Here is a 57671-nt window from a genome sequence, read left to right on the forward strand (position 1 = left end):
ATAAAAAGAATAGAGGCTGTCTCCAGCCTGATAAGAGTATAACTAAAAAGTTTAATATTTCATTCAAAATAAACATCAAAAAACTACTTCAAAACATATATTATTGCAAAAAAGCATCGCAATAAAAACAAAAGAGGCAGTAGATTTATCTCCACTGCCTCTTTATAAGGACTCATTTTAGCTCTCTGTCTTAAAAAAAACATTATTGCATCTGAGCAATACCCTGCTTGATTTGCTTTACCATAGCCTCTGCTGCCTGCTTTGGTGTTGCCTTGCCTGTTGTTACAAGTGAAAGTGTATTCCCTGCAGGTCCCCACACAGCTTGCATCTCTGGAATATTTGGCATTGGAATACCTACCTTTGCCTGCTCTGCGAATGCACTCATAATCTTATCTGCCTTAACTTCTGGATTGCTGAGCGCACCTGTTGTAACAGGAATTCTGCTTCCAACCTTGAACAATACCTTAACCTGTGACTCTTCAACAAGATATTTCAACAGTTTGAAAGCTGCATCTTTATTCTTGGACTTTGCTGATACAAATGCTGACTGAACACCAACAAATGAAGGTGTTGGCTTACCATCGTCTGTCTTTGGTAGTGGAGCAACTGCAAATGGAACTTTTGCCTTCACAAAATCACCAACATCCCATGGACCACTGATATAAAATGCAATCTTGCCATTCTGGAAGTTACCTTTTGCAATATCGCCTCTGATATCCTTTGGCATGAACTTGTAGGTCAAAACAAAGTCTCTAATCAAAGACAAACCTTTTATAGCACCATTATTTGCAAGACCAATGTCATTTGGATCAAGTGCGCCACCTTTGTTCTTGAAAACATAACCACCATTTTGAGCTATGAATGCAAAGCTGAAGTAGAAGTTGTTCACATCATACATAAATCCATACTTCTTAGCCAGAGTAATTAGCTGGCTCATTGTCTTTGGAGCTTCTTTTACTTTTGATGTGTTATAAAAGAGTGCATATGTCTCCATTGCAATTGGAAGAGCATAGAGCTTTCCATCAAATGAGCAAGCGTCCAAAGACATCGCAACAAAGTTTTTCCTGTCAATAAGATTTGCTGGAACAGGTTCAAGCAACTTTGCTTTCCAGAATGTACCCAGATTGTCATGTGGAATACCAAACATTATATCAGGTCCTTTACCGCTCATCGCAGCTGTCTGGAAGCTCTGGAATGAACCCTGATCTGAAATCACCTTAACAGTATAGCCATTCTTCTTTCCCCATTCATCAGCAAGTGGCTGAAGAGCTTTTACTTCATTCTGTGTAAGGTGTGACCATACAACAAGTTGCTTTTTGGATGTTGCAAACCCGCTGCCAAATGGAAGCAAAACCACCAGCGAAAATACCAATACAAGCCCAATTACCATAAACTTTTTGAAAGATTTCATAACTAAAACAACCTCCTTCTGGAATTTGATATTTTATGTGCAAACGTTTGACGATAATATTATACAATTTACTCTAAAAAAAGTCAATATCAATTTAAATTTTTGTCAGGCTGCTAATATTTTTCTTTTTATCAATGCAAACAATATAAAGATTAGGTGCTTGCACAGGACTGTCTCTCAACAATTTTATGAGGCACAATCAGTCTTTTGTATGTCTTCTTTGGTTCAGTCAAATCCATCATTAAAAGCTCAGCTGCCGAGTGACCTATGTTAGATATGTCTATGTCAACTGTGGTAAGCGGCGGGCTTAGAATCTCTGTTATTGCAGAGTTGTTAAATGAAATTATTGAAACCTCTTTTGCTATCTCAACGCCCAGCTTTCTTGCTGCCTTTACAACCTCAATTGCTATTAAATCGTCCATGCAAACAATTGCTGTAGGTCTGTTTTCAAAAGTAAGAAGCTCTATTGCAGCTTCATATGCACTTTTTTGGCTTGTAAATCGAACATAGGAGTTTCTAAACTGAATAGAATGTTCTTCCAGTGCTTTTTTATAGCCTGTTAGTCTATCCTGCGTGACAATCAAATTGCTGGGCCCGCAAATGAAAGCAATGTCCCTGTGCCCGAGTCCTATTAAATACTCTGTTGCGTCAAAACCTGCTTTTACATTGTCATTGTCAACCCAGTTAACCGAGTTCTCATACCCGCGTGGTCTTCCAACAACCACAAAAGGAAAGTCTATCTTCTTTAAATACTCAATTGCAAAGTCATCTTCGCGCGATGAAAGAAGTATAAAACCATCAACCTTTTTACTCTCCACAAGCCTCTTTAAAAGGTCTTCTTCCCTTTCTTCCTGGGTGTATGCAAATAGAATGTCGTACTCAAACCTGTATACCACAGAACAAATACTTGTCAATATCTGATCAAAAAAGAAATTTAAAAAGGGAGAGTCGGGACTTGCTGGCACAAAGATCCCGACTGTAAATGACTTCTTTTTTACAAGCCCCTTGGCATTTGCGTTTGGAACATACCCGAGCTTTTTTATAGCCTCTAAAACCCTCTTTGTTGTTTCAGGACTGATTTTTTTACTGCCAGAGAGAACTCTTGAAACAGTTGAAGGTGAGACATTTGCCTCCTTTGCTATCTCCTTTATTGTAGCCATAACCTATCAGCCCTTGAGGTGTTTTGGAATATACATTTTCTCATAGTACTCCTTTACCATTCTTTCAGCCGAAAACTTTTCAATTGTGGAGTTGATACTATTTTGCATCATCTCAATCCACTTATCTCTGTTTTTATAGTATGTTGGAATAACCTCTGTTTGCATAACATTTACAAGGCTTTTAAGGTCATTTTCATCCTGCAACTTCTCATCCTTTGACTCAAACCCATCTCCTATCTGCCACCCATTGATTCCGTGCTGACAAGCCTCGGGCCACCATCCATCTAAAGTTGAGACATTCAAAACACCATTCATTGCAGCTTTCATACCGGATGTGCCACAGGCCTCAAGCGGTCTTCTCGGATTGTTGAGCCATATATCACAACCGCGGGTAAGCATTGCGCCTATTTCCATGTCATAGTCTTCAAGGAAGACAACCTTGCCCGGGTACTTCTTTGTCATTGCAATGATGTTGTTGACAATCTCCTTGCCTGTGTCATCAAGAGGATGGCTCTTGCCGGCAAAGATTATCTGAATATCATTTTCAAACATTTTATCTGCTGCTTCTTTGTCTCTGAAAATAAGGTCGCTTCGCTTATATGGTGCTGCTCTTCTTGCAAAACCTATTGTCAGAACATCTTCTTTTAGTCTTATACCAGTCCTTCTTTCAACAAAGTCTAAAAGTTCTTTTTTGAGATTGCAGTGTGTCTCCCAGAGCTTTTGAGGATTATTCCGTGCAGAAAGTATTCTTTGGTCTGCCCATGTTCCAACATGAACACCGTTTGTGATCCCTATAATCTCACTTCTTCTGTCAACGCCTGCCCACATAGCGTTTGCAGTAACCCTGTGAAGGTCAGATACAGCATTTGAAATTCTTGCAAGCCTCAAAGCAGCAACGGTCATGTTAAATGGACTTCCACCAATGTAAACAAGCTGCTCTTCTGTCAAATTCAAGTTTGCACCCATGTACATAAGAAGTCTCAAAGGATGTGTCTCATTGCCCGCTTCAACAGGTGTATGTGTTGTAAATACAATTTTCTTTCTTGCCTCTTTCAGAGCATCTTCAAACGTAAGACCTTTTTCTTCCATATACTCCCTTACAAGTTCAAGTCCTGCAAATACAGCATGTCCCTCATTGAAATGATAAACATCAACTTTGATGCCAAGCTTTTTTAATGCCCTAACACCGCCAATACCCAGAACCATCTCCTGTGCTACTCTTTCTTCTCCAAACCAGCCATAAAGCTGACCTGTTATCCACCTGTCACCATTTTCAGGAAGGTCTGTGTCAAGAAGATAAAGAACTGCATTGTTGAAGCTGTCAACCTTCCAAACCTTGCAGTACACATCTCTGTTTCTGATCCTAACCTTCACCTTAACACCTGTGTCTTTCAAAAAGTCATATCTGTATATAGGAAACGCATCAATAACCCCGTACTCCTGTGTGACAATCTGCTTATTATATCCCTGCTTCCACAAAATACCTACACCAACAACAGGATATCCAAGATCCTTTGCAGCTTTCAAATAGTCACCTGCCAGAATGCCAAGACCACCCGCATAGATTTTGAAGTTTGAGTCAAGCCCGAATTCCATACTAAAATACGCAACCGTTGGTAATTTTTTCATTGTCATACCTCCTGTAAACTGGATTTTTTTGCAGTATATTGAAAATACAAATATCTATCTTTAACCCTTTACAGCGCCGGCTGCAAGTCCGCTTTGAATCTGTTTTTGCAAAGCCATGTAGATAATTACTATTGGCAGTGATGCTAAGATTGATGCAGCCGAGAACATCGGCCAGTTAGCTGAAAACTGGTTGTTTATAAAATTTCTCAAACCTATTGGCACAGTTGCATTTTCAGGCGATTGCAAAATAAGGCTTGATAGCAAAAACTCATTGAACACTCCATTAAAGCTCCATATGAACATAACAGCAAGCATAGGTGCTGTGAGAGGTAGAATTATCTTTCTGAATATAAGAAAATGGTTTGCACCGTCAATTATTGCTGCCTCGTCAATCTCATACGGAATCTGGTCCATATTGCCTTTCAAAAGCCAGATGTTAAACGCAGAGCCACCTGCTAAAACCAGAATCAGCGCAAACAGGTTATCAAGAAGATTGAATTTCACTAAAAGTCCATAGATTGCCGGCATTGCCATAAATGTCGGGAACATCTGGAGTATCAGAAGCACTTTCAAACCATTTTTCCTGCCAACAAAGTTAATTCTTGAAAATGCATATGCAGCCGGGGCAGTCATGAAAATTTGCAAAAATGCAACACCAAAGCAAACTATCAAGCTGTTTTTCACCCACAATACAAAGTCAGGAAGTGTTTGAGAGGGGCTGCTCTTTCTTCTAAACAGCTCAATGTAATTTTCAAATGTAACCTCTCTCGGGAAAAACGATGACTGAAAGAACGCCCCACCTTTTGACAGCGATGCAACAATAATAAACCACGTCGGCAAGAGAGAAAGCAGTACAGCAACCCAGATTATAACCCTTGATACCCATAATACAACCACATCACGGGTTGTCATATATTCTCTGCCCACCATTACTTAACACCACCTTCAAACGCACGTGTAAGTTTCATATTTATAAGTGAAATTGTCCCAACAATGAAGAAGATTATTATGGACATGGCAGATGCTAAGTCATATCTGTAAAACTGCATGGTAAGTTTATAGGTTACCGAAACCAAAAGGTCTGTATGCCCGGCAAATTGAGTGTCAAGCCGTGCAGGTCCACCACCTGTTACAAGGTAGACCACGTTGAAGTTGTTAAACGAATATGCAAACGATGATATTACAATGGGCAGCGCAGCAGGAACAATCATTGGTATTGTTATTTTGAATAGCTTCGTAAACCAGCCTGCACCATCAATTTCCGCAACCTCATAAAGTTCTGTGGGAATTGATTGAAGCGCACCCAGGCAAGCGTTCATCATAAAAGGATAGCTAAGCCAGAGATTCACAATAAATATTCCTATTTTTGCCCAGAAAGGGTCAGTTGACCATGGCACAGGGCTCAAATGCAATGTTCTCAGCACCATATTAATTGCACCGTATTCCTCGTTCAAAAGTCCCTGCCATGCAAGAGCTGCAATTGTCCCCGGGATTGCCCACGGGATGATAAGTATTGCTCTGTAGATATTTGTCTCTTTCATAAACTTGTTGTTAAGAAGGACGGCGAGCAAAAGTCCTGCCGAGAAGTTAATCAAAACGGTTATTAATGCAAAAGAAAATGTCCATGCAAATGTTGGACCAAAAACCTCTTTAAACGGTCCTGTTAAAATATCCACAAAGTTCTTGAAGCCCACAAACCTGTAATCTTCTAAGTGGTTCAGGTTAAAATTTGTGAAGGCATAATACACAGTCATTGCAATAGGAAAGAACGAAAGCACAGCCATAGAAATTAGAGCCGGTGCAAGATACGCATAACCTATGGGCTCCTTTTTTTTCATCTTTTAAATATCCCCCTTTGAATTAATTGTGCAATCGTTTGCCTTTTGAAGATATTATACAACACTTTTTCTGCACTGTCAACTACCTTTTGTCAATCCTGTCTACCCTTTATCTAACAATCAAAATCTCAAAATCCTCGGGTAAAATATCAAATTCACATTTTACAGAAAAACATTTTATCCTTTTTTCTGACCTGAAAAATGTGAGATCTTTACCCACAAATCCCGGGTCAAAAAGTTTTACCTTTTGTGAACTTCTGAATGGATTGAAAAAAACATAGATTATCTCATCATCCATCCTTTTTTCAAAGTACATAATATCTCCCAAAAAGCCTTCTTTAACATGGTCCGCATTCAATGCTTTTGATGTACGTTTAAGGTTTATCAGTTTCCTGTAAAGTTCAAAAACTTCCCTGTCCCACCTTTCTTCCTCCCATACCATCCCCCTTCTGCAGTCAGGGTCATGCTCTCCTTCCATGCCAACTTCATCTCCATAGTAAATCATTGGCACGCCCTGATATGTAAGATTATACACGCAGGCAAGCATTGCTAATTTCTTATTCTTCAAAACAGCGTTTAAAACTCTTTTAGTATCGTGACTCCCAATAAGATTCAGCTGGCATGAAAAAAGTCTTGGATTGAACTTTAGCCTGTACTCTGCCAGAATCTTTGCAGCATCTTCTGCTTTATATTTACCCAGTAAAAATCTCAAAAAAACCTCCCATGAAAAATAATTCATAACTCCATCAAACATATCGCCCAGAAGAAAACTTTCACTTCTGTGCATAACCTCACCAATAAGCCAGATATCTTTTTTTATGCTCTTCAGCTCAAATCTTATCCTTCTCAAAAAATTTTTATCAAGCTCGTTTGCAACATCAAACCTGAAACCATCAACGTCAAACTCCAAAAGCCAGTATTTCAGCACACCTAAGAAAAAATCCTGAACTTCTTTTTTTGAAGTGTCAATCCTTGGCATACTGTTAACACCGGTTGCAAACGTCTCGTAATTTCCTTTCTGGATATCCACCGGCAGGTCTTTTATATTGTACCAGTCAAAATACTTTGAATCCCTTCCATGTTTTATCACATCCTGAAATGCAAAAAAGCCTGTCCCTGTGTGGTTAAACACCATATCCAGGATAACCCTTATTCCATTTTTGTGCAAAGTCTCAACCAGCTCTTTGAACTCCTCTTTTGTTCCCAAAAGAGGGTCAACATCAAAGTAATCATCAACATTGTATCTGTGACTCGAGCTTGATTTAAAAATAGGTGTAAAGTAGATGGCATTTACGCCAAGTTCTTTAAAATAGTCAATCTTACCTTTAATCCCCGCAAAATTTCCACCAAGAAACACCTCGCTTCCCGGTCTTTCCCATTTGCAATAGTCCCAGGGAAAAAGCTCTTTTGCACTCTTTTTCGTTATATCCCTTGCAAACCTGTCAGGAAAGATTTCATACACAACCGTTTTTTCCAACCACTGTGGCTTTTCAAATATATCCGATGGATTTGCATAGGGAAAATGAAAATACCCGAAATAGTCCTCTTCATCATCCTGAAGACCGAACTGGTTGTAAATTTTAAATCCCCCGTCAAAAAGCTTTATCAGAAATTCATATCCAAGCCGCGGTGTTGCTGCAAAAAACTCAGCCTGATATACCTCGTACTCTCCAACTTCCATATAAAAGTCCATCTTCAGCTTTTGAATCTTTTCTCTCTCATATCTGTCCGAAAATATGAGATATATCTCTTTTGCAAACCCTCTTTTTACCCACAGCCGAATTAAAAATCTTTCTTTTTCCAGTGCAAATATATCATGCAATTGATTGTGAATGACTTCCAAAGCTTTCGCACACTCCTTTATAAAATTTTTTTAATAATAACATTGAATTTTATTCTATCATTTTTCAATTGATAATGCAAATGTTTGCACAAGAATTTTGAAAGTAGAGCTTTTAGGGAATTAATATGTCAAATCCGGGTATTTTCAAACCAAATAAAAAATTATAAAATAAAATGGTACAAAAAATCAAAATAAAACAATCATCAATAAATTTGCCGGGGAAGGTGATTGAATCAATGAAAAATCTTGAGCTTATCAAATCTCAAATCTGCAGGATTGGAAGGATTATGTACAAGAGAGGTTATATAAGCGGACCTGATGGAAATATCTCGGTAAGAGTTGATGAAAATACAATAATTACAACTCCATCAGGAGTCTCCAAAGGATTTTTGAAAGAAGATATGCTTGTTGTAATTGATATTGACGGGAATGTCATTGAGAAAACTGAGTTTAAACCATCATCCGAGATAAAGATGCATCTTAAAGTCTATCGTGAAAGAGAAGATGTAAATGCATGCGTGCATGCACACTCGCCTTTTGCAACAACATTTGCAGTGCTGAGAAAACCCCTCGACAAGCCAATTTTAGCAGAATCTGTTTTTATATTTGGCGGATATATCCCTGTTGCGCCATTTGCAACTCCATCAACAGTTGAGGTTCCGGAGTCAATCTCACCTTTTGTAAAGGACTATGATGCAATACTTCTTTCAAACCATGGGGTTTTGACATATGACAGGGATCTGGAGATGGCTTTTTACAAGCTTGAAATTGTTGAGTTCTGGGCAAAGATTTTATTCCTGTCAAGCCAGATTGGTCAGCCGCAAATTTTGAGTCCTGATGAGGTCCAAAAGGTGTTAAGTCTTAAAAAATAAAAAGGCTGAAATGATATGGTTAACGATTGAAATTTGCTATCTTGCCATTTGGACTTGCAAGTTATAGTATATTAACATCTGATTTTTGAAGGAGGCGATTTTAAATGGAAATATTAAATGAAATCTCCCAGCTTATACAGAAGGGAAATGCAAAACTGGCACCGGAAAAAGTAAAAGAAGCACTTTCAATGGGGCTTTCTGCCGAGGAAATTCTAAACGGTGCTTTGATTTCTGCAATGGCAGTTGTTGGTGAAAAGTTCAAAAACAATGAGATATACGTGCCGGAAGTCCTGATTGCAGCTCGCGCAATGAAAGCAGCACTGGAAGTCTTAAAGCCAATCCTGACAGAAACAGGCGTAAAGCCAATTGGCAGGGTTGTAATCGGCACTGTAAAAGGCGATTTGCATGACATTGGCAAGAACCTGGTTGCAATGATGATGACAGGAGCGGGACTTGAGGTAATAGACCTTGGTGTGGATGTTTCGCCCGAGAAGTTCTGCGAGGCGGTGAAAGTCTACCTGCCACAGGTTGTCGCAATGTCAGCACTTTTGACAACCACCATGCCCAATATGAAGGTGACTATTGAGAAGCTAACTCAAGAGGGATTGAGGGACAAGGTAAAGGTGATTGTTGGTGGTGCGCCTGTGACAGATAGCTTTGCCAAGAGTATTGGAGCTGACGGGTACGCACCTGATGCAGCATCTGCCGCTGAGCTTGCTAAAAAGCTTGTTCAGGGTGCTGCATAAAAAACGGGTAAAACCTATGAGTGCTTTTGGCTGCTGTGAATTTGCTTTTTTGGGGCAAAAAAGCAGCAGCCTTATTTTTTTAGCTAAAGCTACTCTTTACCAAAAATGCTGCTACAAGCAGCACAACCACATCTACCAGAACCGCCACAGAGATCAAATATCCAGTCTTCTTCACTTTTGTCTGGGCAAGGTATGTTGTTATAACATAAAAAAGGGTTTCTGTTGATGCACAGATAATGGAAGAGTATATTCCTATCTTTGAATCTGGACCATATTTAGAGAAAATATCTTTTAATACCGCGTAAGAATCACTTGATGAAAATGGTTTTATTATTAAAAGCCCGGTTGCCTCCTTGAATATTCCCGCCTAACTTAAAACAGGTCCAATTAGCCCAATAAGGATGTTCAGTGCCTCTGTTTTTGTAAACATCTCAACAGCTAAAATCAGCGCAAATACACTGGGAAATATCCTTATTGAAACCCTGATACCATCTTTTACACCCTCAACAAAACTTTTGAAACTGTCATTTGAGTGAAATATCGAAAATACAAGGACAGAGACAATAAAAGCTACTATTATCAAATCAGAAAATGTTTCCATCATCTTATCACCTTTGACAGGATTTTACATGCTATTGTTCCAAAAAAAGCCCGATAAGGGACACAAAAAGCACTGGAAAAACAACAGCGGCAGGGTCTTTTGAGCCATATTCCTGTCTTAGCAGAATCATTGTTGTTGGAATAAGCTGAATCGAGCACGTATTTAATATCACAAACAGAATCATATCATCGGTGGCAAAGTCTTTATAAGCTTCTCTTGAAAGCTCCTGCATCGCTTTGATCCCTGCCGGTGTTGCAGCATTCCCAAGCCCCAGAAGATTGGCAATAATATTTGCTGACATCCACTTGAATGCTTCTTCATTTTTTGTTTTAAAAAGGAGTTTTAAAACAGGTTTCAAAAGCCTTTCCAGCATTTCAATCAAGCCCGAGTCCTGAGCAACCCTCAAAAAGCCCGACCAGAGGATTATGGAACATGCTATTGTTATAAATATCTGCAAAGCGTTTTTTGGTGCAGAAAACAATACAGTTGAGATCTTATTAATATCACCACCAATTGCCTGAGTCAGGATTGAAAACAATATTAGAAAAAGCCTCATTATAAAAAATATTTATTGGGTTTTGTATGAATTTATTAAAATAAAAGTAGAATTTGTCTATATACATAAAACTTCTCTCAAAAGCTTCATATCCAAAAGAGGAACATCGGGCGCTTTGCTCTGGACATCCACAAATCTTTCCTCCTGCAGAGAAGTATATATTGCAAAAAGTGTTTCCAAAACATGAAAGGCTAAGCTTCCGGATGCTCTGAGTGGAGTTTTGAGCCTTATCGCAAGCGCCATGTCAAGTATCCCAAGCCCCCTTAAATTGTCGTAATTGAACGGGTTTATTACAGGCACTTCTTTAAACTCCTGATCATCATGTCTTTTCAAAAGCACTCTGCCATAGTCAAAGAAGTTGGGGTCAGGAACAATCAATGTACCTTCTTCTCCATATATTTCTATTCCACGAAGATTTGTTGCCGGCACATCATACGACACAGTTACATTTCCAATTATGTCATCTTCAAACAAGATTTTTGCCGTCACATACGTTGGCATTTCAACCACAATTTTTTCGCCCCTGTGAGGCTCAGATGTAACAAGTCTTTCATTGAAAGTAATCTTGCCCATTGCAGATACCTTTTTCACAGAGCCCAGCAAGAACACAAGTGCAGTCAGGCAATATGGACCTATGTCAAACAGAGGTCCCATAAACTTTTTGAAAATAAAGTGAGGATTTGGATGCCACTTTTCCGGTCCGCCATACATTACAAAACAGTTGGCTGCAAACGGCTTCCCTATCCAGCCATCCTGGATAAGCTTTTTAGCCGTCTGGATATTTGCACCAAGAAAGGTATCTGGAGCACATCCAATTATCAACCCTTTATTTTGGGCAAACTCCAGAATTTCTTTTGCTTCATACACCGTAGAGCAAAGAGGTTTTTCGCTGTAAAGGTGTTTACCGCTTTCAAGTACCTTTTTGTTGATGTTGTAATGATGCTGGGGTGGTGTCAGGTTGACAACTATATCTACATCCAAATCATACACCCTGTCTGGCTCAACAGCTTCTTTTATTGAAAATTCCGATGATAGCCCTTTTGCTCTCTGTAAATCTACATCCGCACATGCCACAATCTCAAATATTCCAAACCTTTTTAAATTTTTAACATACACAGGCGCTATGTTGCCACAGCCCATTATCGCTACTCTGGTTTTTGTCATTATTTTTATCTCTCCTTTCTGTTAAAAACTTACCTTTGTAAACAATTACCCTAAAATTTTTGCTAAATGCCCAAATTAGATTATATCACAATCATAATCCTTTGGTGTTATACAACTCAATCAAACCTTTACCTTAAGTATATCTACTTTGTCAGTAAAACTTCAATTTCTTCAATAAGTTATTAAATAAGCTATTGACAAATTTAATTTGGTTGTATAATATTTCGTATATAAAATATTTGTGTTTTAAAATTTTTGGGGGCTAATTAAGTGGAAAATAAATGTGAAGAAAAAGCTATCTACGAAATGCTCAGAGCAATAAGAAGAAAACTTAACAGCAGGCTCAAGATAGAAGAGTTTTTTGACTGCGAGGATGTTTTAACGTTTGGTGAGCAGCAGGTGATAATGGTTTTAAGCGAAAACTCACAGCCTATGACCATGAAAGACATTGCAAAGGAGCTTGGCATATCCCCTTCTACTCTGACAGGAATTGTAGACAGGCTTGTTGAAAAAGGAATTGTAAATAGAGAGCCGGATAACCAGGATAGAAGGAAGCTTCAAGTTTTTCTTACAGAAAAGGGTAAAAATATGGTTAAAAAGGTGACAGACTTTAGAACAAGGGTTTTAGAACCTGTGCTGAAAAACCTATCTCACGAGGAAATAAGCTTGCTTATAAAGATTATTCAAAAAATCAATGAGGCACTCTGAAAATATTCAAAAAAGGACGGTGAGTCTTCGATGAAAAGGTCTTTAAAAGGAATAATTGTATCAGTTTTCATCCTGGCTATCCTGGTGTCAGCTGTGTATGCAATTTCTGTTCGAAACAAACAGGCTCTGTCTACAATTGAAGTCAAAACTGCAAAGGTAGAAAAAGGTGATATTGTATCACTTTTCTCAACCAACGGTGATGCTGAGTCAAAGTCAAAACAGGATTACTACATCATCTCACCCACAAAGGTTTTAAAGGTGTATGTTGAAATTGGCAAAAGAGTAAGAAAAGGAGACAAACTTCTGGAACTTGAGACTCAGGATTTGACCTATCAGTACCAGATTGCCCAGAAACAGCTTGAGATGGCAAAGCTACAACTTGAGTCATTAAAGAAATTAAAAGAAAACTCTTCAGCAGCCAATAATCAGCCTTTGCAGCAGTCAAAATCCAGTGCTGCAAATATGCCTGCATCTTCCAATGCCCAGCAGTTTCCCCTGCAGTCAAACATGATTTTTTCTTTACAGAGTCAACTTCAGTCTTCTTCAAGCCTCAGCAACATCGACGACCAGATAAAGCTTCAGCAAAAGCAGGTTGAGATTGCAGAGCTCAATCTTAAAAGTATAAAGCAGTCAATGGACAAGCAGCAAAGGTATGTGAAAGCAGAAATTGATGGAATTGTGACGGCGATAAATGCAAAAGAGGGGAATTATTTTGCCTCTGCACAGCTTCCTGCTGTGACGGTTGAAGACCCTGATAATCTTCAGATTGTTCTCAATGTCAATCAGTATGATGCCATAAACATAAAGGAAGGGCAAAAAGCATATATAAGGTTTGGCAACAGGACATTTGACGGGGTTGTGAAACAGGTTGCGCCTGCTGCAACAAAGCTATTAACACAAACAGGTTCTGAAAATGTTGTAAAAGTGTATGTTGACATACTGAATAACGATGGGACAATCAAACCCGGGTTTAATGTGGATGTGGATATAAAAACGGGTGAGAAAAAGGATGTAGTAAAAGTTCCATCAGAGGCAATTGTCACAGACAAAAGCGGCAAAAGCTATGTTTATGTGGTTGAAAATAATGTTGCAAAGCAAAGAGAGGTAAAATTGGGGCTTTCTTCTGATCTGGAAACCGAGATTTTAGATGGTGTAAATGTCGGGGAAGAAGTAATCTTAAATCCAAACAGTTCAATCCAGGATGGCACAAAAGTCAGGGTAAAAGGGAGCGAATAATAAGATGATTGAACTAAAAGACATCAGAAAGGTGTATAACTTAGGGAAGATTGAGCTTGAAGTGTTAAAGGGGATAACACTCACAGTTGAAAAAGGCGAATATGTTGCAATAATCGGTCCATCAGGTTCAGGCAAATCAACACTGATGAATATAATTGGACTGTTAGACAGACCCACATCCGGTGTATATAAGCTTAACAATGTAGAGGTTTCAAACCTGTCAGATGTAGAGCTTGCAAGAATTAGAAACAGCCAGATAGGTTTTGTATTTCAGTCGTTTAACCTTCTGAGCAAGCTGAATGCACTTGAGAATGTAGAGCTTCCCATGCTGTATGCCAGAATACCACCAAAAGAAAGACGTCAAAGAGCACTCAGTGCACTGGAAAAAGTAGGATTGAGTGATAGACTGTATCACAGACCAAATGAGCTTTCAGGTGGACAGCAGCAAAGAGTTGCAATTGCACGTGCAATTGTGATGAACCCTTCTTTTTTGCTTGCAGACGAGCCAACAGGAAACCTTGACACAAATTCAAGCATTGAAATCATGAAGATATTCTATGAGCTAAACAAAACCGGCACAACAATTATTATGGTGACACACGAACAGGATATTGCAAAGCACGCAAAGAGAATTATCAGAATCAGAGACGGCATGATTATCGAGGATAGTCCTGTTGCAGAAAGAATAACATATTAAAAAACCATTTGAAAAGGTGTGAACAAAGGATGTACATTTCAGAGCTTGTCAAAGTTGCTGTAAAAAGTATATTTTCAAACAAACTCAGAACCTTTTTAACAATGCTTGGAATAATAATTGGTATTGCCTCTGTTATAACAATCATGTCTCTTGGCGAAGGCGGTCAAAAAGCAATCCTGGGCGAGTTTGAGAAGATTGGTGTGAATATCTTCTCAATCAGAACAAGGTCAGATGTAGCCATTACAGAAAGTGATAGATTTACCATCAAGGATGTTGAAATGATAAGAAAAAGAATCCCTGCTGTCAAATACGCTGCACCGGTTGCACAGAAGTTTGGACTTGTCAGAACTGAAAATAAGACAAAAAGATCCATTTTCATTGCAACCGATTTTGACTATGGAAATGTGTCAAATTTGAAGGTTGTATATGGAAGGTTTTTCAATGAAAAGGACATATTGCAGGGCAGAAATGTTGTTTTAATTGACAGAGACTCGGCAAAAGAGCTTTTTGGCTATGAAGACTGTGTTGGAAAGACCATAAAGGTTGGCAGTTTTTCTTCTTTTGACACAGCAAAGATAATAGGTGTGATTGACAGTGGTAATTTTAAGATTCTGGGCGGCTCTGCTTCTGACCAGTTCCCTGTAATTGCTGCACTGCCAATAACCTATGCCCAGAAGATTTTTGAAGATGTTAATATTTCCAATATATATGTCATGACTTACGACTCAAGCCAGCTTGATGAGGCATCAAGCCAAGCTGTGAGAATTTTAGAGGCAAGGCATCATAACAAAGACAAGTATAAAACAGAAAACTTTGTGGCTTTTATGGAGCAGTTTAATCGAATCCTGGGAATATTTACAACAATCATGAGCGCAATTGCTGCAATATCGCTTCTTGTGGGTGGCATTGGTGTGATGAACATTATGCTTGTGTCTGTTACAGAAAGGACACGCGAGATTGGCATAAGAAAGGCAATCGGCGCAACACAGAGAGATATCCTGATTCAGTTTTTAATAGAGGCTCTTTTAATCTCTCTGATTGGCGGTGCTATCGGAACATTTTTGGGATATCTTCTGGCAAACATAGCCGGACCGTTTATACAAATAACACCGGTTGTGTCACTCAAGACCATACTGATTGCGTTTATATTCTCCTCAGCAGTTGGAATCTTCTTTGGAATCTATCCTGCAAAAAGGGCTGCAAAGCTTGACCCAATTGTCGCGCTGAGATACGAGTAAGCATGTATCAAAAAGCGGGACTATCCAGCCAGAATTATGGATAGTTCCGCTTCTTTTATTGTTTGAAAAGGCACATCTGTTTATTTACACTCTTTTATAGTAGTATTTTTTAATTGTCATTTAAACGCCAAAAACAATTTTTTTGAAAGAAATATTAGCAAAAAGTTAACATCTTGTATTATAATAGATGGTATAAAGAAGAAATTTGTGCTATAAAGGAGTGAAGTGAATGTCACCAAGAGGAAATGAAAATGGAACTGTAAAAAAAGGAGTTATAAGCCTTACATACGTGGCTCTTGCGTTTATAATTATCCTTGACATTCTGCTTGCAATCTTGCTGCCATCAAAGTTAAAATTCACGGGCGTTGCTGTTGCCACAATCACTTTCATTCTTACTCTTGCTATAACCGCCTTTATGATTCGCTATGAGATGAACAAAATGATTGCAAAGCTTGAAAAGGTCTTAGAAGAGATTAAAAATGGCGACTATAGCAAGCTCATAGCTTCCAAAGAATTTGGAAACATTCAGAGAGTTGCATCAAGCGTAAATATAGTTCTATCTGACATAAAACTTTTGATTGAAGACTTTTTCAATCTGTCAAATGCTATAGTTGGAGCATCCAAAAAAGTCACAAAGACCTCCGAAGAAGCTGCTGCGGCAATCGAAGAGATTTCAAAGACGGTTGAAGAGATCGCAAAAGGTGCATCCCAGCAGGCAGAAGAAGCTCAGCATGGAGTTTTGCTTGTAAACAACCTATCTGACCAGATAAATGCTGTGTCAGACAGCTACAATGCGGTTGTAGAGGAGACAAATAAGATTGACCTTCTTAACAGAGAAGGAATTGAAAAGATGAGTGCTTTGAGAGAGAAAAGCGAACTTGCTGTTGAGACAGCTGAAAAGGTAATTGGGACCATACTCTCATTTATTGACAGAATTAAAACAATATCCAACTTTGTTGAGGTAATAAATACAATCGCCGAGCAGACAAACCTTCTGGCTTTGAACGCTGCAATTGAGGCGGCAAGAGCGGGCGAGGCGGGCAAAGGTTTTGCTGTTGTTGCTGATGAGGTGCGAAAGCTTGCTGACCAGAGCAAAAAAGCTGCGGATGAGATAAATTCTATAGTGGATGTCATCCTGGGTGAGACAGAAAATACAATCAGGATTATTGACGAGATCAAGGCAGCAGCACTCGGTCAGAAAGATGCTGTGATTGATTCCCAGCAGTCTTTTGCAAAAATCTCGGATGAAATCAATGAGATTGTTCAAAAGACCCAGATAGTAAAAGATGCTTTGAGTAGAATGGAAGAGGCAAGAAATGCGGTCATTCGTGCAATTGAAAGCATATCTTCAGTCTCACAGGAGACAGCCGCTGCATCCCAGGAAGTTGCTGCTACTGTTGAAAATCAGCTCAATTCTATAAATGAAATGAAATACTCAGCTCAGTCATTGCAAAAGCTTGTTGATGAGCTTGAAAAGAAGCTGAAGAAGTACAAAATAAGATAAAAAGGGGCTGATTTTAAAAATCAGCCCCTTTTTTTTGCTTTCTGTTTAACCTGCCAGCTCTTCTTTTTCAAACTGGCTGTAGTAAAGCTTTGCGTAAAATCCGCCTTTTTTGAGAAGTTCTTTGTGTGTGCCCATCTCCACAATATCGCCATGGTCCATGACAAGTATCAAATCAGCATCTCTTATTGTAGAAATTCTGTGGGCAATTACAAAAGAGGTCCTGCCCTTCATCAGATTGTCCATTGCTTTCTGGATTTGCAGCTCTGTCAGTGTATCAACAGAGCTTGTGGCCTCATCAAGAATCAAAATCCTGGGATTTTTAAGGATAGCCCTTGCAATTGTCAGAAGCTGCTTCTGTCCCTGGGAAATGTTTGTGGTCTCTTCATTCAAAACTGTGTCATATCCATCCGGCAATGTTCTTATATAATGGTCTATGTGCGCAAGCTTTGCTGCTCTTATTACCTCATCATCTGTTGCATCTGGCTTTCCGTATTTTATATTCTCTTTAATGGTTCCATTGTAAAGCCATGTGTCCTGCAAAACCATGCCAAATAAGGACCTGAGGTCTTTGCGTGAAAATTCTCTTATATCATGCCCATCAATCAGAATAGCACCGTCATTCACATCGTAAAACCTCATAAGAAGCTTTACAATGGTAGTCTTACCGGCACCGGTCGGTCCAACAATAGCAACCTTCTGACCTGCTTTTATCTTCGCAGAGAAATTGTTTATGACAGTCTTATCCGGTCTGTAACCAAACCTGACATTCCTGAATTCAACATCACCTTTTATACTCTCAAGGTCTATTTGCTTGGGATTATCAGGTGTCTCTTCCTCTTCTTCCAGAAATTCGAATACCCTTTCGGCACATGCAGCAGTCTGCTGCAGGATATTTGAGATATTTGCAATCTGGGCAATTGGCTGGGTAAATAACCTTATATACTGGATAAATGCCTGAATGTCACCAACTTCAATCCTGTTTTTTACAACAAGCCAGCTACCAAGCACAGTCACTGCCACATAGCCAAGATTCCCTATAACGTTCATAAGCGGCATCATAACACCGGTTAAAAACTGCGACTTCCATGCAGCGCTGTAGAGTGTGCTATTTAGCTTTTCAAACTTCTCTATACTTTTTTGCTCTCTATTAAAGGCTTTGACTATATGATGCCCGCCATACATCTCTTCTATATGACCGTTTAGATGCCCGAGATAGTCCTGCTGCTGTTTGAAGTATTTTTGAGATTTCTTTATTATAAACATAATAACCATTGAAGATACCGGTATAATCAAAAGTGCAACCAGTGTCATCAGCCAGTTTATGCTGAGCATCATTATAAATACACCAATTACCATTGTGACAGAGGTAATTATCTGTGTCATGCTCTGGTTGAGAGTCTGTGTGATTGTATCAACATCGTTTGTAATCCTTGACAGGATTTCGCCCTGGTTAGTGCTTTCAAAATACTTAAGCGGAAGTCTGTTTATCTTTTCTGAAATCTCTTTCCTGAATCTGTAGGTAACCTTCATGGTAATACCAGACATAATCCAGCCCTGAAGGTATCCAAAGAGGCTGCTTATAACATACAGAGCAAGCAGGATGATCAAAATCCTGCCCACATATTCAAAATCTATGCCATTGCCCTGCCCTGTTATCCTGCTCATAACGCCTTCAAAAATCTTTGTAATCGCCTTTGAAAGTATCTTTGGTCCTGCAATTGAAAATGCAGTGCTTGAAATTGCCAGAATCAATACAAAAATCAAAGAAAGTTTATAATCAGAAAGATATCCAATGAGCTTTTTCATTGTCCCCTTAAAATCCTTGGCTTTCTCACCCGGGACAAAACCACGCGGTCCAGGTCCATAACCAAAACCTCTTCGGGGTCCTGTATGCAAAGGTCTTTGACTGATGTTTTGCTCCCTACTCATGAACAATTTCCTCCTCCGGTAGCTGTGATAGAGCTATTTCTCTGTAGGTAGGACATGTTTTCATAAGCTCTTCATGTGTGCCTATTCCAACAAGTTCCCCATCATCCAGCACTATAATCCTGTCGGCATGCATCATAGTGGCAACCCTTTGCGAAACCATAATGACAGTTGCATCTTTCAGCCTTTCTCTGAGTTTCCTTCTCAGGGCAAGCTCCGTTCTAAAGTCAAGAGCCGAAAAGCTTTCATCAAAGATGTAAATCTCGGGCTTTTTAACAAGAGCCCTTGCAATAGAAAGTCTTTGCTTTTGCCCGCCTGACACATTTGTGCCGCCCTGGGCAATCTCTGTGTCAAACCTGTCTGGCTTTTCCTCTATAAACTCAAGCGCCTGGGCAATCTCTGCTGCCTCTACAATCTCTTCATCTGTTGCATCATCCCTGCCATATTTCAGATTCGACTTTATAGTGCCGCTGAAAAGCCAGCTTTTTTGTGGAACATAGCCTATTTTCTTTCTCAAATTTGCCTGTCTTACTTCTCTGACATCCACACCGTCAACCAGAACCTGACCTTCTGTTGCATCGTAAAATCTCATAATCAGGTTCACAAGCGTGCTCTTCCCTGAGCCTGTGCAGCCGATTATTCCAACCTGTTGCCCGGGTAAAATTGTAAAGCTTATGTTTTTGAGCACATACTCCTCTGCACCCGGGTATTTAAACGAGACATTCCTGAACTCAACCATGCCTTTTTTGCTCTCATCAAAGCTCTTTGGATTCTGTGGATCTTTTATGGAAGGTTCTGTTGACAGCACCTCAGCAATACGCTCTGCAGAAACAGAAGCCCTTGGTATCATGATAAATAGCGCGGACATCATCAAAAATGCGAATATAATCTGGATTGAGTACTGCATGAAAGCCAGCATATCGCCAACCTGCATGCTTGAATTTTGAATCTGGTGAGCCCCAACCCATACTATCAAAAGGGTTACCGAGTTCATTATAAACATCATTGTAGGAAACAGAACTGCCATTGTCCTGTTTACAAAAAGCCCTACTTTTGTCAAATCTCTGTTGGCATCGTCAAATCGCTTCTCTTCAAACTCCTCACTGTTGAATGCTCTGACAACCATAATACCTGAGAGGTTTTCCCTTGCAACAAGGTTCAGCCTGTCGATCAGCTTTTGCATAAGTTTAAACTTTGGCATTGCCACCCTGTAAAGAACAGCAATCAGGCAAATCAAAATACCAACCGCCAGAGCTATAATCCACGACATAGAATGGCTCTTTGCAAGTGCCTTGAATATACCACCAACGCCCATCACAGGGGCATAGAACACCATTCTTATCATTATCAAAAATAGCATCTGTATCTGCATAACGTCGTTTGTTGTCCTTGTTATCAAAGAAGCTGTTGAAAACTTTTCAAACTCAGCTATTGAGAAACTCTCCACTCTTGTGAAAAGGTCCTTTCTCAGATCTCTTGCAACACCCGCTGCCACTTTTGAACCAAAAAATGCTACCATCACAGTTGAAAATGCACTCAAAATTGTTATCAAAAACATCAAAAGCCCCATATGAAGAATATACCTCGTTTGCAAAGCTGCTGTGTCAACCCCGACCTCTTTGTACTCATCTTTCACAACTGCAGCTGCCGCCTGCACAATCATGCTATCGCCCAGTGCCGAGAACTTTTTGTTTATCTCATCTTCAATTCTGGATCTCTGCTCTTCTGGCAGCTTTGAAAGAATCATAAAAAGGTCTACATTTGCCGGTATCTGCCTTCCGTTAAATTCAATCACACCATTTTTGGCGTTTTTCTTTGCCTTTTCAATCCCCGCAACTGTCAGAAGGGCTTTTGCCATTGGTATATTCATCTTATCTATCCTTTGCTTATCAACATTTTTCAGTACATACACAGCTTCTTTTTTCAGCACCGGATACTTTTTTAAATACTTCTGGTAGTCTTTGCTTGAGCTATCAATGAGTCTGTAGCTGTCCAAAATCATTTCCTTTTCACTGTCCGATACAAATATCAAAAGCTTATCCATCCTGTCCTTTCGTATCACTTCAGGCACTGCATTGACAATCCCGCCCTGCTGGATACCTTTGTTAACAATAATTGACATATAATCCGGAAGTGCCAGATCGCTCATAGCCTGAACAACTACAAAGAATATAGCCATGAACAAAAGTGCAATATATGGTTTGATATATCCAATAATTTTTGCCAAGCCACATCACCTTCTTTAGAATTTGGTTTTTTAATATTTTTAATGCTTTGTATATCTTTCAAGAACCTTTTTCAAAGTTTCAAGCCCTGTCAGTATTGTATTTATTTCTTCTTCATCTGCTCTTGAGAGTATCTCCTCAAATTTTCTCTCCATGTCTTTAAAATTTTTCTCAAATGCCCCTTTAACCTCTGGCATAATCTCAACATACACAACTCTTCTATCTTCCTGGCTTCTTACTCTTTTAACCATCCCCTGCTTTTCAAGCCTGTCAATTATCCCCGAAACAGTGCTGTTTGTCAGCCCCATCTTCTGGCTCAAATCGCTTACCTTCATCCTTCCATACCTGCACAAATGCCCCAGAAGCATACCCTGCGGTGCTGTGAGCTCAAGGCTGTCAAATTGCTGCCTGCTAATCTTTTTCACAGCCTTCATTATATCCTTCACAAGCTCAATTATTCTCATCCCTTTGGTAATATCATTCATCCTTGCACCCCTTTCAATCTATTTGCACCATAATATTTCGTATAAGAAATATTTGCATGCTATTTATTTTACGCACTTTTTTCTATTATGTCAATAGTCAAACAAAAAATCTCTCGAAGTTAAATTGCAATATTAAATGCAACACCTAGTGAAAATCATGTAGAATAGGTTTAGTTTAAACCATACTTAATCTTAAGCTCATTTTAATTAATGAAACAAAGCAAAAGCAGGAATTTGTCAAGGGCTGCGTAGAAGGTGAAGCTTTACCCTTATAAATCCCAAGTGAGCTCTATAAAAAGCTATATGTGAGCTTAATAAACCCTAGTTAATTCTTCAAAGAAAAAATTTCTTTGGTGTTTTATAGCTTAATAATTTTCGTGGCAGGTTATCAAGCCAATTTTGAACTCTTTCAATTGTACCATTTAGGTAAGTTTTTGATTTTTGCCCTTAGGAATAAATCGACGTATAAGTCCATTATGACGTTCATTAGTAACTCACTCCATAAGAAGAATAGGGGTGAGTATAATATACCTTTGTGCCATATTCTTTTAAGGCACTTTCCAAATTACTAAATTCTACACCTTTGTCGGAAGTTATAATTTTAAATATATTGCATAATTTATTCCATATATTTTTTAAGTTTTGTTAATGCATAATTAACAGATTTACTGTCTTTAGTATCTTATAGGAGCGTAATTTATAACAAGTTTTATGTTCGGTCAATGTTAAGATAGCATTATCATCAAATTTGTTCCCAATAACAGTATCTATTTCTCCATGCCCAAAACTTTCACGGTTATTTACCTCTTCTGGTCTAGTATCAATGCTTTTACCCATGATACGTTTGTTTAGTAAGTTAAGTCTACATATATTGTGTAAAAATGGGTTGAGCCATTCCCCACCCTCTGGTTAGAATAGAAATAGAAACAAACCAAAAATCTAACTGGAGGGATAGGAAATGGCTCAATACAATATTACCATAGACTTTGAAATTTTGCATTACCTTTTTGTAAAAGGAACAAAAGATGAAAAGTTAGCTAAATTATTAGAGTCTGTACTTAATAAAATTTTAGCAGCTCAATCTACTGAACAAGTTAAAGCTAAATCTTATGAAAGGACAGAAGAAAGACAGGATTATCGAAATGGTTATTATTCAAGAAGTTTAGTTACCAGGGTGGGGACTCTTACTTTAAGAGTTCCACGACTTCGTAATGGTAAATTTAGCACTGATCTTTTTGCTGGTTACCAGAGAAGTGAGCAGGCTCTTTTGTTAGCACTAATGGAGATGGTGGTTAATGGAGTATCTACCCGGAAAATCGAAGAAATCACTTATGAACTTTGTGGAACTGAATTTTCAAAATCTACAATTTCCGAGCTTTGCAAAAATCTCGATCCTATTATTACAGCGTGGAATTCAAGACCTTTAAAAGAAAAAAGCTTTCCCTTTGTTATAGTTGATGCAATAGTGATAAAAGTAAGAGAAGAGGGACGTGTTCGTCAACGCAGCGTATTAATTGCTGTAGGCATAAATGAAGATGGCTATAGAGAAGTATTAGGTCTTATGATAGGAGACAGTGAATCAGAAGATAGCTTTAAGTGAATTCTTTTCATGGCTGAAGCAAAGAGGGCTTTATTGGAGTTGATTTAGTAGTTTCGGACCATCATAAGTAGCCTTGTACAAGCTATTTGTCGGCACTTCCAGGGAGCTACGTGGCAAAGGTGCCAAACACATTTTATGAGAAATATCCTTGATAAGTCTCCAAAGGCTTTACAAAGAGAATTACATGCCAAACTAAGAGCCATATTTGAAGCACCAGATCCCTCAGCAGCAAGAATGCTATTAAATCAAGTATTAGATGAATATAGAGATAAAGCTCCAAAAGCAATGGAGATTTTAGAAGAAGGGTTTGAAGACGCAATAGCAGTTTTAAAACTTCCTGAGCCTTATCGAAGGAAACTTCGTACTACTAATATGTCAGAACGGTTAAATGAAGAAATTCGTCGTCGTGAAAGAGTTATAAGAATATTTCCAAACCGAGAGTCTGGTATTCGTTTAATAGGAGCTCTGTTAATGGAACAGGATGAGAAATGGGCTTCAGGGAGGAAGTATTCAGATATGACTGAGTATTTCGAGTGGCAAAAAAGAATTATGGAAAGAGTGGAGGATAAGGTTATTTCAATAAAATAACCTTTATCACCATCGTTAGTTTTTAATAACTGCTTAAGACCATTGGTGTCAAGAACAGGCGAAAGCCCGGCGTAGCATATCCTTCACACCAATGGTCGTAGGCAGTACAATGAATTGAACGGTGCTGATAAAGACGATCCATATTCTAACCAGAGGGATTTTACACAAAAATTTGGACTTGACCGATAAAAAATCTTTGTCGATATAATTGAATAAAATTTTAGCAGAAACAATGTATTTATCATTCTAGTTTAAGATCTTTCTTGCAATAGCCAACGACAGCATCTATAGACCATTTATCTTTAAATATTTTAGTTTCAGCATATTCAAAAAAATCTTCTACTTCAGCTAATTTAAATTTTGCTACGCAATTTGAACGGTTTTTTCATATACATCCTGACCTGTTTCAGGGAAATATTTTGTGAATATAGATAAATCACTTTTAAGCTGCACTATAGTACCACGGTTAATTTCGTAGGAGATAGTACTTGGACTACGACCTAATTTTCTAGCAATATAACGAATATTTTTGTTTTCTTTTAAACAAAGTAGAAATTTCGCCGCGTTCATAATTATTTAGGTGTTTAAAAGATACATGTTGCATTTAATTTTACAATAAGCCTATTGTCTTTAGATTAATAAGTGGTAGAATAGTTATAGAAGTAAATTCTAAACACATATTTCAATTACGAGTAGGAAGGGAGGAAAGGGCACATTTTCTCTACTAAACAGGAGTGTAGATAAAAATTTTTGTGCCCAAAGGTAATGGCAAATAGTCAAATAAAAAAAATGAGTTTGTTAGAAATAGAGGAACTAGAATATGTTCATTTAGAGCGAATACGTTATTATTTTTTAGATAATTTTCAAGATATTAAAAAGGGGCTTATCTATAGACTTGAGATAAAAAATGATTGGTATAATATTTTTATTAAAACAAAGCATAATCAATCATCAGACTTAGACAAGGGTGCTGAGAGAATATTTCATCATGTTTTCTCACAAGGTATGAAAATACCTAACTCTTCTCCTATTGGAGCAGATTTAATGTATGAGACTTTTGATTCTTTTATACATATAGATATAAAAACAATTTCAGATTCAAATTGGGAAGATTATAAAGGTAAAATTGCTATTCAATGTAATCAAACTTCTTATCCATTATTCAAAGTTGGATCGTCTCCTAATTTACCTACCTATTACTCAAAAACTTTTATAAAAAATGGATGCGAATATAATAAACCGACTTTAACTTATTTTATCTATATTTTACACAAACATGCATCTGAAGAAATATTCAGTATCCTTCTTGTTTGTATGCCTAATGGAGAGTTGTATGAAATATATGAAGATAAGATATTACATAAAGGAAAAAATAAGGGAACCCCAAGATATGCTTTTAAAGAAGAGCCAAGATTCGTACTTCTGAGTAACCAAAGAGGAAAAAATGTATTTAGAGTAGAATTTTTGTTTAAAAACAGTAATTATTCCCAAGAGGAGCTAGTAGGTTTTTCTGAAAAGAAATATAAAATTCCGGTATGGGTGGAGAGATAAGATGAAGAAAGATATAATAATACATGGAGATGTATGGGCGGGCTTAGAATTTATTAAGGATAATTCTGTTAGTGTAGCTATTACATCACCACCATATTGGAAACAGCGTGATTATAATTTCGAAGGACAAATAGGGCAAGAAGAATCTCCAGAAGAATATATAGGTCGTTTAGTTACTATATTCAATAAACTTCGACAAAAACTTAAAGAAGATGGTGTTTTCTTTCTTAATATTGGTGATAAATATTTAAATCAATATGGGAAATCTCATCTTATGATGATCCCATATAGGTTAGCTTATCATATGGTTAAGGATGGTTGGATTTTAGAAGAGATAATAATTTGGTACAAACCAAACCATATGCCATCATCAGTAAAAGATAGATTTACAAATACATACGAACCCATTTTCGTTTTTGCAAAAAGAAAAGAGAATATTTACAAAGATTTCTATAAAAGAGAAAAAAAGAGCGTTGTAGAAATACCTTTGCAGCAAACACCATGGAAGCATACAGCTGTGTATCCAGAAAATTTAGTCCAAGAAATGTTAGAACGGGTAAATCTAAATAATGGAGATATAGTATTAGATCCTTTTGCAGGAACGGGTACTACAGGAATAGTTGTTAAAAATCTAAGGAATGGTTTTTTAAGTAAAGAAGTTTATTCTATTATGATTGAAAAGGGTAATGAATTTGTGAAAATAATTAAAGAAAGAGTTGGTATTGAGAATATTATTCAAGTGAGAGAAATACCTTATACATGGCACTCAGCAAAAGAGGAAAATCTACCTAGCAATATAGATTCTCTTCCTTTAGTGAACGACAAACATGGGGAGGTACATATAGCACAAAATTACGAAGAATTTTTATCTATTTTAAAAGGAATGTGTACAAAAGAATTTAAAAATTTTCATCGGGAAGATGCTATTTATTTTGTAGGTGTTAAAGAATGGAATTTACAATCGCTATATTATGTGCACGCTGTATATAAATATGGATATGTAGTGAGGAACATGCTGGTTGTTTCTAATGGTAGTAAATGGTATCCCATTTTTATGTTGTCGCGCGATACTACAAAAGTGGCATATAAATTTTATCTTGATAGAGTACGAATAAATCCAAAAATAAAGGAAGAAAGAGATTGGACTAAAGAAGAATTTATTGGCATGAAGGTTCGCGATATTTCTGGAAAGACTTCAAGAGAAGGACAGGTAATGGAAATTTTAGACAAATATCCAGACGAATTTCCTAAGATTATTGTTGTTCAGTGGAATGGAGAAGCCTCTATTGAATTCGTCATGCATCCGGAAAAAGATGAATTTTTAATGGAAGGGTTAAGATTCTTTTGCCCAAGATGTAATAATGAATTGATAGATCCTTATGATCCAATAGGAAAAAACATTTGTTCCTTCTGCGGATTAGAACTTTGGATAAATGTAGAAACTATTCCTATTATAAAAGAACCACAAGAAATTTTGGAGTACGTTAATGATTTAGAAAAAAGTGATTACTTAGTAGGACAGATTGTAGATGTAGTAGATTTCAAAATCAAAAAAAATGGGTCTTTTAGTAAATTTCATTCACTTGACAGAATTAATTGGGGAGCATCTCCAGGTGCAAGGAAACTAGTTGAAGGAGAATACTTTACAAAAATGCGTCTTTATAGAATAGATCAACCTATTGTAGCTCAATATCTAACGTTACTTAGGAAATCCAAGAACATGCGTATTCAAGATGTGATAAGTAAATTTCCAAAAGAATATTATCATACGGTCGGACATTGGTTTAGAAAGGATTTCGGAGGGTCTATCCCTATACCTGAAGATATTAAATTGCTCAAAAAAGTATTTAATATTCATGATGGTTTACTAAGAATTTTAGAAAGAACTGCTTTAAAATTTCAAACAGTAAAAACCTCAGTTAAAGGTAAAAATCCAGGAGACTATATCAAGAATAAAAATGATGAAGAATTAAGTACTTTTCTTAAAAAATTATACGTTCCTTCAACCGAATATCTACTTACTATGTGTAAAAAATGAAGAAAATTTTAGCAAAGAAAAGTATATATAAAAATGAACGATGTTAACGTAGAGTTTAAATTTTTGAATAAATTCTAAATTGCAATATTAAATGCAACATTTTTAGATGGAACTGGAATTATAACTTGATTAAAGCAGCAACTTTGTATGATATTAGTTGCTAATATATGCCAGCTTTCCTATAGGAAAGCTGGTGGCTGCCATTTTGTACTATATTTTCCTCTATCTATATACGCCACCTCCTATGCCTCTACCAAAAACTTTTCTATCACTTCTATTTCGCATATCTCCTTCATCTCCACTAAAAAACCTTTCTATACTGCTCTTGTAGTTGAATATCCGATTGGGAATCCTGTTGTACCACTCTTGCACCCTCTTTATTGCTTTTTTCGATATCTCTCTTATCTATTTACCCTTAGGTAAAAAACACTTTATCAATCCATTCAAACGCTGAGACTTGTCAAGAATTTTGTGTATCCAATTCATAGCGTAAATTGAAAAGCTGTAAGATTTCGTAAGTATGATGTTTAATAAGTGGTACTCCATTTTTCCGTTTACCTCGCTTAAAGTTCTTTCTTTGAAAGCAAAGTTCTCAAGAATTTCTGTTGATTGAAAATATCCACCCGATTTCATTCTTATTTTCTCAATTATGCTATTTATGCCATCAAACTGCACAAGTGCGTAAATATGCTTTCTAATTTCCTCAGGATATTTTATATAAGCAAAGTAATATTCAGCTTTATCTAAAAGTCCTTTTAAAAAGCGAGGATATTTTAGGTGTGTATTCATTGCAAAGTTGGTTAAAAGCAGAAACAGCTTCATCAATATCAGAAGAAGATAATCTTATTTTTTCTAATTCTTTATTGAATTTTGAGCTATCTTCTTTTGTCATATGTCGTTTTACGTTACGTTGTAGGTGGACAAAAGCAAACTCAAGATCGGCATAAGGATAAGCGATTTTAATAGTATCTATGATACCAGGGACGTCATCGCTTACAATTTATTTTTGACTTTTTTCAGCCTCCTTGTATAGTTTTGTATTTTCAACTAATATCATACACAGTTTGAAGCTATGGCTACAATATTTATTGCCCCTGTTGCATTTAATTTTACAAACAAACAAAAAATTTCAAAAGCTTTTTGTTTTGCTTTTTCAGAAAAGATTAATTATAATTTTTGTCAGGCAAATTTTGAAGCTATAAAAGGCGGGTAAAAACAATATGATATTCATTGTCACTGCTTACCATCAGGAAGCAAGGGCTTTGATAAAGCATTTTAGCCTTAAGAAACTATATGAACCTTCAAAATTTCAGATTTTCACCGGCAATGACATTATCCTGATAGAAAGCCGGCAGGGAATTGTAAAAAGCAGCATTGCTACCACATTTGCCCTGACAAGCTTTAAAGCAGCAAAAATGGATATTGCACTTAACATTGGAATCTGCGGTGCAAAAGAAAATACATTCACAAAAGGCGATGGAATCCTGTGCAACAAAATAATAAACCATCATTCCAAAAAGAGATTTTATCCTGACATTTTAATAAATCACAGCATGAAAGAGGCAACACTTGAAAGTTTTATGCATCCTGTGAAAAAAGAAAGCCTCCCACCAGACATTGAAGGTGATATTGTGGACATGGAAGGTGCAGGATTTTTTGAAGCAGCTTCTTTATTTTTGCCACCTCACAATATTCACTGTATCAAAATTGTCCACGATTTTCTTGACTTTGAAAATATAAATCCCGCTGAGGTTGAAAATCTGATAGAGCAAGGTATTCCTTACATAGAAGATATAATAAATTCTCTTTCAAGATTGAACTGTGAATTTTCAGACAACCTGCCTGAGCCTGATGATATACATCTTCTGGTAAACAAATTAAAAGATAACTTAAAGCTTACAGCATATATGAAAAATGAGCTTGAAGATTTGCTAAAAGGCTATTTTGTGCGACATAAAAAGCTTCCAGAGGAGCTATTTGATTTTCTTAACATATCCAGCATTAAATCTAAAAAGGAGGTAAAAGAACACTTTGACAGACTCAAAAAAATCCTTCTTGGCTAAGCACTTTTCACACGTGTACATTGAAAAAGAGGTATTTTCACACCCGATAACAGAACAAATATTAGAAAAACTGGCAAATCCACAGATTGTTAGAATTGATAACTACAGAGAAGTCTTTAACAGAAGCAATCAGAGCTTCTTTTTGCAGGAAAAGAGCAAAAAGCTCATACTTGCGAAAAAATATGGTGAATTTCTCTATCCTGGACCCTCGGTCTGTCACAGCTTTGGATATGAAAACTTCTATTACACAAGCAATATTCTAAACTGCATTTATAGCTGTGAGTATTGCTTTCTGAAAGGCATGTATCGGTCTGCAAATATAGTTGTATTTGTAAATATTGAAGACTACTTTAATGAGATTGACAGGATTTTAGAAAACAAATTCCTTTATATCTCTGTATCTTACGAATCAGACCTTTTAGCACTCGAAGGCATTGTGCCATTTTCATCTGCGTGGATTGAATATGCAAAGGAAAAACAAAATCTGATGATTGAAATCAGAACAAAAAGCGCCAATTTCAAAGCCCTGGAGAAATTGCCCCCGCAGCAAAACGTCATTCTTGCATGGACACTCTCGCCACAGGAAATCATTGAAAAGTATGAACACACAACTCCATCTCTTTTTGCACGACTTTCTGCAATTAAAAAAGCAATAGAAAACGGCTGGAAAGTAAGGCTCTGTTTTGACCCGGTTTTATACATAGAAGACTGGAAAACAATCTATGAAAATTTCATAAATACTGTCTTTGAAGAACTTAACCCCGAAAAGATACTGGACATATCTGTGGGTGTGTTCAGAATCTCAAAAGATTACCTAAAAAGTATGAAAAGGGCATTTTCAAATGAGATCACTGCATTTTTGTATGAAGAAGCAGAACACGTATGCACCTATCCAAAATGGCTAAAGGAAGATATGATGGCTGCCTTAATCTCAAGGCTTGAACATTTTTTGCCTTCTTATAAAATCTTTGTGGTATAATGACAGCAAGAGTTTGGAAAAAGACCTGAGCTGCAAAGGATGTGTCCATATTACTTTTCCCTGAAAAACCCACCAGGGTCTCTCTTTTTAAAGACCTTATATACAGACTTTGCCCGGGATAAAAACGCGGCTGAAAATGCCCGAAAAGACCAAAAAATTGAACAATTTACTTAAGAAGTACAAAAACAAAGGGTAACCACTCCTTTGTAGATGGAGCAGTTACCCTGATTTTTTACGGTTTTTGCATAGCTGCAATGTAGCTGTAGAAAATGAATTTGTAACATTATTCTAAAGCCTCAAAACCCTTTAAAACAAATGGCGCGCCCAGGAGGATTCGAACCCCCGACCTACGGATTAGAAGTCCGTTGCTCTATCCAGCTGAGCTATGGGCGCATTTAAATGGTGCGCCATTAGGGACTCGAACCCCAGACCCGCTGATTAAGAGTCAGCTGCTCTACCAACTGAGCTAATGGCGCACCTGTAAATTTTATATTCAAATTAAATGGAGCTGGCGATGGGACTCGAACCCGCAACCTGCCGATTACAAGTCGGCTGCTCTACCGATTGAGCTACGCCAGCACCATTTTTTTGCTTTAAGTGGTGGAGGGGGTTGGATTCGAACCAACGAAGCCTGCGGCAACAGATTTACAGTCTGCCCCCTTTGGCCACTTGGGTACCCCTCCACATTTTTGCTCAAACCATATTTTTTGAAGCCGACAATTTTGTATTTTAGCATATAAAATTGTCCGCTGTCAAGCCTTTTTTTGCTCATGGTCGGGGTGAGAGGACTTGAACCTCCGGCCCCATGGTCCCAAACCACGTGCTCTACCAAGCTGAGCTACACCCCGCCATCAGCATTAATATGATAACATCATTTTTGGTTTTAGTCAAGAGGAAAGCTGCAGGAATTTTTTTACTTCTCTGTTTTCTGCTATGCATGATATAATTAAAAATAGTCTACAATGCAAATCAAAACAACAGTATTTGGGGGAAGAAAGCAGATGCAGCATATATTCAGCAAAGTTAGAAAAGCTGTTGAAGATTTTGATATGATAGAAGACGGTGACAGAATTGCAGTTGGTGTTTCTGCTGGAAAGGACAGCCTTACCATGCTCTATACTTTGAGCTTTATGAGAAGGTTTTATCCAAAAAAATTTGAGGTTGTGGCAATTACAGTTGATATGGGGATTGAAGGCATGGATTTTTCGCCAGTAAAAGAATTTTGTGATAGAATAAATGTTGAATTTCACCTTGTGCCATCACAGATAAAACAGATTGTGTTTGATATCAGAAAAGAAGAAAATCCCTGCTCACTGTGTGCAAACCTTCGACGCGGGATATTGAACTCAACAGCAAAAAGCCTTGGTTGCAGCAAGGTTGCGCTGGGACATCACCTGGATGATGTGGTTGAAACATTTTTCTTAAGTCTTTTTTACGAAGGAAGGATATACTGTTTTTCGCCAAAGACATATCTTGACAGAACTCAAATTACAACAATCAGACCCATGATTTATCTAAAAGAGCATGAATTGAGGTCAGCTGCAAAAAAGCTTGAGCTTCCTGTTATTACAAATCCATGCCCTGCAAACGGTAAAACTAACAGGCAGAGAATGAAAGAGTTTGTAAAAAGCTTGAAACAATTTCACCCGGCAACCAAGGACCTTATATTCAATGCTATCAAAAGAGGCATATGGGGATTGAAGGATTAAGCAGCGCCTATTTTTTACTAAAATGGTGGAGGTATTTTAACATGAAAAGATTTTTTGGCTTTGTTTCACTTGCAACCATTGTGTCAATTTTTATATCAGCATTTGCAAAGCCACATACAGAAATCTTGAGATTCAAAACAGTGCAGCAGATAGCTCCTCGCACATACTATGAAAAGTATGAACTTTTGACCGATGAGGGGTTTGTGGATATAAACTGTATAAAACTTGACCTTATAGATGGTGGTTTTGACTTTGATGTTTTGAAAGCAAACATTGCAAACACAGGCAATTTTGTTTACAACATGGTTTACAGGCAAAGCGACAGAAACCCGGTTGCGGCAATAAATGCAAACTTCTTTTATACAAACACCAGAACAGATTACAACAGGATCTGGCCGATTGGAATTTCTGTATCAGGCGGCAGGATTTTATCTTCGCCAAATAACAGACAAAACACCTTCCCTGCTTTTGTGTACACAACCTCAAATGAAATTCTGTTTGATTATATTAACGGTCTTTCATATAAGCTTGTAAATGTAGCTACTGGTTATGAATTCAAGATTGCACATGTAAACAAGTTCACAGGCGATTTGACATACCCCATTCTGTTCACAGGCGAGTATGTTCAAAAAACCATTGGAAACAGGTACAGGGGAATTGTGGAGATTATCATAAAAGATGGAATCATCAAAGAAATCAGAGAACAGGCCCCTGCTATTGATTTAGACAAAAGCGAGTACCTTCTGGCAGCAACAGGAAACTACGCAAAAAGCTTGCTGAAAAACTTTAAAACCGGCGACAGGGTGGAAATCAAAATAGACCTTTCTTTCCCTCTTGAAAAAATCAAAGCTGCGGCATCCGGAAATACATTTTTGTTGAAAGATGGGAAAATCCCGGCCTTTACTCATGAGATTGCCGGAAGACACCCGCGCAGTGCAATTGGGATTGACAAAACCTCAAGATACCTGTATTTTGTTTCGGTTGATGGGCGAAACGGGAAAAGCATTGGACTTACGCAAACAGAGCTTGCAGGTTTTTTACAATCAATAGGAATCTGGACGGCTATAAACCTTGATGGCGGCGATTCTACACAGCTTGTGGCAAAGGACAATGATGGCACTTTAAAAGCATTTTACAACAGAGGAGACACCCGGAAGGTTTTTGACTCAATAGCAGCTTTTTATAAATACACAGATGATAAAATTGCCACGTTTTATATAGACTGCCCTGACAGGGTCTTTGCAGGCGAGGAGTATCCTGTAAAGGTATATGCAAAGGACAGATTCTACAATACAATTACCTATGATGCTGTTTATTTAAAAGTTTATCAGGATGCTTACGAGATAGACATAAAAGATGGAGTATTCACCCCTTACAAAGACGGAGTTGTTACAATATCCTGTGTCTACGAAGATGTGTATTATAAAGCTTTTGCACAGAAGAAGATTTCGGTGTACAGACCAGAAATCCTGGACACAGACAAAAAGCAGCTCTACCTTTTGCCCGGTGAGTCAGCAAACTTAAGGTTTTATATAAAAGACAGACTCGGGCATTTTGAAGAGATAGACCCGGGGAAAGTTCAGGCAGAAGAAAATCCCGCTTTTGAGTTCAAAGATGGAGTTTTTAGAGCAAAATCTGACTTCCAGGGTTTTGTAACATTTACTTACAAAGACCTAAAATGCAGTTTACCTGTTGGGATAGGTCAAACAACAAAGCTTCTTCGGTCGTTTGACTACCTTGCCTTTGACTTTCCAAAAGGTGTTTCGATGTTTCTTTCATCCAAAAACAGGACACAGGGAAAATATTCAAACAAGATATATTTCAGCTCTCTAACAAAAGGCAAAAGCTTTAAGCTTAAATTTAAAACCCCTGTTGACCTTACAAGTGTAAATGAAATTTCATTCGACCTGTGCGCAAAAAATGTCAGGGTTTATTTTGGCTTCAGGATGCCGGATGGTACTCAAAAAGAGGTTGAAATAAATAGTCTCAAAAGCGATAACTTCAAAAGCTATTCCCTGAATGTGGAAAGCTACAAAACCTTGGAGTATATCTCAGTTGCTTTACAGAATACACAGGGCTATATCTGGATTGACAATCTCACAGGCAGCATTGTAAATCTACCTCCTGTTGAAGATATAAAGCAGTACGTTGCAAAGTTCAGTACAAATCTTGCAAAGACATCTGTTATTTTCCTGACAGGAGGTTTTGAAAATCTGCCAGGTGATATCAAGAAAAAAGTTGAATCCAACCTTGGGAGCTATTTGAAATACTACAGTCTTGAAAAGGAAAATCCACCCTATGAAAAGAATGAAAAGTTCAATATAGTATTTTTAAAAACCAGAAGCGGTTCAGTTCTGGATTTTTCATTTTATCAGTGGATCAGAATAAAAAATTTGTCAGCTGAGAAAAAACCACTGATTGTTGTTTTAGACATTCCGTTTGAAAGACTCAATCAAAACGAAAAGGGTATGCTCATAAGACTTTTAAAATCAAGAAAAGCACCGTCAATGATTATCTGCCAAACAGGCGACTACACCCGTGTAGAAAGATATGATACTCTTTACATCGGCTATGCATCATCAAATAAACTTCTTGCAAAATCAAGTACAAAAAGTGTAAACCTCGCATGTGATGTTGAAAAAGGCTACATTTACCTTGCAAGAGGATACTGAAATATAAAATAAAAGTCTCAAAATATAGTTTATTGAGAGCATACCCGTGTATGGTATATTGACTTTTAAGCTTATAGCAGCTATAATATTTAATGATAGATAAAAGATGTATATGGGGGTATATGGTATGCCATTTTATGATTTGAGATGCAAAGAATGTGGAGAAGAATTTAATACATGGGCATCCATCCAGCAGAGGGAAAACAAAGAAATTGAGTGTCCAAACTGTCACAGCCGCGAGCTTGAGCCTGTTTTCAAAAATGTCAACTTTATTGTATCTTCAAAATCATACGACAGTGGCTCTTCATGCTCAAGTGGATGTTGTGGAGGATCCTGCGGATTTTAAAACCGGGGCAATCCTGAGAAAAGGGGTTGCCCCTTTGTTTTTTCTATAGCCATTCCCAATTTTAATATTATCAATAAAATTTTAACAAAAATTTGTGCATTTTTTATATTGCTTTTTTTTGATAGTATGATACTATACGATTGCCTAAAAATTACATAAATAAGGAGTGAGGGGTATGAGTGTTAAAACTACTAACAATTATAATTTGAATAAAAATCATTACACAACTTCTCATTCAGTCCAGTCCAATAACTTAAGTAAAAATGTTTCCGCCCAAAGTATATCTCAAAGCCACTACATTGCAGCAAAAAATAATACCAAAAGCATTGCATCCCCCAATAATTTTTACAAAGTTTCTACCACTTCAACTGTAATAGGATCTGTAAAGTCGACACAACCAAATCAGCAAATTTCAATTTCTATAAAAACAAACAATAGCAACAATACATCCAACCATACAATAAAAGCTGCTGACAGACCTGAATTAGTAATTACAAAATATGACCCCAAAAAACACTCAAATGTTCAAAACTCAAACAAAAGTTTTAAAGATCAGAAAGGGATAAAAGCAAACCTTTCTGTAAATGCTGAAAATACTGTTATTGAAAAACATCTAAAACTGGGGGTTTTTGAAATTGACTATTCATTGTCAGAAAACTTTAAGAATGAAAAAACTCTGGTAATAAAGAAAGGCAAATCTTACTCCACCACTGAAGGAGAATTGACTGTCGGGAAAGATGGTGTAAAAGGTAGTATAAATATGGGGAATTTAAGTGGGGAAATCATTGATAAAAATAAAACTGGAGTAAAATTGACAACAGCAAAATCTAAGATTATAGGTATAACATTCGAAGCAGGTGCAGGGGTTGAAAAAGGAAAAGCATATGCAAAGCTAACCTTAAGCAAGGAACAAACATCAACAACACCGGAAATCCAACAGGAAATCAAAGCAAGTGTAGATTATGATAAACTTAAAAAAACAGGCAAGAAAATTGGCGAAGCGATGGGAAGAGCAGCTGCAATAGCAGGTGGAGTAGCTTATTCTTTGACAGTCGAAGGTTATGTTGAAGGGTGGAAAAAAGAAGGTATCAAAGGTGTTGTAAAAGAACTTGGTAAAGATGCTGCAAGTATAATTCTGACAAGAGGTGCTGGTAAAATTCTTAAAGGAGTTAAAGTTTTGCGAAAAGCACCGAAGCTTGCTCACTGAAAAATTTAAATATATAATTAAAAAAGATTTTTTGCTTTGAGGGGGTAATCTCGGGCTGTGAACTTCTTGAAAACCAAAAAGATAAGAATTTTAGTCTTTTTTATTGTCCTGAGCTATCTTGTTTTGATTTTAAGTTTAATGATTTCAACAGGGTTTCTGAAAATTATCTATATCGCTCCTCCAGATAAAGTGTTTACAAATTATTCTGATGAAGCCATCTGGAACCAAATAAACGAAAGACTGTATTCAGGAGATGCTAATTCATGGGCACTTGCCAGGTATTTAATAAACAAAGGTGATGTGGCTGGCTACCAGTGGATGTGTGAAATCTATAATTTTATGGTAGAACCCTACGGCAATCCTGTTGTTGCAAAAATCATCGGAGAAGAAGGGTTTAAGAAAATTGGACAAAACACTAAAATTGTAGATTTAATTTATCTATATCAAAATTTAGCAGAAGCTTATTTTGTTCTGGGTATATATTTTAACGGCATGGATAAAAAAGCCTACAAGCTGGCCAAAAGTGCTATTGATCTAAATAGTTTAAGTACATTTGAAATCAAGGCTAGAAGTGCTGAAGACAGTCTTCGAATTTTAAATGCAATTGACTTGTTGAATGGCAAATATGATGAAGTATACAATCGTTCACTACAACACATAAATAGTAATGGTTTACACTTTAATGGCTGGCTGGGTGTATTTTTTTCATCATTGTATGCGCATAAAAAAGATAAGCTGGCAGAAGTCATTGATGCTGCACAAAAAGTTCTTCAAATACTCAAAACAAAAGCAGCCACGCCAGACTCAGAACAAGAAGATTACAGAAATTATTATGATTTGTTTTCGAGTATTTGCAATGTTTTCAATGTTTTTTACTACATAGAAACAAAAAATTTTGATAAAGCAAAAGAGGCATATGAAATGTTAAAGAAAGATGATATAAAGTTTGACCCTGAAAACGGGATATATTCACAATACTATACCTTCTATGCAGCTGCATATTATTGCTATGCAACCGGTGATATAACCTCAGCAATAGATTACATGATAAAACTCTTTTCAATACCAACTTTAACCTTTCCGGAAACCTACTATGAACCTGGTATTTTGAAATTGGCTAAAGAACTGAAAATAGATATAAAGAAGATTAGAGATTTTGACAAAGATATAGAGAGCTGGAAAAATAAATTCTGGCCGGTTGACAGAAAGAAATACAAGCCTCTTTTTGATAAGGAACTTAAAAATCTTTTAAAATACAAAAGAACATGGTGAGAAAATATGATTTATAACATTGAATATAAATTCAGTAACGCTAATTTTATCTTTGCCATCTTTGAAACAAATGATGGCAAAGATTTTTTCCTGCCCCTTGAAAAATCTTCAGATGACATTTGGACAGCTCAGATTGACCTTGCACCAGGCATTTATTACTATCAGCTTATTATTGACAACACAATAAAACTTCCTCATCCCTCCGCACCTATGTTACTTTTAAATGAAAAACAAGAAGTTGTGTCATGTGTGATCCTGACTGAAGATTTGTTTTTCCTCACATACGAATTTGAACCATCCATTATGATTTATGATTATAGAATCTGCTGCAAACTGGATGGAAGAACAACCGAAAAGAAAGTTTTTAAAAAAACTGACAAATATGTATCAGTTGAAATTGAGTTGAAGAATATTATTGGTTTCCACGACGTAAGCATAGTTTGGCAAAAGCCTGACAGAAGCTTCTTTTACCAGACAAAATGCCCTGTCTGGAATTTCAATGAAAAAGATCAATCACCAGTTATTCAAGAACATTCAATAGATATATCTGGCGAACATATTTCACCTGGCAGATGGAATTTTCTGTTGTTTATTGATGAAGTCTTTATTCTGTCTGATGAATTTTTTATAGAAAACACTTTTTGTTATTATGCACCCTATTCTATAATGAACTTTTAATCATTATTAACAATTTTTTGTCTACCAGTTAATTTCGGTATATCTTCAGAAATGATAATAAGTTTGTATATACAGTCTAAAAGTATTTATTTTGTTAAATATAAACCTTCATTGCAAAAGTTCAAAAATCCTGCGGATTTTAAAACCGGGGCAATCCTGCTTTAAAGTACAGGGTTGCCCCTTTGTTTTTTCATCTTTTGTGCGGTATAATTTAAGAAAAAAAGATTTCTTGAAAACCTCAAATCTTTCAGGGTGAGATACAATGTATAGGATATTTTGCGAAAGCTATTACAACTACATGAAAATCTTTGAAAACAAAGAAGCAAAGGATGAATACAGGTACAAAATTGCCAGAGTGTTTGAACTGATTGCAGAGCCTCAAAAGTTTCGTCAGGAAAAATTCAAAAACTCTGAAACTTACCAGAACCTCTGTGATCTTTTGTATTACATGAAAGAAAATATCAACAGGTACCCTAAATTCAAGGCCTTTCTGTGGACACTTGAATCCCGTCAAATTGAGCCGGTTTACTTTGGCAAAACTCCTGAAAATGTACTCAAGCAGCAGGCAGATCTTGCGAACATGTTTTTAAATCTTGTTTACTGGGAATAATCTTTATGTTTTTCAAAAATAAAAAAGGACCTCATCGGTTTTTCCCGAATCAGTCCTTCTTATCAGCTTCTTTTATCCTCTTTACATAGGTAGAAGCAGAAAGACCTGCTATCTGTCCTTCTCCAACTGCCTTTGCCACCTGATAAGGTCTTCCAACAACGTCCCCTGCTGCAAAAAGTCCCTCAATTGAGGTTTGCATGTTCTTGTCAACTTTTATATACCCTTCTTCGGTAAATTCCAGCCCATAAATCAACTGGTCTGCCGGCATGGTTTTTCTTATTATGAATATCCCGTCGACATTCAAAATCCTGTCTTCAAGCTCTACTGCATTTACAAAGTCCTCGCCATGCACACCTTTCGGTCTTGACAAAACCACCTCAACATTGTCCTTAAAGTGAAATTCATCCTTTTTATAAAGCGGAATATAGTAAAGCTTTTTGGCAAGCTCAGACAAATACTCTGCCTCTTCCTCAGCCTCAGCAGACTCTCCAACAACCGCTATGACTCTTCCTTTATAGAGCATTCCATCGCACACCGCACAATAGCTAATTCCCCTTCCCACAAACTCAGCTTCATTTTCAAGAAGGGTCTTCTTTGGCGTGCCTATCGCCAGAATCACCGAATAAGCTTCGTAAAACTCATTATTGGCATTTATTGTAAAAATATTTTCTGATTTGTAGAAGTTTATAACCTTTTTTCGGACAATCTCAATATTGTACTTTGCAGCATGGTCATAAAAGCTTTGTAAAAGCTCTTTGCCAGAGACTCCAAAAAAGCCAAGATAGTTATTCACCTCGGGCGCTCTGTAAATGCTCGAATCCTCTTCCTTGGTTGTAAAAACAATTACACTTCTGTTTGTCTGAGCAAGATTTACGGCAGCAGAAAGCCCGGCCGGTCCCGCACCAATTATCGCACAATCATAAATCATCTTTCAAATCACCCCTATAATATTATACCCCTATTGGGTATATTTTAAAAGTACTTTTTTAAACTTTCAAAAACTCCTCAATGTCAATAACAAATATCACAGCACCGCCCTGTTCTATTTTTTGCTTGCTGACAAAAAACAGAGTCTGCAGCGCAGGTGGCAGGGTGCTTTTACAAACTTCCTTTCGCTCAGAGACATTTTTTCTGATCAGTTCAATTATCTCATCCACCCTATCATCCTCAGCACCAATCATGAATGTAACAGTGCCCCTGTTCAAAAAACCGCCTGTTGAATAGATAATGGTTGCCTGAACGCCATTTTCTACAAGCGCAAGATTTACTTTGTTTTTGTCTGTATCAGAGACAATTACCAGCAATAATTTCATACCCCAATTCTCCTTTTTTCTAAGCATTGAATTGACTTAATATTATTTTACCACATTTTTCTTTTGAAAACTGCATCTTTCAATTTGTTGTTAGCAAATGCAAATTTGGTGGTATAATTAATAGAGTGTGAAAAAACCTTATAGTAAGGAGATGGCAGAGACATGCTTGAAATTGTTGACCTTCACGTTGAGGTCGGGTCAAAAGAGATTTTAAAAGGGGTTTCTCTGACAATCCCAGATGGTGAGACTCATATTCTGTTTGGACCAAACGGCAGTGGGAAAACCACTCTTATGATGAGTATAATGGGTCTTCCCAAATATAAAATCACATCCGGAAAGATTGTCTTCAATGGCATTGACATAACATACATGCCAACGCACGAAAGGGCAAAGCTTGGCATTGGAATGATGTTTCAAAAACCTCCTGCCATAAGAGGCGTTGAGCTAAAAAAACTTTCTGAAATTATAAAATCTCTGAGAAACACTGACATAGATGTAGACGAATATGCAAAGATTTTGAACTTAGAGGAACATCTATCAAGAGAAGTAAACTTAGGCTTTTCGGGTGGAGAGATTAAAAGATCTGAGCTTTTGCAGCTTATCTGCCAGAGACCCAGTCTTGTGCTTCTTGATGAGCCAGAGTCGGGTGTTGACCTTGACAATATTAGTCTTCTGGGAAACATGATTAAAAAGCTTCTAAAAGGCGAAAAGGTGAGAAAAAGAAATACTTCCGGCTTGATTGTTACACACACAGGCTACATTCTGGACTATGTTCATGCAGACAAAGGGCATATTCTGATAGATGGAAAGCTTGTGTGCTCGGGTCCGGCCGATGACCTGTTTGAAGAGATCAGGCAAAACGGGTTTGGGAGGTGCGAAGGATGTCTTCAAGACATTATATAGATGAAGAAATTCTGGAGCTGGCAAAAAAAGCAGCTGACAGAAAGGCAGCATTCGGAACAGATGTTGATTTGAGCCAGTTTGAAGAAGCTGAAGAAAAGGAAGAGATAGATGAGCTTTCAAAGCTGCCTGAAGAAATACAAAAGACAATCTTAAATGCAGGAATTGAAATCAAAGAAGAGGGTCGGTCCGGTTCATTTTTGCAACTTGACCACTCTGTTGTTTACAAAAGACTTGCTCAGCGCTACAATGGGCAGCTTGAAATTATGGATATAAACGAGGCTCTTGAAAAGTACCCCGAAGTGCGAGAAAAATACTTCTGGAAGGCAGTAAAACCCGACAGGGACAAATACACCGCATTTTCTGCCATGCACCCTGCCCATGGATATTTTATTAGAGTATTCAAAGGACAAAAGGTTGAAAAGCCCATTCAGGCATGCCTTTTACTTCAGGAAAATGCAAGAATACAAAATGTGCACAATATAGTAATTGTTGAAGAGGGAGCAGAGGTTCAGATAATAAACGGGTGTGCAACGGCGCCAAAGGTAAAAGAGGGACTTCACATTGGAATTTCTGAGTTTTACCTTGAAAAGGGAAGCAAATTGACATTTACAATGGTTCACAACTGGGCAGAGGATTTTTATGTAAGACCCAGAGGAGTTACAATTGTCGAAGATGACGCAGTTTTTATTTCAAACTATGTTCTTCTAAAACCTGTAAAATCCATACAGTCATTCCCCATTGCCATTTTGAAGGGCAAAAACTCTGTTGCGTCTTTTAACTCTCTTTTGTATGGACTCAAAGACTCTGAAATTGACATGGGCTCTCATATAATCTTAGAAGGTGAAAACTCAAGCGGACAGGCAATTTCAAGGGCAATTGTAAAGGACAGGGCAAAGATTTACTCACGCGGAATCTTGGAGGCAAGGCATAACCAGTCACGCGCACACTTAGATTGCCGTGGAATTCTGTTCTCTGAAGAAGGTCTTATGTATGCTGTGCCAGAGCTGCTATCAGCCGGTGCGCCGCAGAGCCACCTTTCACATGAGGCAGCAATAGGTCCGATTGCCGAAGAAGAGGTAGAATACCTGATGTCAAGAGGGCTTTCAAAAGACGAAGCAATATCTTTGATTACCCAGGGCTTTATGGATGTTAAAATTTTGGGGCTTCCAAAACAGCTTGAAAATTATATCCAGGAGCTGATAGTGCAGACGCAGGAGGAGAATATGTAAAAAAAAAAGCGGATGAGCACATTTAATTCTGGTGCTCGTCCGCTTTTTTGTTGCCAGCAGTTTCAAGCAGTCAACTGAATCATTCCTTTTTCTGTTTCTTAACAAAGCAGTAGTTAAGCCATTTTTTAATAGTTTGAAAAAAACAGATAATTTCTGTAAATATCTAATTTGTCTCTACACCACCGCAAACTGGCTCATATAGAGGTTGTAGTAAAACCCTCTCTTTTGCAAAAGCTCTTCATGTGTCCCCTGTTCAACAATCTGTCCATTGTTTATAACCAGAATCAGGTCAGCATTTCTGATTGTGGAGAGCCTGTGAGCTATGACAAAGCTTGTTCTACCCTGCATGAGCTTTAGCATTGCATCTTCTACATGCTTTTCTGTCCTTGTGTCGATATTGCTTGTCGCCTCATCCAAAATCAAGATTGCAGGGCTGGATAAGATTGCCCTTGCTAAAGCCAGAAGCTGTCTTTGTCCCTGGCTCAGGTCTGCACCGCCATCTGTCAGCACTGTTTTGTAGCCGTGTGGCAGGTGTTTTATAAACTCATGGGCGTTTGCAATCTTTGCTGCTTTTATAACCTCATCATCTGTTGCTGTGAGCTTTCCGTAGCGGATATTTTCCATAACAGATTCAGAAAAAAGATATGTGTCCTGAAGCACAATCCCAAGGCTTTTTCTCAGCGACTCTCTTTTTATCTTCCTTATATCAATACCATCTATGAGTATCTGCCCTCTGTCAATGTCATAAAACCTTGTGAGCAGATTTACAATTGTAGTCTTTCCGGCACCGGTTGGACCAACCAGGGCTATCGTCTGCCCAGGTTTTGCATGAAAGCTTACATCTTTTAAAACCATCTCACCTTGTTTGTACGAAAACCACACATTTTTAAACTCAACCTCACCCTTGATACTTGCAAGCTCAATAGCATCTTTTTCATTTTCCTTTTCTTTCTCCTCGTCCATTATCTCAAACACCCTTTCTGCTGCAGCAAAGGCAGACTGAAGCTGGTTGAACTGGTTTGCAAGCTCATTCAAAGGGCGGACAAACTGTCTTGCGTACTGAACAAAGCTTGCAATCACCCCCACAGAGACACTTCCTTTCAAAGCTAAATACCCGCCTGCAGCTGCAACAATTATGAAAGCAAAGTTGTTGAGCATATTCATAAGCGGCGGAATTACACCGGATAGAATTTGCGCTTTTGTGCCAACCCGGGTCAAATCCCTGTTTATTTCAATAAACTTATTTATTTCTTTTTCCTCTCTTGTGAACACCTTGATAACCTTTTGACCAGTGATGTCCTCCTCAATAATCCCATTGAGCTTCCCGAGCAGTTTCTGGTTTTGCGAAAAGTATTTTCTTGTGTTTTTAGCAATCAGGTTTGTCAGAAAGAACATAAGCGGCACAACCAGAAGCGTGCAGGCTGTCAGGATGGGGCTTATCAATAGCATTACAATGGCTGAACCAACAAGTGTAATTGTGCTTGAGAAAATTGAAGTCACACTTGCATTGACTGTGTTGTTGACAACGTCAATATCATTTGTAAGCCTGCTCATCAAATCGCCATGAGCACGGGTATCAAATATCTTTACAGGAAGTCTCTGGAGCTTTGCAAACATGTCATTTCGTATATTAAATACAACCTGCTGGGAAATCTTCATCATCCCATATCCCTGAAGATAAGCAAAAACAGAGTTCAGAACATACAGCAGCACCATTGCAAATATTACATACACAAGCCCGGCAAATTTTCCGGGTACAATATAGTCGTCAATTGCTTTTTTTATCAAAAGAGGTGAGACTACGGAGATAATTGAGCTTATAAATATCAGAAAAAACACTCCGGCAAGCATTGATTTATAGCTGCTAAAATATTTCCAGAGCCTTCTCAGTGTATTTCTCAAATCTTTTGGTTTTGCAGAAGGATGAGAAAATCTGTGCCCCGGTCCTCTGCCGGGTGCGGGGCCAGGACCAAAAGCAGGTGGTGGTGTTTGCACCTCTTTTCTTCTTTCATCAGGCAATTTCCTTCTCCCCCTCTCCCATCTGTGTTGAATAAATCTCCTGGTAAATCGGGCAGCTTTTCAAAAGCTCTTCATGCCTGCCCTGTGCAACAATCTTCCCACCATCCATAACCAGAATCTTATCTGCGTGTTTTATAGAAGATATTCTCTGGGCAATTATAAATGTTGTTGTGCCTTTGACATACTCTTTCAGTGCTGCCTGAATTCTCTTTTCTGTTGCCATGTCAACAGCCGATGTGCAGTCGTCCAAAATGAGTATCTTTGGCTTTTTTAAGATAGCCCTTGCAATGGAGATTCTCTGTTTTTGCCCGCCTGAAAGATTCACACCTCGTTCAGACACCTCTGTGTCATAGCCCTTTTCAAAGCTCATTATAAAGTCATGAGCCTGGGCAGCTTTTGCTGCTTCAATTATCTGATCCATTGTTGCATCTTCATTTCCCCATGCAATGTTGTCCTTTATAGTTCCTGTAAAAAGAATGGTGTCCTGCAACACAACGCTGATACTTTTCCTTAAAACAGTAACATCATAATCTCTGACATCTATATCATCAATCAGAACCTCACCTTCTGTTGCATCATAAAGCCTTGGAATAAGACTTACCAAAGTGGATTTTCCAGAGCCTGTTGTGCCAATTATCCCAACAACTTCACCCGGCTCTGCAACAAAAGAGATTCCCTCAAGCGCAGGACTGCTTTCTTCTTCATTGTAACAGAATGTGACATTTCTGAACTCTACCTTTCCCTTTTTTATTGGAGTTGTAATTGCCCCATCTTTGTTTTTGATGTCAATCTCACAGCTTAAAACCTCATTTATTCTCTCGGTAGACGCGCTTGCCCTTGTGATAAACAAAAAGATATTGCCTATCATCATCAAAGAAAATAGAATCTGGGTGGTGTAATTGATGAACGCCATAAGCTGACCAACCTGCATGGTTGATGCCTTTACATGAAGTCCGCCAAACCAGACAACCCCAACCATGCTCATGTTCATGACAAGCATAAAAAGCGGTGTTGTAAAAACAATCAGCCCGAACGCTTGAACAGACACATCAAGCAGCTCCCTGTTTGCCTTTAAAAACCTTGACTTTTCATGTTCATGCCTGACAAATGCCTTTACAAGCCGAGCCCCAAGCAAATTTTCACGCATAACCGCATTGACCCTGTCTATTTACTTTTGGAGAGCTGAAAACAAAGGGAAACTCCTTTTTACCATAAAGTAAAATATCAGGATAACAAATGGTATTGCAACAAATAGCACCAATGAAAGCCTGGGGTTTATCATAACCGCCATAACAAGCCCGCCAATGAACAAAAAAGGGGCTCTCACAACAATTCTCAAAGACATCATGACAATATTTTGCATCTGCATAACATCGTTTGTAAGTCTTGTAATGAGCGTCTCAGGCTTGAATCTGTCAATGTTTTTGAAAGAAAATGCCATAACCTTTTTGAACAGGTCATTTCTCAAATCAAAGGCAAAGTTCTGACTTGCAATGCTTGAAAAAACCACACATCCCCCGCCGCCAATCATTCCAATGAGCGCTGCCAAAATCATCAAAAGCCCGGTTTTGAATATGTAGCTCATGTTGCCAGTTTTCAAGCCCACATCTATAATCCTTTCTAAAAATCTTGGCTGCATAAGGTCCATTGCAACTTCCAGTAGCATAAAAAGCGGAGCTAAAAGTGTGGCTTTCCAGTACGGCTTTAAATATCGAAAAAGCTTGAACATTTCTTTAATTGCCCTCCCTCTGCTTGCAGCAATCTGCCATCTTCAAAACAAGCTTTTTTAGCCTCTTTAGAACATACCAGAGCTCTTCTATCTCATCGTGCGAAAGCCTTTCCAGTCTTTTTTTAAGATTTTGATTTAGCCAGTTTGTGTGAAGCAAAACCAGTTCTCTTCCCTTTGGTGTGAGCTGAATGATTGAGATTCTCCTGTCATTTTCCTGGGAATTTTTAATAACATAACCTTCTGAGATTAGCCTTTCAATAAGAGGTGTCATATTGGGTGCAGATACAGAAAGCCTCTTTGATATCTCGCTTATTGACATTGGTCCAAAGTCATCAATCAGATGAAGAATGTGCATATATCTTGGTCCTAAGCCATACTCTTCAGTAAACTCATCTTTTTTGAAGATATTTTTCATAAGCATAGGAAATATGGAAAGCATATTCTCAGCAATTTCATTTACAACTTTTTCGTTTATTTCCAACATCTTTGCCTCCTTCAAAAAATCATTTTTAAGTTGAGTTTGAATTTTCCGGCGTGAAATAATATAATAATCAAAAGTGATTCTGATTAATATTTTTTTAAAAAGGTTGAGATCTGTCTATCGATTATTAAATTATAAATTTTAAAAATTTAAAGCCTTATTTTAACGTATACTGCTGCGGCAAATATTATATTTTCATAAGTATTATACTCCTTTTTAAAACTATAAGTCAAAAATTTTTTGGAGAAGGGAGAAAAGCTTTAAATGACAGGTCTTGGAACAATTGTAAACACTGCTGCGGTAATAGCCGGGTCAATTATAGGAATAATTTTAAGACATGGCATTCCTGAAAGGTTCAAAAACACAATAATGCAGGCAATCTCTCTTTCTGTAATCTTTATTGGAATCTCGGGGGTTCTTCAGGGAATTTTCAAGATACTTTCCGGAGGTAAGATTGACAGGCAGTATATAATGCTGATGATATTTTCCTTGATTATTGGCGGTATTGTGGGTGAGCTTTTGAAAATAGAGGATTTTTTGGATAGCCTGGGTGAGAGGATAAAATCTTCTCTTGGCAGTCGAATTAGAAGTGAAAATAGCAGGTTTACAGAAGGCTTTGTAACAGCAAGCCTGGTTTTTTGTGTTGGTGCTATGGCAATTGTTGGCTCGCTTGAAGATGGGCTTAACCACAACTTTAGCATTCTGTTTGCAAAGTCAATCTTAGATGGAGTGAGCTCTATAATTTTTGCTGCAACAATGGGAATTGGTGTGATGTTCTCAGGCGCAGTGATTTTATTTTACCAGGGTTCAATCACACTGCTTGCAAATTTTTTAAAGCCTCTTTTGACAGATGTGGTAATTGCTCAAACATCCATGGTGGGGTCTGTGTTGATATTTGCAATCGGGCTTAATATGCTTGGCATCTCAAAAATAAAGGTGGGAAATCTGCTTCCAGCAATTTTTGTACCCATGCTCTGGTATTTAATTACAACACTGTTCAGATAATAAACAGTCTGGTTTATTCAAAAGGAAGGGGCTCTGGCATTTTTTTTGCCTGAAAGAGCCCCTTCCAAAATCTATGTTAAAAGGAGGAGTCCCTGCTTTTGTTTTTTACTATAAATAATTTATATACTAAATCTTTTACGAAAGTATAAATAGTTGGTTAAAAAATTGTAAACAATCTGTTAAAATATAAGGCAAAACTGCATTGTTAAATTTCTACTTGCGTTTTTTTATTTTTTGTTTTATTATATAATTAAATTCTTATTTATTTAAAAAGGGGAATGCTGAATTGGTAAAGGATGAAGCTCTTGCAAAGTTATTCAAGGCACTATCGCATCCTCTTCGCATAAAGATTGTAAAAATACTGCTGGACGGTGAAAAGTGCGTATGTGAGCTAAACCAGCTTGTTGAGTACTCTCAGCCCAATCTTTCACAGCATCTTAAAATCTTAAAAGATGCAGGAGTTGTGGAGACTCAAAAACGGGGCTTAAACATACATTACAGAATTAAAAATGAATATGTAAACATTCTTTTAAAAGACGCAGAAAAGATTATCCTTTCGAATTTGCAGTCTCTAACAGAGGTTTAGTACCATGCACATTGTTTTAAAATTTTGAAAGGTGGGAGAATAAGTTGTTTTATCCCGTTCAGAAATTTGCTGACTTTGTTGTTTTTAAACTTCTAAATATCAGGCAGGGTACAAAGCTTGCATCAGCACTTAATTTTTTCATATTTGATACAATCAAGATCTTCATTCTGCTGTTTATAATTGTCTTTGTTATAACCTTTATAAGAAGCTATTTTTCGCCCGAAAAGACACGTAGCATGCTTGCCAGGAGCAAAGGCAAAACCTTTCTGACTCACATTTTGGCAGCACTTTTTGGAATTGTAACACCATTTTGTTCATGTTCTGCCGTGCCACTTTTCATCGGATTTGTTGAAGCAGGAATCCCCCTTGGTGTTACATTTTCATACTTGATTGCAGCACCGATGGTAAATGAGGTTGCGCTGGGGCTTCTTTATGCAAACTTTGGTCTTAAGATTGCTTTGATTTACATCATTTCGGGTGAGATAATCGCTATCATAAGCGGCATTATTATAGGAAAGCTTGGACTTGAAAAATATGTAGAAGATTATGTGTTCAGGATTAAAGTTGGGAATGTGCAGGAGTTTGAAGAAAAGAAAACCATGAAGATGCGATTGAAAGAAACATTAAACTTCACCCTGGAACTTATAAAAAAGGTGTGGGTTTATGTTGTTGTTGGTATAGGCATAGGTGCATGGATGCATGGATATATACCGGCCGGAGCACTTGCTTCTCTTGCAGGAAGGCACAATCCTTTTGCTGTGTTTATTGCAACATTGATTGGTATACCTCTTTATTCAAATGCAGCGGGGATAATTCCTCTTGTCAGTGAGTTCAGACGTCTTGGAGTTTCAATGGGAACTTCACTGGCTTTCATGATGAGCGTAACCGCTCTTTCTCTTCCTGAGATGATACTTTTAAGAAGAGTTTTAAAACCAAAGCTCCTTGCTGTGTTTGTTGCAATTGTTGGCTCTGGGATAATTCTGACAGGTTATCTTTTTAATATAATACTTGGCTAAAATAATCTTGAAAGGAGAGGTTTTGAGTATGATAGTAAAAATTCTTGGCGGCGGGTGTGCAAATTGCAAGAAGCTTATGGAAAATGCAAAAAAGGCAGCTGAAGAACTTGGAATTTCAGCTCAATTTGAAGAGGTCAAAGACTACGAAAAGATTCTTGGTTATGGCGTTATGAGAACACCTGCTCTTGTTGTAAATGAAAAGGTGATGTTTTCAGGAAGGGTTGCAGGAGTTGAAGAGATAAAAAAGATTCTGAAAAAGGAAAATGCTTAAAAAAGTTCAAAAGACCGCCGGTACAACTTTTAAAAGAGGCGGTCTTTTTTTTATAAACTATTTGGCGACAGAAGCTCTTCAAATGCAATTGCACCTACAAATATAGAAAGAAGATTTTCCAAAGAGTAATCTATCCTGTGTATCTGATATGGCATAACCAGGGAAAAAGTCCCGGGCTTGAGAGTATATCTCAAGGAATTAACAGTCTCCACACCTTCGCCCTTTAATACATACATAAACTCAATAAAGTTATGCCGGTGAGTCTTGAAATACCTCGGATCTTCCCAAAAGTTAAGTGCAAACTTACGCGCACTCTGTGTCACATAGTCAAAAATCTCCTCTATGTAGACTGGCCATTTCACAGACATTCTCAAAAACTCCTCATTCAAAATTACAGTTGCTATAGATTTATTATACAACATTTTGCACCCACAGCCAAAGTGTGTTAAAATAGACTATTGAAGCAGGGAAAAACCTGCCCGGGTCGCAGCAAACCCCGGTTAACAAAACAAGAGGAGGCTTGAAAAAAATGCTGCTACCAAACTCAAACGATAAGTATCAGCAAAGAAGGTTTGACATCTACGGGTATGAAAAGATAGATACAGAGGTTCTGGAAACTATCGACTATGAATATCCGGAAAAAAATACAGTTGTTGAATATATCACAGATGAATTTTCATCTGTCTGTCCGTGGACAGGTCTTCCTGATACAGCACGGCTTGTAATAAGATATATCCCGGATAAAAAGCTTGTTGAGTTAAAATCTCTGAAATATTATTTAACATCATTCAGAAATGTGGGAATTTTGCAGGAGCACGCAGTAAACAGGATTCTGGATGATCTTGTAAAACTACTTGAACCAAAGTTTATGGAAGTGATTGGAGAGTTTCACGAACGAGGTGGCATATCAACAAGGGTTGTGGCAAGGTATGAAAAGTAGCTCATACCCTGCCATTTTATTTTTTAAAGCTATGCCTCTTTAAAAATCTCGTCGGTTGAAATCTCAAAGCCAGCCATCCTTCATTCACTGCCAAGAATCAAATTGATTGCAAACTGGAGATTGTCAAGTCTGAAGAGTGAAAAATTATCCCAGAAAATGCAGCTACCGCAAACAATCAGCCTGCTGCCACTTTCAAAGCTCTTCTGTGCAACCAGCACAGGTGATCTTTTGCCTGAATCAGAAACTGCTGTATCCCTGCCTTTCAGTATACTCTCCACTCCATCCGAAACAGAAAGTGGGGCTGAATAAGGAAACACAACCTCTTTTACACCCGATGCATACCTTTCAACATTGTCTGTTGTTATAATCAGGCTGTCATCCTCTAAGTGGTTAAGCTCATCCCTTACAGCTTCTTTGAGGATATCTATGCCAAATTCTTTTACTATTCCATTGCAAACTTCCGCAACACCATCTTTGCCTCTAAAATGGGCTGTGAAGATAATTCTTTTTCTGTCTTCCTCAAGCACTCTTTTTATTTTCTCTTTCTCTTCCTGTTCAAAAGTATTTTCGGGATAGTTAAATATAATCACGTCATATTCAAAAAGCCTGTCAAAGTCATCTACTTCTTCAATCAATATTTCTCTTTTCGAAAGCTCCCTGTAAAGCCCTGAAAAATAATACCCGTCGGAGAGCAAAAACTCCTGATGTGTTGCGCTCCATGCAACCCTCATCTTTTTTATCACCCGCAAAATAGTTTAATTATATTTACATAATTAATTTTATACTCCAACCTTGACTTTTTCAAAGATTAGAAGCATGCTAAATTTGCAGGGCTGCACAGTATACACTCTGGCACAAAAAGTGATATTATATAGTCTGTAAACTTTCATAACCTTTTAAAATAACAAAAGAGGTGACACATGGCAAATGACATACACAGACAGCCAGAGGATTAACAAAAATATCCTGATTGCGACAACAACATCGTCGTTTCTGGTACCTTTTATGTCAAGCGCAATAAACATTGCCGCACCGGATATTGCAAAAAAATTTAATCTGACTGCCGAAAATTTAAACCTTGTCATTACTATTTTTCTTCTGTTTTCGGCAGCATTTATTCTTCCGCTTGGAAGACTATCCGACACATTCGACCGTGCAAAGATATTCATAACAGGACTTGTATCTTTTACTCTTTCAACGTTTATGTGCGCTATCGCGCCAAACATAACAATGCTTTTTATTTTCCGAGCTCTTCAGGGCTTTTTCTCGGCTTTTGTGTTTGTAACATCCATCGCAATTTTGATTGAAAACCATCCGCCCGGCATAAAAGGAAGACTTCTGGGGATAAACACTGCAACCGTGTACCTTGGAACATCAATAGGTCCTTTTCTGGGCGGAGTATTGGTTAGACTTTTTGGTTTCAGAAGCATATTTCTGTTTGCATTTACAGTGGGATTTGGGGCATCGCTTGTTAGCCTTTTCCTGCTCAAAAAGGAAATTAAAAGCACAAAAACTACTTCCTTAGCGGAAAGCTTTAAAAATCTGGATAAAATTGGTGCAGCTTTTTCCATTGCAGGGCTTTTTTTATTAATCTACGGTGCCTCTACTTTTGAGCTTGGCAGAATGCCAAAGGTGTTATTCTTCCTGGGTTTTGCTATTTTGATTTTGTTTGTTGTGTTTGAGCTTTGCACGCAAAACCCTTTGCTTGATGTGAAGCTGTTTGTAAAAATACCCCAGTTTGGCTTTTCCAACCTGGCAGCGCTTATAAACTACAGCTGTACATTTTCGGCAGGCTACCTTCTTTCGTTATATCTTCAGCTTGTAAAAGCACTGCCTTCACAGCTTGCCGGGACAATCTTAATTTTGCAGCCAATCTCTCAGGTTATAACCTCACTGATTTCAGGGCGTGCATCAGAAAAGATTGAACCACGAAAGCTTGCAACAGCAGGAATGGCTCTTACAACCGCCGGGCTTTTTGTTTTTTCGCTGTTTTCTGAAAAGACAAATATTGCTATTGTTATAGTAAATCTGATTGTGATGGGAGTTGGTTTTGGGCTCTTTTCATCGCCCAACACAAATGTTGTGATGAGCTCTGTGCCACAGTCTCTGTATGGTGCGGCGTCATCCACAATATCCGTTATGCGAGTAATGGGTCAGGCATTTTCAATGGCAGTTGTCTCTTTTATATTCTCTTTGCACCTGAAAGGTGCAAGGCTCTCTCATGAAAATTACTTCATGATTTTAAAAAGCATGAAGATAAGCTTTTTTGTATTTTCCATCCTGTCCATTGTGGGAATTGTTGCATCCATAAAGAGAGGAAATATATATGCGCAGGAAGATACAAATTAGGTTATTAAACTAAAAAAGGAGCTGCTTCTTTGTTTTTCTCAGCAGCTCCTTTTATTTCAAAACCTTTATGCCAATCACAGTAGGATTTGAATTTGGGTCCCGGGAATTTGTTTTGAATGTCACTTCCACGTCTGTATTTTCATCAAGATAAGAAATCCTGTCCAATACATCTGATATCTGCAACACCACATGCTTGCTGTCAAACAAAAACTCGGCAAAGTTATTGTCAGCAAGCCCTATATATTTGCCTTTCAAGGTAACCTCATCCGGAGTGCTTAAATTTACTATCCTTGGATTACCACCATCTTCTGGCTTTTCAAAATCAATCTCCACAATCTGTCCCGGCTTTAGATTGAAATTTTGCAAATTTTGCACATCCACCTCAAAGGTTTTGTAATCAAAATCTGTGTTCAAAAGATTTACTTCAATTGAATGTGAATCTATCTCACCTGCAAATCTGCCATATGCCTTAAAGGTTTCTACATTTTCTGCATTTCTGCTTTCCTGAGAAGGCTCATAGACAGATCCCGATGTTTGGGGTAAATTGCCAGAAGTTTGACCCCCGCTCAAAGCCGCCTGCTGCTGCAAAGAAGGCTCCTGATGCTTTACTTCCTTGTGTAATGAAACGTAATACCCTGCGGCAAAACCTGCCGCCAAACCAAAAATCAATCCTATTACAAATCCCAGAATCCATTTCTTGTTGCCTGCACTTTTCTTTACCCTCATAGCTCTTTGAATCTCCTTTTTTCAGGTTAGAAAAAGCTATCTTTCAATAATGCCTACAGGCAAAAGTCTACACCATAGCTTTAATAAAATCAATAGAATCAATCACCAGATGCTTTTTTTGCTCTGTAATGTCTGCTCTGTCCATAACCCTGACCAACCCTTCTGCCAAGAGATATTATAATCGACTCAATACAGCCCCTGCACTTTGTCGCATCTTCATTTATACATATCTTCCCAGGGTAAAGTTCGTATTTGAGCTTGTAGTCAAGGTCATTTACATTTGGCATGACAATATTCGCACCGCACTTCAAGCCCTTCTGCCTGCCAAGAGGGTCAAGTGTTCCAAGCGCTGTTGTTGCCGGTATGTTACTGTCCGGAAGAAGAAGTCTTAAAATAGCAATGCATTTTAATGTAATGTCAACAGAGCCCTCGTGTGCATCCTTTAAAGGTGTTTGAGGGTGGGGTATAAAAGGACCTATTCCCACCATGTCAGCGTCAAGCTCGCACACAAGCAAAATGTCATTTGCCAGGTCATCTACTGTCTGCCCGGGAAGACCTATTAAAAACCCCGTCCCAAGCTCGTATCCCAAGCTTTTTATCCATTTGAGACACTCAATCCTGTTTTCAAAACTCATCCCCGGGTGCAACTTTTGATAAAGTTCCTTGTTGGATGTCTCAAACCTCATAAGATACCTGTCTGCACCCACCTGCCTGAAGGCTTTGTAATCTTCATACGGTCTTTCACCAATGCTGAGTGTTATTGCAACATCCACTTCCTCTTTTATTTTTCTTATTATACTGCACATTCTTTCCCTTGTATAATAAGGATCTTCACCGGACTGAAGCACAACTGTTCTGTATCCCATCTCGTATGCTCTTCTGGCAACCTCAACTATTTCTTCTTCCTGCATTCTGTATCTCTGTGCTTCTGTGTTGCTGCGACGAAGCCCGCAGTAAAAACAGTCGTTCTTGCAGTAGCTTGAAAACTCTATAAGCCCCCTGAGAAAAACATCATCACCAACATACTTCTGTCTTGTCCTGTCTGCTAAGTCAAACAGAAGCTGCCTTTCCTCTCCCTCAAGGGTGAGCAAAAGCTTTATTTCATCTTTACTGAGTTTGTGTGTATTGTAAGCTTTATCTAAGATTTCTTTTACATTCATAATAATTTCTCCCCATAAATTTTGAGTATTTCTATCATTTTAAAAGGGTATTTTAATTTTATTATACTATATCTTAGAAAGTTTTTAAAGCAAAATAACCTTGAAAATTCTTTTTAGCAGTGTTTTTAGAGCGGTATACTTCTTAGTTTTTGTGGTATAATTGAATAGAGGAGGTAATCTTTATGGCTGAAAATAGCAAAAAAAACAAAGATTCTAAGAAAACAAATACTGGCTTTAAAATATTTATAAAAAGCTTTTTCAGAACATTTTTGCTTTTGATCATTGCAAGTGCGGTGGTTATGGTTGGTGCCGGGCTTGGAATGATCACAGCATACATAAAGGCAATACCGCCAAATGCTCTGGATATAATAACAAGCTCTTCAAATGAGAGTCAAACGACAATTGTATATGACCAGAGCTCAAATGAAATAGCGCGACTTCACGGAAGTGAAAACAGAGTCAGAGTCCCCTACAGTAAAATCCCCAAAAATCTTATAAATGCATTTGTTGCAATTGAAGATGAGAGATTCTGGCAGCACAGCGGAATTGATATCAAACGAATCTTTGGCGCAATTTATAAAAATCTCAAAAGTGGAAATATGTCCGAGGGCGCAAGCACAATCACACAGCAGCTTGTGAGAAACAAACTTCTGACATTTGAAAGATCATTCAAAAGAAAGATACAGGAACAGTACTTAGCAATTCAGCTTGAAAAAAGATGGACAAAAGAGCAAATCATGGAAGAATACCTCAATACAATCAACCTTGGCAGCGGAGCATATGGTGTTGAGGCTGCTGCTTACACATATTTTGGAAAGGATGTATCGCAGCTTACGCTGGCAGAGTGTGCTTTGATTGCCGGCATTACACAAAACCCTTCATATTACAATCCATATGTCTTCCCCGATCATGCAAAACAGAAGCAGGAGCTTGTTTTGAAGAAGATGCTGGAGCTTGGATACATTACAGAACAGGAATATTTAGAAGCCAAAAATCAGCCGCTTGTTTATGTGAAAAAGGATGTGCCATCAGAATCTTTGTATAAACATCCATATTTTGTTGACTCTGTGATTGATGAGGCAATTGAAATCCTGTCCAGCAAAAAGAGAATTTCGGAAGATGAAGCAGAAAACCTTGTATACAGCGGCGGGCTCAGAATCTATACCACCATGGATGAAACTGTGCAGAGCATCATGGAAGATGCATTTTCAGACCCTTCAATCATGCCAAAAATAAGACACTACGATGCCTCCGGCACACCACAGCCGCAGGCAGCAGCAGTTTTGATTGACTTTTCAACAGGGGAAGTAAAAGGCATCATGGGCGGAAGAGGAAATCTAAAAGGTGTCAGGCTTTTGAACAGGGCAACAATGTCTGTGCGCCAGCCAGGCTCTGCTATAAAACCAATCGCTGACTATGCACTTGCACTTGAAAATGGATACACCGCAGCTTCTATAATTGACGATGTCCCGTTTTCAGTGGGTGGCTACACACCGAGAAACTTGTACAAAAGTGCTGTGGTGCCCGGAAAGCGTGGCTATAAAGGCTTGATGACGTTAAGAGAAGCTCTTCAGTGGTCGGCAAATGTGCCGGCTGTTAAAGTTGCCTACAACCTTGGTATTCAAAATGTGTACAGGAACCTAAAAAGGTTTGGCTTTACAACCCTCGCACCGCAGGACATGAACAGTTTATCAATTGCAATTGGCGGATTTACCTATGGTGTAAAACCCATTGAACTTACTGCTGCGTTTGCTGCAGTTGCAAACGGCGGGATTTATATAAAACCCTACTTCATAACAAAGATTGAAGACAAAAACGGCGCTGTCTTGTTTGAAAGAACACCTTACAAAAGAAAGGTTATGGACGACAAAAACGCCTATATTCTGACAAACATACTGCAAAGCGTTGTGACTGCACGAATTACAGTTGGGGTAAGATTTTCCTACCCTGTTGCAGGCAAAACCGGTACAACTGACGATAGCAAAGACAGGTGGTTTGTAGGATATACACCCAACTATGCGCTCGGTGTTTGGGTCGGTGAGGACAAACCTGTTGCACTGAACTATCTTACCGGTACAAACCCGGCTTTGAAGATCTTTAAAGGTATAATGGACAGGGTTGTTAGCAAAAAAGGTGTGAGCTCCGAATTCCCAAGACCACCCGGAATTGTCGAAAGGTACATCTGCAAAGAGTCGGGCAAACTTGCAACAGATCTATGCAGGAAAGACCCAAGAGGAAGCCAGGTTATAAAGGAGATTTTTGTTGCCGGCACAGAGCCAACCGAGTATTGTGACAGGCATGTAAAGCTAAAAGTGTGCGCACAATCAAAAGCACTTGCAACACAGTACTGTCCCAATGTCATTGAGAAGATATTCATCCGCAGAGACAACCCCATCTGGCCTGATAAATCAAACTTGGTTGTGCCACCTGACGATTATATGTACCAGGCACCGGAAAAGTACTGTGACATTCACAGAGCACCACAAAACCCGCAGGCTGATACAAATTTGCAGGGTGGTTTGCAAAATGAAGCATCCCCGGGGCAGGGAAATGAAGGTAATAGCACATCCGGCAGCACACTAAATCAAAGCACCGGGCAGACAAATGAATCTACAGGTGCTTTGCAAACTGATCAGACAACGTCGGGGGAGGTCTACGGGCAGAGGTAAATAAACCAAACAAAAAGCGGGGCACAATGGGCTCCGCTTTTTTTATACACGTTTAAGAAGAAATTCTTTTATTATCTCTCTCAATCTCAATTCAGGCGAATCATCAAGGTATCTTACATATTT

49 protein-coding genes, 5 tRNA genes and 5 pseudogenes (1 of these 59 cut by a window edge) are annotated in these 57671 nt (G+C 38.0%); 28 read left to right on the forward strand and 31 right to left on the reverse strand.

The window, feature by feature from the left end; translation table 11 throughout:
• Positions 1-202 precede the first annotated feature (202 nt).
• The 6 genes from OTK00_RS11000 to OTK00_RS11025 form a co-directional block, all read right to left on the reverse strand.
• Entirely contained in the window at positions 203-1411 is a 1209-nt protein-coding gene (locus OTK00_RS11000) for a sugar ABC transporter substrate-binding protein (protein WP_045168796.1), read from the reverse strand.
• Between the two features lie 152 nt (positions 1412-1563).
• Positions 1564-2571, reverse strand: coding sequence for a LacI family DNA-binding transcriptional regulator (locus tag OTK00_RS11005; RefSeq protein ID WP_045168795.1), 1008 nt, complete (start codon positions 2569-2571; stop codon positions 1564-1566).
• A gap of 6 nt (positions 2572-2577) precedes the next feature.
• Positions 2578-4200: an alpha-glucan family phosphorylase gene (glgP, locus tag OTK00_RS11010; protein ID WP_045168794.1), complete on the reverse strand. Its 1623-nt coding sequence runs from the start codon at positions 4198-4200 to the stop codon at positions 2578-2580.
• 60 nt (positions 4201-4260) lie between these two features.
• Positions 4261-5130, reverse strand: a complete 870-nt coding sequence (locus OTK00_RS11015) for a sugar ABC transporter permease (protein WP_045168793.1) — start codon at positions 5128-5130, stop codon at positions 4261-4263.
• On the reverse strand, positions 5130-6038 hold the full coding sequence (locus tag OTK00_RS11020) for a carbohydrate ABC transporter permease (protein ID WP_045168792.1): 909 nt from the start codon (positions 6036-6038) through the stop codon (positions 5130-5132). The genes OTK00_RS11015 and OTK00_RS11020 overlap by 1 nt, the downstream gene beginning before the upstream one ends.
• A gap of 109 nt (positions 6039-6147) precedes the next feature.
• Positions 6148-7881, reverse strand: coding sequence for a glycoside hydrolase family 13 protein (locus OTK00_RS11025; RefSeq protein WP_045168791.1), 1734 nt, complete (start codon positions 7879-7881; stop codon positions 6148-6150).
• Between the two features lie 236 nt (positions 7882-8117).
• Here OTK00_RS11025 and OTK00_RS11030 point away from each other — a divergent pair, with 236 nt between their 5' ends.
• Positions 8118-8753 (forward strand): class II aldolase/adducin family protein, encoded by a 636-nt coding sequence (locus OTK00_RS11030; RefSeq protein WP_045168790.1) that lies wholly within the window; start codon positions 8118-8120, stop codon positions 8751-8753.
• A gap of 104 nt (positions 8754-8857) precedes the next feature.
• Positions 8858-9499 (forward strand): cobalamin B12-binding domain-containing protein, encoded by a 642-nt coding sequence (locus tag OTK00_RS11035; protein ID WP_045168788.1) that lies wholly within the window; start codon positions 8858-8860, stop codon positions 9497-9499.
• A gap of 367 nt (positions 9500-9866) precedes the next feature.
• Here the strand turns inward: OTK00_RS11035 and OTK00_RS11040 are convergent, their stop codons facing one another.
• The 3 genes from OTK00_RS11040 to OTK00_RS11050 all read right to left on the reverse strand — a co-directional run bounded on the left by OTK00_RS11040 (position 9867) and on the right by OTK00_RS11050 (position 11820).
• A complete protein-coding gene (locus tag OTK00_RS11040; RefSeq protein WP_268760788.1) occupies positions 9867-10103 on the reverse strand; it encodes a hypothetical protein in 237 nt (78 codons plus the stop codon).
• 28 nt (positions 10104-10131) lie between these two features.
• The gene (locus OTK00_RS11045; protein WP_241765439.1) at positions 10132-10638 is read right to left on the reverse strand and encodes a nucleoside recognition domain-containing protein; all 507 of its coding nucleotides are present in this window, start codon (positions 10636-10638) and stop codon (positions 10132-10134) included.
• A 75-nt stretch (positions 10639-10713) separates the two neighbouring features.
• On the reverse strand, positions 10714-11820 hold the full coding sequence (locus OTK00_RS11050; RefSeq protein ID WP_045168786.1) for a Gfo/Idh/MocA family protein: 1107 nt from the start codon (positions 11818-11820) through the stop codon (positions 10714-10716).
• 270 nt (positions 11821-12090) lie between these two features.
• Here OTK00_RS11050 and OTK00_RS11055 point away from each other — a divergent pair, with 270 nt between their 5' ends.
• From OTK00_RS11055 to OTK00_RS11075, 5 genes are all read left to right on the forward strand, one after another.
• Entirely contained in the window at positions 12091-12528 is a 438-nt protein-coding gene (locus tag OTK00_RS11055; protein WP_108720980.1) for a MarR family winged helix-turn-helix transcriptional regulator, read from the forward strand.
• 30 nt (positions 12529-12558) lie between these two features.
• On the forward strand, positions 12559-13764 hold the full coding sequence (locus tag OTK00_RS11060; protein WP_045168785.1) for an efflux RND transporter periplasmic adaptor subunit: 1206 nt from the start codon (positions 12559-12561) through the stop codon (positions 13762-13764).
• A 4-nt stretch (positions 13765-13768) separates the two neighbouring features.
• Positions 13769-14461: an ABC transporter ATP-binding protein gene (locus OTK00_RS11065; RefSeq protein WP_045168784.1), complete on the forward strand. Its 693-nt coding sequence runs from the start codon at positions 13769-13771 to the stop codon at positions 14459-14461.
• 29 nt (positions 14462-14490) lie between these two features.
• The gene (locus OTK00_RS11070; RefSeq protein ID WP_045168783.1) at positions 14491-15699 is read left to right on the forward strand and encodes an ABC transporter permease; all 1209 of its coding nucleotides are present in this window, start codon (positions 14491-14493) and stop codon (positions 15697-15699) included.
• A gap of 229 nt (positions 15700-15928) precedes the next feature.
• Positions 15929-17203, forward strand: a complete 1275-nt coding sequence (locus OTK00_RS11075) for a methyl-accepting chemotaxis protein (protein ID WP_045168782.1) — start codon at positions 15929-15931, stop codon at positions 17201-17203.
• Between the two features lie 45 nt (positions 17204-17248).
• Here OTK00_RS11075 and OTK00_RS11080 read toward each other — a convergent pair whose 3' ends face one another.
• The 4 genes and pseudogenes from OTK00_RS11080 to OTK00_RS12310 form a co-directional block, all read right to left on the reverse strand.
• Positions 17249-19132 (reverse strand): ABC transporter ATP-binding protein, encoded by a 1884-nt coding sequence (locus OTK00_RS11080; RefSeq protein WP_045168781.1) that lies wholly within the window; start codon positions 19130-19132, stop codon positions 17249-17251.
• The gene (locus tag OTK00_RS11085; protein ID WP_408612662.1) at positions 19125-21308 is read right to left on the reverse strand and encodes an ABC transporter ATP-binding protein; all 2184 of its coding nucleotides are present in this window, start codon (positions 21306-21308) and stop codon (positions 19125-19127) included. The genes OTK00_RS11080 and OTK00_RS11085 overlap by 8 nt, the downstream gene beginning before the upstream one ends.
• Before the next feature lie 87 nt (positions 21309-21395).
• Positions 21396-21839 (reverse strand): MarR family winged helix-turn-helix transcriptional regulator, encoded by a 444-nt coding sequence (locus tag OTK00_RS11090; RefSeq protein WP_045168779.1) that lies wholly within the window; start codon positions 21837-21839, stop codon positions 21396-21398.
• A gap of 440 nt (positions 21840-22279) precedes the next feature.
• Positions 22280-22688: pseudogene (locus tag OTK00_RS12310) on the reverse strand (IS30 family transposase); the annotation flags it as partial.
• Positions 22689-22797: 109 nt separating this feature from the next.
• Here OTK00_RS12310 and OTK00_RS11095 point away from each other — a divergent pair.
• Positions 22798-24027: pseudogene (locus OTK00_RS11095) on the forward strand (IS256 family transposase).
• Between the two features lie 174 nt (positions 24028-24201).
• Here the strand turns inward: OTK00_RS11095 and OTK00_RS12255 are convergent.
• Positions 24202-24631, reverse strand: a pseudogene (locus OTK00_RS12255) (transposase); the annotation flags it as partial.
• A gap of 185 nt (positions 24632-24816) precedes the next feature.
• On the opposite strand from OTK00_RS12255, the gene OTK00_RS11105 reads away from it, so the two are divergent.
• Together OTK00_RS11105 and OTK00_RS11110 are read left to right on the forward strand one after the other, a co-directional pair.
• Positions 24817-25578, forward strand: a complete 762-nt coding sequence (locus OTK00_RS11105; RefSeq protein ID WP_268760789.1) for a hypothetical protein — start codon at positions 24817-24819, stop codon at positions 25576-25578.
• Between the two features lies 1 nt (position 25579).
• A complete protein-coding gene (locus OTK00_RS11110; RefSeq protein WP_052670815.1) occupies positions 25580-27616 on the forward strand; it encodes a DNA-methyltransferase in 2037 nt (678 codons plus the stop codon).
• Between the two features lie 222 nt (positions 27617-27838).
• On the opposite strand, the gene OTK00_RS11115 is transcribed toward OTK00_RS11110, so the two are convergent.
• Both OTK00_RS11115 and OTK00_RS12315 read right to left on the reverse strand, forming a co-directional pair.
• Complete coding sequence (locus tag OTK00_RS11115) at positions 27839-27988, reverse strand: hypothetical protein (protein ID WP_157841002.1); 150 nt, start codon at positions 27986-27988, stop codon at positions 27839-27841.
• A gap of 88 nt (positions 27989-28076) precedes the next feature.
• Positions 28077-28616, reverse strand: a pseudogene (locus OTK00_RS12315) (transposase); the annotation flags it as partial.
• A 220-nt stretch (positions 28617-28836) separates the two neighbouring features.
• Between OTK00_RS12315 and OTK00_RS11125 the strand changes: the two are divergent.
• Together OTK00_RS11125 and OTK00_RS11130 are read left to right on the forward strand one after the other, a co-directional pair.
• Positions 28837-29679: a 5'-methylthioadenosine/S-adenosylhomocysteine nucleosidase family protein gene (locus OTK00_RS11125; protein ID WP_045168777.1), complete on the forward strand. Its 843-nt coding sequence runs from the start codon at positions 28837-28839 to the stop codon at positions 29677-29679.
• The gene (locus OTK00_RS11130) at positions 29648-30658 is read left to right on the forward strand and encodes an SPL family radical SAM protein (RefSeq protein WP_045168776.1); all 1011 of its coding nucleotides are present in this window, start codon (positions 29648-29650) and stop codon (positions 30656-30658) included. The genes OTK00_RS11125 and OTK00_RS11130 overlap by 32 nt, the downstream gene beginning before the upstream one ends.
• A 316-nt stretch (positions 30659-30974) precedes the next feature.
• Here OTK00_RS11130 and OTK00_RS11135 read toward each other — a convergent pair.
• The 5 genes from OTK00_RS11135 to OTK00_RS11155 form a co-directional block, all read right to left on the reverse strand.
• Positions 30975-31051 (reverse strand) — tRNA-Arg (locus OTK00_RS11135).
• Between the two features lie 7 nt (positions 31052-31058).
• Positions 31059-31134 (reverse strand) — tRNA-Lys (locus OTK00_RS11140).
• 27 nt (positions 31135-31161) lie between these two features.
• Positions 31162-31237: transfer RNA gene (locus OTK00_RS11145), tRNA-Thr, on the reverse strand.
• A gap of 19 nt (positions 31238-31256) precedes the next feature.
• Positions 31257-31341: transfer RNA gene (locus OTK00_RS11150), tRNA-Tyr, on the reverse strand.
• A gap of 88 nt (positions 31342-31429) precedes the next feature.
• Positions 31430-31506: transfer RNA gene (locus OTK00_RS11155), tRNA-Pro, on the reverse strand.
• Between the two features lie 153 nt (positions 31507-31659).
• Here OTK00_RS11155 and OTK00_RS11160 point away from each other — a divergent pair.
• From OTK00_RS11160 to OTK00_RS11190, 7 genes are all read left to right on the forward strand, one after another.
• Positions 31660-32367, forward strand: coding sequence for a tRNA 2-thiocytidine biosynthesis TtcA family protein (locus OTK00_RS11160; protein ID WP_045168775.1), 708 nt, complete (start codon positions 31660-31662; stop codon positions 32365-32367).
• Between the two features lie 41 nt (positions 32368-32408).
• Positions 32409-35039, forward strand: coding sequence for a phosphodiester glycosidase family protein (locus OTK00_RS11165; RefSeq protein ID WP_045168774.1), 2631 nt, complete (start codon positions 32409-32411; stop codon positions 35037-35039).
• Positions 35040-35166: 127 nt separating this feature from the next.
• Positions 35167-35385, forward strand: coding sequence for an FmdB family zinc ribbon protein (locus tag OTK00_RS11170; protein WP_045168773.1), 219 nt, complete (start codon positions 35167-35169; stop codon positions 35383-35385).
• Between the two features lie 175 nt (positions 35386-35560).
• Complete coding sequence (locus OTK00_RS11175; protein WP_045168772.1) at positions 35561-36592, forward strand: hypothetical protein; 1032 nt, start codon at positions 35561-35563, stop codon at positions 36590-36592.
• A 57-nt stretch (positions 36593-36649) separates the two neighbouring features.
• A complete protein-coding gene (locus OTK00_RS11180; protein ID WP_045168771.1) occupies positions 36650-37864 on the forward strand; it encodes a hypothetical protein in 1215 nt (404 codons plus the stop codon).
• A 6-nt stretch (positions 37865-37870) separates the two neighbouring features.
• Complete coding sequence (locus OTK00_RS11185; RefSeq protein ID WP_045168770.1) at positions 37871-38542, forward strand: hypothetical protein; 672 nt, start codon at positions 37871-37873, stop codon at positions 38540-38542.
• A gap of 262 nt (positions 38543-38804) precedes the next feature.
• Positions 38805-39152, forward strand: coding sequence for a hypothetical protein (locus tag OTK00_RS11190; protein ID WP_045168769.1), 348 nt, complete (start codon positions 38805-38807; stop codon positions 39150-39152).
• 49 nt (positions 39153-39201) lie between these two features.
• On the opposite strand, the gene OTK00_RS11195 is transcribed toward OTK00_RS11190, so the two are convergent.
• Together OTK00_RS11195 and OTK00_RS11200 are read right to left on the reverse strand one after the other, a co-directional pair.
• On the reverse strand, positions 39202-40080 hold the full coding sequence (locus tag OTK00_RS11195; RefSeq protein WP_045168768.1) for an NAD(P)/FAD-dependent oxidoreductase: 879 nt from the start codon (positions 40078-40080) through the stop codon (positions 39202-39204).
• Between the two features lie 58 nt (positions 40081-40138).
• Positions 40139-40465: a cyclic-di-AMP receptor gene (locus OTK00_RS11200; RefSeq protein ID WP_045168767.1), complete on the reverse strand. Its 327-nt coding sequence runs from the start codon at positions 40463-40465 to the stop codon at positions 40139-40141.
• A gap of 162 nt (positions 40466-40627) precedes the next feature.
• Between OTK00_RS11200 and OTK00_RS11205 the strand changes: the two genes are divergently transcribed.
• Together OTK00_RS11205 and OTK00_RS11210 are read left to right on the forward strand one after the other, a co-directional pair.
• Positions 40628-41368, forward strand: a complete 741-nt coding sequence (locus tag OTK00_RS11205; RefSeq protein WP_045168766.1) for an ABC transporter ATP-binding protein — start codon at positions 40628-40630, stop codon at positions 41366-41368.
• Positions 41347-42597, forward strand: coding sequence for a SufB/SufD family protein (locus tag OTK00_RS11210; RefSeq protein WP_045168765.1), 1251 nt, complete (start codon positions 41347-41349; stop codon positions 42595-42597). The genes OTK00_RS11205 and OTK00_RS11210 overlap by 22 nt, the downstream gene beginning before the upstream one ends.
• Positions 42598-42771: 174 nt before the next feature.
• Here OTK00_RS11210 and OTK00_RS11215 read toward each other — a convergent pair whose 3' ends face one another.
• From OTK00_RS11215 to OTK00_RS11225, 3 genes and pseudogenes are all read right to left on the reverse strand, one after another.
• Positions 42772-44616, reverse strand: a complete 1845-nt coding sequence (locus OTK00_RS11215; RefSeq protein WP_045168764.1) for an ABC transporter ATP-binding protein — start codon at positions 44614-44616, stop codon at positions 42772-42774.
• Positions 44609-46345: pseudogene (locus tag OTK00_RS11220) on the reverse strand (ABC transporter ATP-binding protein). The gene OTK00_RS11215 and the pseudogene OTK00_RS11220 overlap by 8 nt, the downstream one beginning before the upstream one ends.
• A gap of 4 nt (positions 46346-46349) precedes the next feature.
• Positions 46350-46826: a MarR family winged helix-turn-helix transcriptional regulator gene (locus OTK00_RS11225; protein WP_045170063.1), complete on the reverse strand. Its 477-nt coding sequence runs from the start codon at positions 46824-46826 to the stop codon at positions 46350-46352.
• A 264-nt stretch (positions 46827-47090) separates the two neighbouring features.
• Here OTK00_RS11225 and OTK00_RS11230 point away from each other — a divergent pair, with 264 nt between their 5' ends.
• From OTK00_RS11230 to OTK00_RS11245, 4 genes are all read left to right on the forward strand, one after another.
• Complete coding sequence (locus OTK00_RS11230; RefSeq protein WP_045168763.1) at positions 47091-47831, forward strand: DUF554 domain-containing protein; 741 nt, start codon at positions 47091-47093, stop codon at positions 47829-47831.
• A 286-nt stretch (positions 47832-48117) separates the two neighbouring features.
• Positions 48118-48417, forward strand: a complete 300-nt coding sequence (locus OTK00_RS11235; RefSeq protein ID WP_045168762.1) for an ArsR/SmtB family transcription factor — start codon at positions 48118-48120, stop codon at positions 48415-48417.
• Between the two features lie 44 nt (positions 48418-48461).
• On the forward strand, positions 48462-49433 hold the full coding sequence (locus tag OTK00_RS11240) for a permease (RefSeq protein ID WP_045168761.1): 972 nt from the start codon (positions 48462-48464) through the stop codon (positions 49431-49433).
• Positions 49434-49461: 28 nt separating this feature from the next.
• Positions 49462-49704 carry a thioredoxin family protein gene (locus OTK00_RS11245; RefSeq protein ID WP_045168760.1) on the forward strand — a complete coding sequence of 81 codons (243 nt, stop codon included), beginning with the start codon at positions 49462-49464 and terminating at the stop codon, positions 49702-49704.
• A gap of 50 nt (positions 49705-49754) precedes the next feature.
• Here OTK00_RS11245 and OTK00_RS11250 read toward each other — a convergent pair whose 3' ends face one another.
• Positions 49755-50123: an AraC family ligand binding domain-containing protein gene (locus tag OTK00_RS11250; RefSeq protein ID WP_241765438.1), complete on the reverse strand. Its 369-nt coding sequence runs from the start codon at positions 50121-50123 to the stop codon at positions 49755-49757.
• 110 nt (positions 50124-50233) lie between these two features.
• Between OTK00_RS11250 and queF the strand changes: the two genes are divergently transcribed.
• Positions 50234-50644 carry a preQ(1) synthase gene (queF, locus tag OTK00_RS11255; protein ID WP_045168758.1) on the forward strand — a complete coding sequence of 137 codons (411 nt, stop codon included), beginning with the start codon at positions 50234-50236 and terminating at the stop codon, positions 50642-50644.
• Between the two features lie 80 nt (positions 50645-50724).
• On the opposite strand, the gene OTK00_RS11260 is transcribed toward queF, so the two are convergent.
• Positions 50725-51375: a hypothetical protein gene (locus OTK00_RS11260; RefSeq protein ID WP_045168757.1), complete on the reverse strand. Its 651-nt coding sequence runs from the start codon at positions 51373-51375 to the stop codon at positions 50725-50727.
• Between the two features lie 196 nt (positions 51376-51571).
• Between OTK00_RS11260 and OTK00_RS11265 the strand changes: the two genes are divergently transcribed.
• A complete protein-coding gene (locus OTK00_RS11265; RefSeq protein WP_045168756.1) occupies positions 51572-52993 on the forward strand; it encodes an MFS transporter in 1422 nt (473 codons plus the stop codon).
• Between the two features lie 51 nt (positions 52994-53044).
• Here the strand turns inward: OTK00_RS11265 and OTK00_RS11270 are convergent, their stop codons facing one another.
• Together OTK00_RS11270 and hydE are read right to left on the reverse strand one after the other, a co-directional pair.
• Positions 53045-53719, reverse strand: coding sequence for a hypothetical protein (locus OTK00_RS11270; RefSeq protein ID WP_045168755.1), 675 nt, complete (start codon positions 53717-53719; stop codon positions 53045-53047).
• Between the two features lie 98 nt (positions 53720-53817).
• A complete protein-coding gene (gene hydE, locus OTK00_RS11275; protein WP_045168754.1) occupies positions 53818-54879 on the reverse strand; it encodes a [FeFe] hydrogenase H-cluster radical SAM maturase HydE in 1062 nt (353 codons plus the stop codon).
• A 182-nt stretch (positions 54880-55061) separates the two neighbouring features.
• Between hydE and OTK00_RS11280 the strand changes: the two genes are divergently transcribed.
• Positions 55062-57548, forward strand: a complete 2487-nt coding sequence (locus OTK00_RS11280; RefSeq protein WP_045168753.1) for a transglycosylase domain-containing protein — start codon at positions 55062-55064, stop codon at positions 57546-57548.
• A 42-nt stretch (positions 57549-57590) separates the two neighbouring features.
• Here OTK00_RS11280 and csx1 read toward each other — a convergent pair whose 3' ends face one another.
• Positions 57591-57671: the end of a CRISPR-associated CARF protein Csx1 gene (csx1, locus tag OTK00_RS11285; RefSeq protein ID WP_045168752.1), read on the reverse strand. 1332 nt of this gene lie beyond the right edge of the window; the window shows 81 of its 1413 coding nt (coding positions 1333-1413); its start codon lies beyond the right edge, outside the window; it ends in the stop codon at positions 57591-57593.

Origin of the sequence: Caldicellulosiruptor morganii, from assembly GCF_026810225.1 — a bacterium.
GTDB lineage: Bacteria > Bacillota > Thermoanaerobacteria > Caldicellulosiruptorales > Caldicellulosiruptoraceae > Caldicellulosiruptor > Caldicellulosiruptor morganii.

What these genes read in the sequence shown, in the direction of transcription:
- OTK00_RS11065 (WP_045168784.1), top strand. Translation starts at nt 13,769, where the DNA reads ATGATTGAACTAAAAGACATCAGAAAGGTGTATAACTTAGGGAAGATT.
- glgP (WP_045168794.1), bottom strand. Translation starts at nt 4,200, where the DNA reads ATGAAAAAATTACCAACGGTTGCGTATTTTAGTATGGAATTCGGGCTT.
- OTK00_RS11265 (WP_045168756.1), top strand. Translation starts at nt 51,572, where the DNA reads ATGACATACACAGACAGCCAGAGGATTAACAAAAATATCCTGATTGCG.
- OTK00_RS11245 (WP_045168760.1), top strand. Translation starts at nt 49,462, where the DNA reads ATGATAGTAAAAATTCTTGGCGGCGGGTGTGCAAATTGCAAGAAGCTT.
- OTK00_RS11080 (WP_045168781.1), bottom strand. Translation starts at nt 19,132, where the DNA reads ATGAGTAGGGAGCAAAACATCAGTCAAAGACCTTTGCATACAGGACCC.
- queF (WP_045168758.1), top strand. Translation starts at nt 50,234, where the DNA reads ATGCTGCTACCAAACTCAAACGATAAGTATCAGCAAAGAAGGTTTGAC.
- OTK00_RS11020 (WP_045168792.1), bottom strand. Translation starts at nt 6,038, where the DNA reads ATGAAAAAAAAGGAGCCCATAGGTTATGCGTATCTTGCACCGGCTCTA.
- OTK00_RS11090 (WP_045168779.1), bottom strand. Translation starts at nt 21,839, where the DNA reads ATGAATGATATTACCAAAGGGATGAGAATAATTGAGCTTGTGAAGGAT.
- OTK00_RS11105 (WP_268760789.1), top strand. Translation starts at nt 24,817, where the DNA reads ATGAGTTTGTTAGAAATAGAGGAACTAGAATATGTTCATTTAGAGCGA.
- OTK00_RS11085 (WP_408612662.1), bottom strand. Translation starts at nt 21,308, where the DNA reads ATGGCTATATTCTTTGTAGTTGTTCAGGCTATGAGCGATCTGGCACTT.
- OTK00_RS11170 (WP_045168773.1), top strand. Translation starts at nt 35,167, where the DNA reads ATGCCATTTTATGATTTGAGATGCAAAGAATGTGGAGAAGAATTTAAT.
- OTK00_RS11260 (WP_045168757.1), bottom strand. Translation starts at nt 51,375, where the DNA reads ATGAGGGTTGCATGGAGCGCAACACATCAGGAGTTTTTGCTCTCCGAC.
- OTK00_RS11060 (WP_045168785.1), top strand. Translation starts at nt 12,559, where the DNA reads ATGAAAAGGTCTTTAAAAGGAATAATTGTATCAGTTTTCATCCTGGCT.
- OTK00_RS11200 (WP_045168767.1), bottom strand. Translation starts at nt 40,465, where the DNA reads ATGAAATTATTGCTGGTAATTGTCTCTGATACAGACAAAAACAAAGTA.
- OTK00_RS11125 (WP_045168777.1), top strand. Translation starts at nt 28,837, where the DNA reads ATGATATTCATTGTCACTGCTTACCATCAGGAAGCAAGGGCTTTGATA.
- OTK00_RS11230 (WP_045168763.1), top strand. Translation starts at nt 47,091, where the DNA reads ATGACAGGTCTTGGAACAATTGTAAACACTGCTGCGGTAATAGCCGGG.
- OTK00_RS11015 (WP_045168793.1), bottom strand. Translation starts at nt 5,130, where the DNA reads ATGGTGGGCAGAGAATATATGACAACCCGTGATGTGGTTGTATTATGG.
- OTK00_RS11270 (WP_045168755.1), bottom strand. Translation starts at nt 53,719, where the DNA reads ATGAGGGTAAAGAAAAGTGCAGGCAACAAGAAATGGATTCTGGGATTT.
- OTK00_RS11035 (WP_045168788.1), top strand. Translation starts at nt 8,858, where the DNA reads ATGGAAATATTAAATGAAATCTCCCAGCTTATACAGAAGGGAAATGCA.
- OTK00_RS11195 (WP_045168768.1), bottom strand. Translation starts at nt 40,080, where the DNA reads ATGATTTATGATTGTGCGATAATTGGTGCGGGACCGGCCGGGCTTTCT.
- OTK00_RS11165 (WP_045168774.1), top strand. Translation starts at nt 32,409, where the DNA reads ATGAAAAGATTTTTTGGCTTTGTTTCACTTGCAACCATTGTGTCAATT.
- OTK00_RS11185 (WP_045168770.1), top strand. Translation starts at nt 37,871, where the DNA reads ATGATTTATAACATTGAATATAAATTCAGTAACGCTAATTTTATCTTT.
- OTK00_RS11000 (WP_045168796.1), bottom strand. Translation starts at nt 1,411, where the DNA reads ATGAAATCTTTCAAAAAGTTTATGGTAATTGGGCTTGTATTGGTATTT.
- OTK00_RS11210 (WP_045168765.1), top strand. Translation starts at nt 41,347, where the DNA reads ATGTCTTCAAGACATTATATAGATGAAGAAATTCTGGAGCTGGCAAAA.
- hydE (WP_045168754.1), bottom strand. Translation starts at nt 54,879, where the DNA reads ATGAATGTAAAAGAAATCTTAGATAAAGCTTACAATACACACAAACTC.
- OTK00_RS11280 (WP_045168753.1), top strand. Translation starts at nt 55,062, where the DNA reads ATGGCTGAAAATAGCAAAAAAAACAAAGATTCTAAGAAAACAAATACT.
- OTK00_RS11205 (WP_045168766.1), top strand. Translation starts at nt 40,628, where the DNA reads ATGCTTGAAATTGTTGACCTTCACGTTGAGGTCGGGTCAAAAGAGATT.
- OTK00_RS11075 (WP_045168782.1), top strand. Translation starts at nt 15,929, where the DNA reads ATGTCACCAAGAGGAAATGAAAATGGAACTGTAAAAAAAGGAGTTATA.
- OTK00_RS11160 (WP_045168775.1), top strand. Translation starts at nt 31,660, where the DNA reads ATGCAGCATATATTCAGCAAAGTTAGAAAAGCTGTTGAAGATTTTGAT.
- OTK00_RS11070 (WP_045168783.1), top strand. Translation starts at nt 14,491, where the DNA reads ATGTACATTTCAGAGCTTGTCAAAGTTGCTGTAAAAAGTATATTTTCA.
- OTK00_RS11040 (WP_268760788.1), bottom strand. Translation starts at nt 10,103, where the DNA reads ATGATGGAAACATTTTCTGATTTGATAATAGTAGCTTTTATTGTCTCT.
- OTK00_RS11005 (WP_045168795.1), bottom strand. Translation starts at nt 2,571, where the DNA reads ATGGCTACAATAAAGGAGATAGCAAAGGAGGCAAATGTCTCACCTTCA.
- OTK00_RS11190 (WP_045168769.1), top strand. Translation starts at nt 38,805, where the DNA reads ATGTATAGGATATTTTGCGAAAGCTATTACAACTACATGAAAATCTTT.
- OTK00_RS11030 (WP_045168790.1), top strand. Translation starts at nt 8,118, where the DNA reads ATGAAAAATCTTGAGCTTATCAAATCTCAAATCTGCAGGATTGGAAGG.
- OTK00_RS11050 (WP_045168786.1), bottom strand. Translation starts at nt 11,820, where the DNA reads ATGACAAAAACCAGAGTAGCGATAATGGGCTGTGGCAACATAGCGCCT.
- OTK00_RS11175 (WP_045168772.1), top strand. Translation starts at nt 35,561, where the DNA reads ATGAGTGTTAAAACTACTAACAATTATAATTTGAATAAAAATCATTAC.
- OTK00_RS11110 (WP_052670815.1), top strand. Translation starts at nt 25,580, where the DNA reads ATGAAGAAAGATATAATAATACATGGAGATGTATGGGCGGGCTTAGAA.